At 44.8% G+C, this 50,373-nt stretch carries 68 protein-coding genes; 62 read left to right on the forward strand and 6 right to left on the reverse strand.

Annotated elements, in window-relative coordinates; genetic code table 11:
• Positions 1–250 precede the first annotated feature (250 nt).
• From LG211_RS19000 to LG211_RS19035, 8 genes are all read left to right on the forward strand, one after another.
• Positions 251–751, forward strand: a complete 501-nt coding sequence (locus tag LG211_RS19000) for a GNAT family N-acetyltransferase (protein WP_148397167.1) — start codon at positions 251–253, stop codon at positions 749–751.
• A 227-nt stretch (positions 752–978) separates the two neighbouring features.
• Complete coding sequence (locus tag LG211_RS19005; protein ID WP_148397168.1) at positions 979–1,662, forward strand: response regulator transcription factor; 684 nt, start codon at positions 979–981, stop codon at positions 1,660–1,662.
• A gap of 13 nt (positions 1,663–1,675) precedes the next feature.
• Entirely contained in the window at positions 1,676–3,589 is a 1,914-nt protein-coding gene (locus LG211_RS19010) for a sensor histidine kinase (protein ID WP_269478203.1), read from the forward strand.
• A gap of 403 nt (positions 3,590–3,992) precedes the next feature.
• A complete protein-coding gene (locus tag LG211_RS19015) occupies positions 3,993–4,814 on the forward strand; it encodes a lipase family alpha/beta hydrolase (RefSeq protein ID WP_148397170.1) in 822 nt (273 codons plus the stop codon).
• Positions 4,815–5,048: 234 nt separating this feature from the next.
• A complete protein-coding gene (gene tmk / locus LG211_RS19020) occupies positions 5,049–5,666 on the forward strand; it encodes a dTMP kinase (protein WP_253020190.1) in 618 nt (205 codons plus the stop codon).
• Positions 5,663–6,475 (forward strand): hypothetical protein, encoded by an 813-nt coding sequence (locus LG211_RS19025; protein ID WP_148397172.1) that lies wholly within the window; start codon positions 5,663–5,665, stop codon positions 6,473–6,475. The genes tmk and LG211_RS19025 overlap by 4 nt, the downstream gene beginning before the upstream one ends.
• Positions 6,476–6,478: 3 nt before the next feature.
• Complete coding sequence (locus tag LG211_RS19030; RefSeq protein ID WP_148397173.1) at positions 6,479–7,405, forward strand: PSP1 domain-containing protein; 927 nt, start codon at positions 6,479–6,481, stop codon at positions 7,403–7,405.
• Positions 7,406–7,409: 4 nt separating this feature from the next.
• Entirely contained in the window at positions 7,410–8,138 is a 729-nt protein-coding gene (locus tag LG211_RS19035) for a tRNA1(Val) (adenine(37)-N6)-methyltransferase (RefSeq protein ID WP_148397174.1), read from the forward strand.
• A gap of 12 nt (positions 8,139–8,150) precedes the next feature.
• Here the strand turns inward: LG211_RS19035 and LG211_RS19040 are convergent, their stop codons facing one another.
• The gene (locus tag LG211_RS19040; protein ID WP_148397175.1) at positions 8,151–8,678 is read right to left on the reverse strand and encodes a spore maturation protein; all 528 of its coding nucleotides are present in this window, start codon (positions 8,676–8,678) and stop codon (positions 8,151–8,153) included.
• A complete protein-coding gene (locus tag LG211_RS19045) occupies positions 8,662–9,252 on the reverse strand; it encodes a nucleoside recognition domain-containing protein (protein ID WP_148397176.1) in 591 nt (196 codons plus the stop codon). Before LG211_RS19045 ends, LG211_RS19040 begins: the two co-directional genes overlap by 17 nt.
• 160 nt (positions 9,253–9,412) lie before the next feature.
• Here LG211_RS19045 and LG211_RS19050 point away from each other — a divergent pair, with 160 nt between their 5' ends.
• From LG211_RS19050 to LG211_RS19065, 4 genes are all read left to right on the forward strand, one after another.
• Positions 9,413–9,745 (forward strand): hypothetical protein, encoded by a 333-nt coding sequence (locus tag LG211_RS19050; protein ID WP_148397177.1) that lies wholly within the window; start codon positions 9,413–9,415, stop codon positions 9,743–9,745.
• 72 nt (positions 9,746–9,817) lie between these two features.
• Positions 9,818–10,060, forward strand: a complete 243-nt coding sequence (locus LG211_RS19055; RefSeq protein ID WP_148397178.1) for an AbrB/MazE/SpoVT family DNA-binding domain-containing protein — start codon at positions 9,818–9,820, stop codon at positions 10,058–10,060.
• A 235-nt stretch (positions 10,061–10,295) separates the two neighbouring features.
• Positions 10,296–11,570, forward strand: a complete 1,275-nt coding sequence (murA, locus tag LG211_RS19060) for a UDP-N-acetylglucosamine 1-carboxyvinyltransferase (RefSeq protein ID WP_253020188.1) — start codon at positions 10,296–10,298, stop codon at positions 11,568–11,570.
• A 427-nt stretch (positions 11,571–11,997) separates the two neighbouring features.
• A complete protein-coding gene (locus tag LG211_RS19065) occupies positions 11,998–12,534 on the forward strand; it encodes a rubrerythrin family protein (RefSeq protein ID WP_148397180.1) in 537 nt (178 codons plus the stop codon).
• 76 nt (positions 12,535–12,610) lie between these two features.
• On the opposite strand, the gene spoIID is transcribed toward LG211_RS19065, so the two are convergent.
• A complete protein-coding gene (gene spoIID / locus LG211_RS19070; protein ID WP_269478204.1) occupies positions 12,611–13,729 on the reverse strand; it encodes a stage II sporulation protein D in 1,119 nt (372 codons plus the stop codon).
• Between the two features lie 158 nt (positions 13,730–13,887).
• Between spoIID and LG211_RS19075 the strand changes: the two genes are divergently transcribed.
• From LG211_RS19075 to LG211_RS19105, 7 genes are all read left to right on the forward strand, one after another.
• Positions 13,888–14,730, forward strand: a complete 843-nt coding sequence (locus tag LG211_RS19075; protein WP_269478205.1) for a fumarate hydratase — start codon at positions 13,888–13,890, stop codon at positions 14,728–14,730.
• Between the two features lie 19 nt (positions 14,731–14,749).
• A complete protein-coding gene (locus LG211_RS19080) occupies positions 14,750–15,307 on the forward strand; it encodes a Fe-S-containing hydro-lyase (protein WP_253020186.1) in 558 nt (185 codons plus the stop codon).
• Positions 15,308–16,588, forward strand: a complete 1,281-nt coding sequence (locus LG211_RS19085; protein ID WP_148397184.1) for a M16 family metallopeptidase — start codon at positions 15,308–15,310, stop codon at positions 16,586–16,588.
• Entirely contained in the window at positions 16,589–17,500 is a 912-nt protein-coding gene (locus LG211_RS19090; protein WP_148397185.1) for a D-2-hydroxyacid dehydrogenase, read from the forward strand. It abuts the gene before it with no gap.
• On the forward strand, positions 17,497–18,582 hold the full coding sequence (locus tag LG211_RS19095; RefSeq protein ID WP_253020185.1) for a glycoside hydrolase family 10-like protein: 1,086 nt from the start codon (positions 17,497–17,499) through the stop codon (positions 18,580–18,582). Before LG211_RS19090 ends, LG211_RS19095 begins: the two co-directional genes overlap by 4 nt.
• Positions 18,583–18,716: 134 nt before the next feature.
• Positions 18,717–20,360 carry a family 10 glycosylhydrolase gene (locus tag LG211_RS19100; RefSeq protein ID WP_253020184.1) on the forward strand — a complete coding sequence of 548 codons (1,644 nt, stop codon included), beginning with the start codon at positions 18,717–18,719 and terminating at the stop codon, positions 20,358–20,360.
• Positions 20,361–20,414: 54 nt separating this feature from the next.
• The gene (locus LG211_RS19105; RefSeq protein WP_269478206.1) at positions 20,415–21,017 is read left to right on the forward strand and encodes a glycosyl hydrolase family 18 protein; all 603 of its coding nucleotides are present in this window, start codon (positions 20,415–20,417) and stop codon (positions 21,015–21,017) included.
• On the opposite strand, the gene LG211_RS19110 is transcribed toward LG211_RS19105, so the two are convergent.
• From LG211_RS19110 to LG211_RS19120, 3 genes are all read right to left on the reverse strand, one after another.
• A complete protein-coding gene (locus LG211_RS19110; protein ID WP_269478207.1) occupies positions 21,006–22,538 on the reverse strand; it encodes a recombinase family protein in 1,533 nt (510 codons plus the stop codon). The two genes, LG211_RS19105 and LG211_RS19110, sit on opposite strands and share 12 nt — an antisense overlap.
• A 16-nt stretch (positions 22,539–22,554) precedes the next feature.
• On the reverse strand, positions 22,555–23,568 hold the full coding sequence (locus LG211_RS19115) for an Ig-like domain-containing protein (RefSeq protein ID WP_269478208.1): 1,014 nt from the start codon (positions 23,566–23,568) through the stop codon (positions 22,555–22,557).
• Positions 23,569–23,806: 238 nt separating this feature from the next.
• A complete protein-coding gene (locus LG211_RS19120) occupies positions 23,807–24,220 on the reverse strand; it encodes a helix-turn-helix domain-containing protein (protein WP_269478209.1) in 414 nt (137 codons plus the stop codon).
• A 154-nt stretch (positions 24,221–24,374) separates the two neighbouring features.
• Here LG211_RS19120 and LG211_RS19125 point away from each other — a divergent pair, with 154 nt between their 5' ends.
• The 43 genes from LG211_RS19125 to LG211_RS19330 form a co-directional block, all read left to right on the forward strand.
• On the forward strand, positions 24,375–24,611 hold the full coding sequence (locus tag LG211_RS19125) for a helix-turn-helix transcriptional regulator (protein WP_269478210.1): 237 nt from the start codon (positions 24,375–24,377) through the stop codon (positions 24,609–24,611).
• A gap of 5 nt (positions 24,612–24,616) precedes the next feature.
• The gene (locus LG211_RS19130; protein WP_269478211.1) at positions 24,617–25,009 is read left to right on the forward strand and encodes a hypothetical protein; all 393 of its coding nucleotides are present in this window, start codon (positions 24,617–24,619) and stop codon (positions 25,007–25,009) included.
• A 45-nt stretch (positions 25,010–25,054) separates the two neighbouring features.
• Positions 25,055–25,216, forward strand: coding sequence for a hypothetical protein (locus LG211_RS19135; RefSeq protein WP_269478212.1), 162 nt, complete (start codon positions 25,055–25,057; stop codon positions 25,214–25,216).
• 37 nt (positions 25,217–25,253) lie between these two features.
• Entirely contained in the window at positions 25,254–25,637 is a 384-nt protein-coding gene (locus tag LG211_RS19140) for a hypothetical protein (protein WP_269478213.1), read from the forward strand.
• A gap of 35 nt (positions 25,638–25,672) precedes the next feature.
• Entirely contained in the window at positions 25,673–25,795 is a 123-nt protein-coding gene (locus tag LG211_RS20180) for a DUF6906 family protein (protein ID WP_417448611.1), read from the forward strand.
• Positions 25,792–26,223, forward strand: a complete 432-nt coding sequence (locus LG211_RS19145) for a hypothetical protein (protein ID WP_269478214.1) — start codon at positions 25,792–25,794, stop codon at positions 26,221–26,223. Before LG211_RS20180 ends, LG211_RS19145 begins: the two co-directional genes overlap by 4 nt.
• The gene (locus LG211_RS19150; protein WP_269478215.1) at positions 26,216–26,413 is read left to right on the forward strand and encodes a hypothetical protein; all 198 of its coding nucleotides are present in this window, start codon (positions 26,216–26,218) and stop codon (positions 26,411–26,413) included. Before LG211_RS19145 ends, LG211_RS19150 begins: the two co-directional genes overlap by 8 nt.
• Positions 26,410–26,586: a hypothetical protein gene (locus tag LG211_RS19155; protein WP_269478216.1), complete on the forward strand. Its 177-nt coding sequence runs from the start codon at positions 26,410–26,412 to the stop codon at positions 26,584–26,586. Before LG211_RS19150 ends, LG211_RS19155 begins: the two co-directional genes overlap by 4 nt.
• Complete coding sequence (locus LG211_RS19160) at positions 26,579–26,944, forward strand: hypothetical protein (protein WP_269478217.1); 366 nt, start codon at positions 26,579–26,581, stop codon at positions 26,942–26,944. The genes LG211_RS19155 and LG211_RS19160 overlap by 8 nt, the downstream gene beginning before the upstream one ends.
• Positions 26,941–27,318: a hypothetical protein gene (locus LG211_RS19165; RefSeq protein WP_269478218.1), complete on the forward strand. Its 378-nt coding sequence runs from the start codon at positions 26,941–26,943 to the stop codon at positions 27,316–27,318. The genes LG211_RS19160 and LG211_RS19165 overlap by 4 nt, the downstream gene beginning before the upstream one ends.
• Positions 27,311–27,628, forward strand: coding sequence for a hypothetical protein (locus tag LG211_RS19170; protein ID WP_269478219.1), 318 nt, complete (start codon positions 27,311–27,313; stop codon positions 27,626–27,628). Before LG211_RS19165 ends, LG211_RS19170 begins: the two co-directional genes overlap by 8 nt.
• Positions 27,629–27,799: 171 nt before the next feature.
• Complete coding sequence (locus tag LG211_RS19175; protein ID WP_269478220.1) at positions 27,800–28,015, forward strand: hypothetical protein; 216 nt, start codon at positions 27,800–27,802, stop codon at positions 28,013–28,015.
• 1 nt (position 28,016) lies between these two features.
• Positions 28,017–28,193, forward strand: a complete 177-nt coding sequence (locus tag LG211_RS19180) for a hypothetical protein (RefSeq protein ID WP_269478221.1) — start codon at positions 28,017–28,019, stop codon at positions 28,191–28,193.
• A gap of 150 nt (positions 28,194–28,343) precedes the next feature.
• Complete coding sequence (locus LG211_RS19185) at positions 28,344–28,778, forward strand: hypothetical protein (RefSeq protein WP_269478222.1); 435 nt, start codon at positions 28,344–28,346, stop codon at positions 28,776–28,778.
• 24 nt (positions 28,779–28,802) lie between these two features.
• Complete coding sequence (locus LG211_RS19190) at positions 28,803–28,958, forward strand: hypothetical protein (protein WP_269478223.1); 156 nt, start codon at positions 28,803–28,805, stop codon at positions 28,956–28,958.
• A 9-nt stretch (positions 28,959–28,967) separates the two neighbouring features.
• Entirely contained in the window at positions 28,968–30,824 is a 1,857-nt protein-coding gene (locus LG211_RS19195; RefSeq protein WP_269478224.1) for a PcfJ domain-containing protein, read from the forward strand.
• A complete protein-coding gene (locus LG211_RS19200) occupies positions 30,824–31,855 on the forward strand; it encodes a DUF3102 domain-containing protein (RefSeq protein WP_269478225.1) in 1,032 nt (343 codons plus the stop codon). Before LG211_RS19195 ends, LG211_RS19200 begins: the two co-directional genes overlap by 1 nt.
• Before the next feature lie 11 nt (positions 31,856–31,866).
• Complete coding sequence (locus LG211_RS19205) at positions 31,867–32,046, forward strand: hypothetical protein (protein ID WP_269478226.1); 180 nt, start codon at positions 31,867–31,869, stop codon at positions 32,044–32,046.
• A 226-nt stretch (positions 32,047–32,272) separates the two neighbouring features.
• The gene (locus LG211_RS19210) at positions 32,273–32,461 is read left to right on the forward strand and encodes a hypothetical protein (protein WP_269478227.1); all 189 of its coding nucleotides are present in this window, start codon (positions 32,273–32,275) and stop codon (positions 32,459–32,461) included.
• Between the two features lie 136 nt (positions 32,462–32,597).
• On the forward strand, positions 32,598–32,867 hold the full coding sequence (locus LG211_RS19215) for a hypothetical protein (protein WP_269478228.1): 270 nt from the start codon (positions 32,598–32,600) through the stop codon (positions 32,865–32,867).
• Positions 32,864–33,115, forward strand: coding sequence for a hypothetical protein (locus LG211_RS19220; RefSeq protein ID WP_269478229.1), 252 nt, complete (start codon positions 32,864–32,866; stop codon positions 33,113–33,115). Before LG211_RS19215 ends, LG211_RS19220 begins: the two co-directional genes overlap by 4 nt.
• Complete coding sequence (locus tag LG211_RS19225) at positions 33,112–33,384, forward strand: hypothetical protein (RefSeq protein ID WP_269478230.1); 273 nt, start codon at positions 33,112–33,114, stop codon at positions 33,382–33,384. The genes LG211_RS19220 and LG211_RS19225 overlap by 4 nt, the downstream gene beginning before the upstream one ends.
• Complete coding sequence (locus tag LG211_RS19230) at positions 33,371–33,625, forward strand: YdbC family protein (protein WP_269478231.1); 255 nt, start codon at positions 33,371–33,373, stop codon at positions 33,623–33,625. Before LG211_RS19225 ends, LG211_RS19230 begins: the two co-directional genes overlap by 14 nt.
• A gap of 144 nt (positions 33,626–33,769) precedes the next feature.
• Complete coding sequence (locus LG211_RS19235) at positions 33,770–34,600, forward strand: rolling circle replication-associated protein (RefSeq protein ID WP_269478232.1); 831 nt, start codon at positions 33,770–33,772, stop codon at positions 34,598–34,600.
• A 1-nt stretch (position 34,601) separates the two neighbouring features.
• The gene (locus LG211_RS19240) at positions 34,602–35,003 is read left to right on the forward strand and encodes a sigma factor-like helix-turn-helix DNA-binding protein (protein ID WP_269478233.1); all 402 of its coding nucleotides are present in this window, start codon (positions 34,602–34,604) and stop codon (positions 35,001–35,003) included.
• Positions 35,004–35,030: 27 nt separating this feature from the next.
• Entirely contained in the window at positions 35,031–35,408 is a 378-nt protein-coding gene (locus LG211_RS19245; RefSeq protein ID WP_269478234.1) for a hypothetical protein, read from the forward strand.
• 61 nt (positions 35,409–35,469) lie between these two features.
• Complete coding sequence (locus LG211_RS19250) at positions 35,470–35,865, forward strand: P27 family phage terminase small subunit (RefSeq protein ID WP_269478235.1); 396 nt, start codon at positions 35,470–35,472, stop codon at positions 35,863–35,865.
• Positions 35,858–37,573: a terminase large subunit gene (locus LG211_RS19255; RefSeq protein WP_336246093.1), complete on the forward strand. Its 1,716-nt coding sequence runs from the start codon at positions 35,858–35,860 to the stop codon at positions 37,571–37,573. Before LG211_RS19250 ends, LG211_RS19255 begins: the two co-directional genes overlap by 8 nt.
• A gap of 9 nt (positions 37,574–37,582) precedes the next feature.
• The gene (locus LG211_RS19260) at positions 37,583–38,785 is read left to right on the forward strand and encodes a phage portal protein (protein ID WP_269478236.1); all 1,203 of its coding nucleotides are present in this window, start codon (positions 37,583–37,585) and stop codon (positions 38,783–38,785) included.
• A complete protein-coding gene (locus tag LG211_RS19265) occupies positions 38,772–39,347 on the forward strand; it encodes an HK97 family phage prohead protease (protein ID WP_269478237.1) in 576 nt (191 codons plus the stop codon). The genes LG211_RS19260 and LG211_RS19265 overlap by 14 nt, the downstream gene beginning before the upstream one ends.
• Position 39,348: 1 nt before the next feature.
• Positions 39,349–41,028, forward strand: a complete 1,680-nt coding sequence (locus LG211_RS19270) for a phage major capsid protein (protein WP_269478238.1) — start codon at positions 39,349–39,351, stop codon at positions 41,026–41,028.
• Between the two features lie 12 nt (positions 41,029–41,040).
• A complete protein-coding gene (locus LG211_RS19275) occupies positions 41,041–41,316 on the forward strand; it encodes a hypothetical protein (protein WP_269478239.1) in 276 nt (91 codons plus the stop codon).
• Positions 41,317–41,667, forward strand: coding sequence for a head-tail adaptor protein (locus LG211_RS19280; RefSeq protein WP_269478240.1), 351 nt, complete (start codon positions 41,317–41,319; stop codon positions 41,665–41,667).
• Positions 41,648–41,965: a hypothetical protein gene (locus LG211_RS19285; protein WP_269478241.1), complete on the forward strand. Its 318-nt coding sequence runs from the start codon at positions 41,648–41,650 to the stop codon at positions 41,963–41,965. The genes LG211_RS19280 and LG211_RS19285 overlap by 20 nt, the downstream gene beginning before the upstream one ends.
• Positions 41,965–42,450, forward strand: a complete 486-nt coding sequence (locus LG211_RS19290) for an HK97-gp10 family putative phage morphogenesis protein (protein WP_269478242.1) — start codon at positions 41,965–41,967, stop codon at positions 42,448–42,450. Before LG211_RS19285 ends, LG211_RS19290 begins: the two co-directional genes overlap by 1 nt.
• 12 nt (positions 42,451–42,462) lie before the next feature.
• Positions 42,463–43,107, forward strand: a complete 645-nt coding sequence (locus LG211_RS19295; RefSeq protein ID WP_269478243.1) for a hypothetical protein — start codon at positions 42,463–42,465, stop codon at positions 43,105–43,107.
• A 3-nt stretch (positions 43,108–43,110) separates the two neighbouring features.
• Positions 43,111–43,524 (forward strand): hypothetical protein, encoded by a 414-nt coding sequence (locus LG211_RS19300; protein WP_269478244.1) that lies wholly within the window; start codon positions 43,111–43,113, stop codon positions 43,522–43,524.
• Positions 43,525–43,705: 181 nt separating this feature from the next.
• Positions 43,706–46,261, forward strand: a complete 2,556-nt coding sequence (locus LG211_RS19305; protein WP_269478245.1) for a phage tail tape measure protein — start codon at positions 43,706–43,708, stop codon at positions 46,259–46,261.
• A complete protein-coding gene (locus tag LG211_RS19310) occupies positions 46,254–46,946 on the forward strand; it encodes a distal tail protein Dit (protein WP_269478246.1) in 693 nt (230 codons plus the stop codon). The genes LG211_RS19305 and LG211_RS19310 overlap by 8 nt, the downstream gene beginning before the upstream one ends.
• Positions 46,943–48,664: a phage tail spike protein gene (locus LG211_RS19315; RefSeq protein ID WP_269478247.1), complete on the forward strand. Its 1,722-nt coding sequence runs from the start codon at positions 46,943–46,945 to the stop codon at positions 48,662–48,664. The genes LG211_RS19310 and LG211_RS19315 overlap by 4 nt, the downstream gene beginning before the upstream one ends.
• Before the next feature lie 13 nt (positions 48,665–48,677).
• Positions 48,678–49,532, forward strand: coding sequence for a collagen-like triple helix repeat-containing protein (locus tag LG211_RS19320; RefSeq protein WP_269478248.1), 855 nt, complete (start codon positions 48,678–48,680; stop codon positions 49,530–49,532).
• Between the two features lies 1 nt (position 49,533).
• Positions 49,534–50,127: a collagen-like domain-containing protein gene (locus LG211_RS19325; RefSeq protein ID WP_269478249.1), complete on the forward strand. Its 594-nt coding sequence runs from the start codon at positions 49,534–49,536 to the stop codon at positions 50,125–50,127.
• Positions 50,128–50,146: 19 nt separating this feature from the next.
• On the forward strand, positions 50,147–50,373 hold a 227-nt coding region (locus tag LG211_RS19330), incomplete at its 3' end, for a hypothetical protein (protein ID WP_269478250.1).

Below are 50,373 nucleotides of genomic sequence, written 5' to 3' on the forward strand. Positions count from 1 at the left end.
TGGGAAAGTAGGACGTTGCCAATTTTACAAAAATAGAGACTGTTTAAACAGTCTCTATTTTTATGTAAAATTGGACAACGAAAAGAGAGAGCCGAAGGTAGGCTCCCGACTGGAGGAGCGAAAGAGGCAGTTTTTTCAACAACAGGACCATTTCGCCCAGATGTTGAGAAAAAAAGGTACCTTGTTTTTCATACAGGTCAAGCATTTATGGTATAATGAACAATATGAATGAAAGCACGGGGGACAAATTATGGAAGAAAGAAAAAACGGACGCAAGGAGCTGCAGATCAGACAGGCACAGCCTGAAGATGCGGCCATGGTAGTAGCGTTTATGCAGAAACTGGGGACATACCAAAAAATGAGAGATGGCGTCACTGCTACACAAGAAGGCATCCGCAGATTATTGATGGATGGGGCTGGTGAAGCGATCTTCGGCGATTTGGAAGGAAAGACGATTGCTTTCCTGTATTATTACAATAACTCTTCAGCCTTCATTGGAGAGAAAGGGCTGTATATCGATGGATTTTATGTGGACGAAGCCTATCGGGAGCATGGATTCGGCAAACAGATGATGAAATATATGGCAAACCTGGCGCTTCAAAGGGGGTGCAAGCGCCTGGAATGGGGGTGCCTGGACTGGAATGAATCAGCCTTGAACTTTTATGGCAATTTGGGAGCGAAAGGCGTGGATATCATGACGATTTACCGATTAACGCCCGATAAAATACAGGATTTAGCTGATTCGAAATAACCAGGATCAAAGAGTGAAACGGACTGACGCAAGAAGCGAAGCGATTTGCTTCATGTATCAGCCCGTTTTCTGTCTGCACGCCTTTTTGCCTATATCAATCGGGTTTCATTAAAAATTGCAGACAACATCCTCTTTAAAGAAATAGGTATTTTAAACAATTCTTAAAGAGTTTCCTGATTTTATCTTAAAGTTTGTTATGGCATAATACTATTGGAGGTTGACAAAGGATGTATAACATATTAATATGCGACGATGAAAAAGATATTGTCTCCGCTATAAAAATCTATCTTGCAAGTAATGATTACCATCTGTATGAGGCGTATGACGGTCGGGAAGCTCTGGAAGTCATTGAGCAAGAAGAGATTCATTTGATTCTTCTTGACATTATGATGCCCAAACTGGACGGTGTGCAAGTGCTGGCACAAATGCGTAAGAATTATAATATCCCTGTCATTTTTCTTACGGCAAAGAGTGAGGATACTGATAAAATATTGGGTCTTAACCTGGGTGCGGACGATTATATCACAAAACCGTTTAATCCGGTAGAATTACTGGCAAGGGTAAAGTCGCAGCTGCGGCGTTATATGGAATTGGGGTCAGGAAACAAACAGAAGCAGGTTTTGAAGGTGGGGGATATCGAGCTGGATGACATAGCTAAGGCTGCTTTTCTGATGGGAGAACCGGTGGGACTGACGCCAAAAGAATACGGAATTCTCAAGTTCCTGATGGAACATCCAAGGCAGGTATTTTCGCCCAAACAGATTTACGGGCAAGTGTGGGAAGAACAGGCCTATGGAGCAGAAGGGACCGTAGCTGTACATATTCGGCATCTTAGAGAAAAACTGGAAGTCAACCCGGAGGAGCCGAGGCATTTAAAAGTTGTTTGGGGGCAGGGATATAAAATAGAGTGAGGTGTGTATTGAAATGGAAGCATTAAAAAAGAATCAATGGGCCAAATTGTCGGCATTTTTGCTGCTGCTGGTATTTGCAGCCATTACATTTTTTTCAGCAATTGTTGTCATAAAAAACTTAAATTATGGATGGTACTCTCAGAGCGGCGAATCCGTCAAGGCTGATATTTATCACGAGACTGCGCTCCAAGCTTCCTCTGAAATTATGGAGGCGGCTGTAGAATATGGAGATTATCAAGATCTTGATGGAAGTGAGGTTCCAAAACTGGTTGACTATGGGCCGGATGAAGAAATTCTAGCAGGGGAAAAACATGCTGCAGGCTTTGGATATACGATTTTTTCAGCAGCAACGCAAGAGGGTGAAGAAAGACAAGCGGTTCGAGCGGTTAATGCAAGTTTGGAATCCGATCCCCAGGCATATACAGAGACCTTTGACCATAGCGATTACCGAATCGCTATCTACCTAAAACCTAGTGAAATAGGAGGTGGACTGCCGGCAGAGATAGGGGCGGTCTATCTATCCAACAGTAATATTTACCAATACCGCAGCTACGCGATCGCGGTCGGTATTGCAGGATTGGTCCTCTCTATTGCCCTGTTTTGCTTCTTAATGGCCAGCGCAGGATATGGGGCGGAAAACGAATCAGAGGGAATATTGAAAATCCTTCCTCTGGATTTGCTGGGGCTGGTATCCCTGATCGTGTTATATACGGCACTCCGGTTTCTGCGTGATATCGGCGGTCCGGGAGATAACGTTGAACGAGATATTGTTCCTTTCGGGCTGGGTATTATGATGGCCGTTGCGGTTATAACAGGATTTTTTATGGTTTTTTCCGCCAGAACCAAGCAGAGTAAGTGGTGGCACAGTACGGTTCTTTATCAGGGCTTGCACATCTTGCGTAAAGGCGGAAGATATATGCTCTCGTTTATGAAAACTGTTCCGTTGGTATGGCGAACGGCTTTAGGTGCGGCAGTATTTCTTCTCTTGAACCTGATGTTGGTGCCGATGATGTACAACAACGGGGTGCTCGTGCTCCTGTGGGGCGGCCTGCTGATCGCGGCGTGTGTATTTGTGGTTTATATTGCATTGGGACTCAAAAAGCTGCAAGAGGGGGGAAAACATCTTGCAGACGGCGACCTCAGCTACCAGATTGATAAGAGCGGCCTGCGCTGGGATTTGGCCAGTCATGCGGAAGATCTCAACAGCATCGGAAAGGGAATGTCAAAGGCTGTAGAAGAACGATTAAAAAGTGAACGTTTTAAATCGGAGTTGATTACGAATGTTTCTCATGATATTAAGACGCCGCTTACTTCGATTATTAATTATGTGGATTTTCTCAAGAAGGAAGAGCTGGACAATGAACAGGCAAAGGAGTATATCAAGGTTCTGGACCGCCAGTCCGGACGCTTGAAAAAGTTGATTGAGGATTTGGTGGATGCATCCAAGGCCGCTACCGGAAATGTGAAACTGAACCTGTCTCCGTGTCAGGTAGGGGTTCTGATGACGCAGACAACGGGCGAGTATAAAGAAAAAGCGGAAGCCAGCGACTTAAACATCATTATGAGGCTGCCTGAGCAAGAGCTGGAAATCATGGCCGACGGCAGAAGGCTGTGGCGAGTTTTTGACAATCTATTAAACAATATCTGCAAATATTCTCAGCCAGGGACAAGGGTCTATCTAAGCCTGGAAGAAAAGAACGGGGATGCGGTCATCACCTACCGGAATACTTCTCGCTATGAGCTGGATATTTCAGAGGAAGAATTGATGGAACGCTTTGTAAGGGGTGACAGTTCGCGCCATACCGAAGGCAGCGGCCTGGGTTTATCCATCGCCCGCAACCTAGTGGAATTACAGGGCGGAACCTTTGATATCGTGATTGACGGTGATTTGTTTAAGGTAGTGATCCGGTTTAAAACGATCGATTAAATGGAAGAAATAGGATTAGCGCGGTTAAACCAGCTCTTGGCTGGTTTGACCGCACTTTATTTTTTGGGAATGGAGTTTATACGGGCTAGATGGTGGGCAGTTTCCAGAAAACTGATTTGATTCATGCGGCAGTGCTGGTGCGGTGTTCAAGCTTATACTAAATTTTTAGTTTTTAAAAGTTTCGTGTAGAATTTTAACTGATTTGAAGCCCTTACGGGGCTAATGGGCTAAGAATGGGATAATTGGCGTTACTGTCCAGCCATTGCCGGCGGACTGTCACACGGCCGGGCATTCTTCACGCGAGGGAAGAGGTGTGGTATAATGTTCGCATGGATGAAAACGGCGTTGCCGAGAGGAGGCGAGCATTGAAGCCCGCGGGCTGCAAGGAAGGAGTTTTGGGAGAGTGGATGATACTTGTGCGACAAAATATCCGATTATGCTGATTCATGGCATTGGTTATAGGGATGGGGATTATGACCGCTACTGGGGCCGGATTCCCGGATTCCTGCAAAAGCACGGGGCGGAAATCTATTTTGGCAATCAAGATGCTTTTGGCAGCGTGGAACATAATGCAGCCCAGATCAAGCTTTCTGCGGAAAAGGTCCTTGCAGAAACAGGAGCGGAAAAGGTCAACCTGATTGCCCACTCCAAGGGCGGGATAGAAGCACGGTTTATGGTTTCACGGCTGGGTATGGCCTATAAGACAGCTTCCCTTACCACCCTGGCGACTCCCCACCGGGGCATCCTTTCCATGGATAAGATGAAAAAACGTGCCGGGGCGGCCTATAAAGGACTTTTGTCCCTTTTCAATCTCATGCTGCGCTACGACGGAGGAGAAAAAAACAATTCCCTAAAGCCCTACGAACAGCTTACAGCTGATTACATGGGGGTTTTTAACCAACTGGTCCCCGATATGGAGGAGGTCTACTATCAGAGTTATGCTTTTGACATGAAAAACAGTTGGAGCAATCCGGCTATGGGAATTTTTTACACGCTGGTGAAGAAGATCGAGGGCCCCAACGATGGGCTGGTCTGCGTGGAGTCTGCCAAGTGGGGCGACTTTAGAGGTATTTATTCGGGGCCGGGGAAAAAAGGGATTTCCCATCCCCAGGCGGTGGATTCCGATATGAAGGCGCTGACGGAACGGCGAACCGGCGGAGGTGTGGCAGATATTACTGACCTTTACTGGGACATCGCAGCCAGATTGAAAGCACTGGGATATTAGTGTTGTGAAAACGCCGCCGGACATGGTATAATATCATGTATATTTTGTGCAATTTATGAAAAGAAGGGGGCGTAATATGGCTTTCATGACAATCCTAAAAATTATATTCGTATTACTGCTCTGTGTCCCTCTCGCATATGTGATCATATATTTTCTCATGCAGCTGATTGATGAGGTTGTAAAGCAAAATAAAGACAATGGCGGAAGCAAGAAATCAAACAGGAGAGGCAGAAGATGAAAAACGGACTGTTTATTACGCTGGAAGGGCCTGACGGGTCAGGAAAATCAACACAGATAGAAAGAATTCGGACTTTTTTCAAGCAGCGGGGAGAAAAAGTGATTCTAACAAGGGAACCAGGAGGGACCCCCATCAGCGAAAAAATTCGAACCATTATTTTAGATAAAGAAAACCGTGACATGGATGCCATGACCGAGGCCATGCTATATGCGGCGTCCCGGGCCCAGCATGTGGCTCAGGTGATCAGACCGGCCCTTGAGCGGGGTGAACATGTCATCTGCGATCGTTTTATCGATTCCAGCATTGCCTATCAAGGGTACGGCCGGGATTTAGGCGATTGTGTTTCGATCATCAATGCCTATGCGGTCAGAGACTGCATCCCGGATATCACCTTCCTTTTAAAAATAGATCCCAGCATCGGCAAAGGACGAATTGAACAGGAAGCTGAAGATCGGATTGAAATGGAAGCGCTGGACTTTCATAATCGAGTGTATGAGGGGTACGAAGAGCTGGAACTCCAGTTCCCAAGCCGCATTGTTGGTATTGACGCCAGCAGGGACGTTGAAGCTATCAGCGGGGAGATTTTGGAACATATAGAAAGGCTTTTAAAATGAGCTTTGATCAGATTAAGGGAAATGAAAAATTAAAGGATCGGCTGTCGGCGGCGATCCGGAGTGGAAATATCTCCCACGCCTATATCTTTGAAGGTGAGGCCATGCTGGACAAGAAAGCGTTCGCAGAAGCTTTCATAAAAGCGGTTTTATGTAAAGAAGCGCCGGCAGAAGGCTGTGATCAATGTGTGATTTGCAGCAAGATTGACCATGGTAACCATGAGGACTTGATCTATCTGCAAGCTGACGGGAGCAGTATCAAGGACGAGGCTATCGAACATTTGCAGGAACGGCTGAAGACAAAACCATACGGAGATCGGAATGTGGCTATTATCAGCGATGCTGATACAATGACGCTGCGAGCGCAGAATCGTCTTTTAAAAACGCTGGAAGAACCTGCAGAGGGGACGATCTTGATTCTATTATCGGAAAATCTTGAAAACCTGACCCAGACCATCTTATCCAGATGTGTAAAATTCCGTCTCAGCTATTTTGGAAAAGAAAGCTATGAAGGAATGCTGGACAAGGCCAGAGAAGTGGCGGACATGCTCCTTGACGGCCAGCCCTTTTATAAGAGGAAAGAAGCTGTTGCGGAAATCATGAAAGACAGCGGCCAGACCTATGCATTTTTGGATGCGTTGGAAAAAGTATACCGGGATTTTTTAGTGGAAAACACGGAAGCGGGAAAACTGTATAAAAAGAGCCAAATCTACCGCAATGTAGATTTAGTTGAACAAGCGAGAAGACAGATCCAGCGGGGTGTGGCCAAGAGCTATGCTCTCAAGGACTTGATGATAAAAATTGGAGGATAAAGAATGGTAAAAGTAGTAGGCGTTAAATTCAAAACTGCCGGTAAAGTATACTATTTCGATCCGGCTGATCTGGAGGTCGAGATCGGAACAAATGTCATTGTTGAAACAGCCAGAGGCATGGAATTTGGAACAATCAATATGGCGGAAAAGGAAGTTCATCCCTCAGAGATCGTTATGCCGCTGAAAAAGATTATTCGCATCGCTGATGAAAAGGACTGCAAAAAACATAGGGACAATGTGAAGAAAAAAGAGCGCGCTCTGCGTTTGTGCCAGGAAAAGATTAATAAACACAAGTTAGAGATGAAACTGATCGACGTGGAATATACCTTTGACAACAGCAAGATCATTTTTTACTTCACTGCCGACGGCCGGGTGGATTTTCGAGAGTTAGTCAAGGATCTGGCCGGTGTATTCAAGATGCGCATTGAGCTGCGCCAAATTGGCGTGCGGGATGAAGCAAAAATGATGGGCGGCATTGGAACCTGCGGCCGCAGCCTATGCTGCCACAGCTGGCTGTCCGAGTTCGAACCGGTTTCCATAAAAATGGCGAAAGTTCAGAACCTTTCCTTGAATCCAACCAAGATTTCCGGTATCTGCGGGAGATTGATGTGTTGCCTGAAGTACGAAAACGATGTTTACATGGAGATGAGAAAGGGCCTGCCGGACAACGGAGAACGAATTAAAACGCCGGACGGCATGGCAGTGGTTGTGGATACCAATATTTTGGAAAATAACATCAAGACCAGGCTGATCCTGGAAGAAGGAAACAAAGAAAAAGACCGCCAGGAAAAGTTGAGTACAGAGTTTTATAATTACAAAAAAGAAGAAATCAAACGTCTTGGTAAGGGCAAAAAGAAGAAGAGAAATGATGACCTGGAAGAGCTGGACGGAGAACTGTTGGCAGAGATCAAGGATCTGCTGAAGGATTAGAGCCATGCTGTACCCAGGGGAGCGTATTGATCAGATCGGGTTTTCCAATTTAAAGCTGATCCAAAAACCGGAAGACTTTTGCTACGGCGTAGATGCTGTGATCCTGGCGGATTTTGCCTCCAAAAGACAGGCACGGCGAATGGTTGATCTGGGAACAGGAACCGGGATCATACCCCATATTCTCAGCCATAAAACCAATGCAGAGAAGATATACGGTATTGAATATCAAAAGGATGCCTGCCAGAGAGCAATAAGAAGCGCGCGGCTGAACGGCCTTGGAGACCGGCTGTCTTTCATTGAAGCGAATGTAGCAGAGTTCGATCAACTCAATGGGTGGGCCGATGCAGTAACGGCCAATCCGCCCTACATGCCTGGAAACGCAGGTATTGCCAACCGGAATGAAGCCAAAACCATCGCCCGCCATGAAACGGTAGGAACGCTGGAAGACTTCATCAGCTGCGCTGCACGGCTGCTGTGCGACCGAGGCGATTTTTATATGGTCCATAGACCCAGCAGGCTGGTCGATATTTTTTCCATTTGCAGAAACTACCGTCTGGAGCCGAAAGAGCTTCGTTTTGTGGCACCCCGCCGAGGGCAGATTCCCAATATTGTCCTACTTCATTCTGTAAAAGGAGGGGGACCGGAACTCAAGCTTTTACAGACGCTTTGCGTATACAAAGAAAAGGGCGTTTATTCCGATGAAATACAGCGAATCTACGAACGAATCCGCTGAAGCCGCCGGAAGCTACATGATCTGACAAATAAGAACAGAAGCAAAAATGCCGACAATATAACCGATGAGGCCTGCCGCAAAGGCGTGTCTCATTTTTTTTACAGCAGTGACGCCAAAATAAAGCGCCAGAACATAGAACACGGTCTCGCAGCTTCCGACCATAACAGAGGCGGCTCTGCCGATGAGGGTATCGGCTCCGTTTTCCTGCATGATGCGCTCTGCCAGAACCAGGGAGCCGCTGCCGGATACAGGACGGAGCATGATCAGAGAGATTAATTCCTTGGGGATACCGGCGAACTCAAAGACAGGACCTAAAAGACCCTCCAGCCATTCCATGGCACCGGAAGCAGTGATCGCTTCAATGCCGATAAAGATGGCAATGATAAAAGGCAGGATTTCTACTGCCGTCGTGATGCCGTCTTTGGCGCCTTCCGCAAAGAGATCATAAACCGCTACTTTTTTCTTCAGCCCATAGACGATAATGACGGTTATAATAACAGGTATAAAAAAGACCGAAATTGTGCTAAGGACGGTTGACATCCGGATACTTCCTTTCAAAAAATTTGCATACTGCTACAGAAACGACCATAGAAATCAAGCCTGCGATGATAGACGGAATGATTATGCTCCCAGAATTGACAGAACCCAGATCATTTCGGATTTTGATGATTGTAACTGGAACCAGCTGCACCATGGACATGGTTACCGCCGTAAACATGCACATGGCGTTGCTGGCCTGAGGAGACTGGTGATTCTCATCATCCAGCCGTTCCATTGCTTTTAAGGAAAAAACCGTGGCGCTGTTTCCGGCGCCGAAAATATTAGCTACAAAGCTCATCAGCATGACGGCGATAGTCTGATCGTCCTTTTCATGGGGGAAAAGATAATGCATTAGAGGGCGTACTTTCCGAGAAATTTTTTCAATCAGCCCAGACTTGTCGGCGATATTCATAAGACCGCTCCATACCGCCATGATTCCGATGAGACTGATCACGAATTCCACTGCTTCCGTACAGCTCTCCATCAGCCCGTCGGTAAAGCTGCTCAGGTTCCCGCTGACACAGGCAAAGCCGATTCCCAGGCAGAGCATTCCTGCCCATATATAGTTCATCATTGTTTGTCACCTCAAAGTAAACTTATTCTGGAACCTTTAAAATATGTACGAAATCGCTTCTTAACGATTAATTAAGAAAATAGATTATAAAAACTTGTTGAAACAATTTACAATTTATGTAATAATAGAAATATATTGTTTAAGGGGCGGAGGTATTAAAATGGTAGTAACACTAGATTTAAAGGCATTAGGATGGGCATTGATCATAATTGCTCTGTTGGTTTTGATTATTTTTTGTATCGTATTTATGAAGAATTTCATCGCAACCATCAGGCATACCAATAAGATCCTTGCAGATGCGGAGCGAATCTCTACGATCGCGGCTGAGAGGACGGAGCAAGTAAATGAGTCCATTGGCGATGTAGCGGAATCTCTTAGTGGAATGGCGGATGTAATTAAAGGAAATCAAAGCGTCGTTGCAGCCCTGACCTCCATTGTCAACGCGCTTAGCTCCCTGAAAAACCTGGTGACTAGAAACAAAGATAAGGAATAGTAAGGGTGAATTTTGTGGGTCCGTGGCAGATCAGATGAAGGGCTGTACCTTGCTGCGGAGAAAGGAGAAATCATGAAAGCAACAGGTATTGTTAGGAAAGTGGATGAACTGGGCAGGATCGTATTGCCGATTGAACTGAGGAGAACACTGGATATTGAGATCAAGGATCCAATTGAGATCTTTGTGGACGAGGATTACATCCTGCTTAAAAAATACGAACCGTGCTGTATCTTCTGCGGCAGCGCCAAAACCGTAAAGCAGGTAAAAGGCAAAAATGTATGTGAAAATTGTATTAAAGAGCTTCAGGAACTATAGAACGGTTTGATGGAGCATGTGAAAAAGCGTTGCTTGCAATGCTTTTTTTCTTTATATTGGAATGTTTCTGTATAAAGAAGGCAAGAATAATTAGGAAAGAAAGAGGCAATAAAAAATATGTTTTGTTCCCCTTTAGCATGAAACATTTAATGTCTCTTTCTTTTTTTATTATCCTTGAAATGGAGTAATGAAACAGTTATACTGTAAGTTAGAGAAAAATGTTTGGAGGAAAGAAGTGGCAAAATTTTTGGTGCAAAAGAGTGCTCCGTTAAAAGGGGAAGTCGAAATTAGCGGAGCAAAAAATGCTGTACTTCCGATCATGGCGGCGGCTTTGCTGACGGATGATAAGTGTACGATCATGGAAACCCCGGCCTTGAGGGATGTTGATGTTATGTGCCGTCTGCTTCGCAGCCTGGGTGCCGAGGTTAACGACAAGCTGGATGAAAACATTGTTGAGATAGAAGCAAAAGATGTGGTGGAATCAGAAGCTCCTTTTGAGCTGGTAAAAAAGATGCGCGCCTCGATCCTGGTGATTGGGCCGTTGCTGGCTAGGACAGGCAAAGCAATTATACCTTTACCCGGCGGCTGTGCCATCGGCAAGCGGCCGATTGAACTACACCTAAAGGGCCTGCGGGCATTGGGCGTGGAGATTAAAGAGGATGCTGACCATCAAGGCCCGCTGGAGGCCAGGGTGGACAAGCTGGTAGGCAACGATGTTTACCTGGATTTCCCCAGCGTGGGGGCGACTGAGGTGATTATCATGGCAGCGGCTCTGGCAGAAGGAACGACCATAATTGAAAATGCGGCACAGGAACCGGAGATCGTCGATCTCGCCAACTTTTTGAATAAGATGGGAGCTCGGATCAAAGGCGCCGGCACAGATACGGTTAAGATCGAAGGCGTGGAACGGCTACATGGCGTCAGCCATCATGTCATTCCGGACCGCATCGAGGCAGGAACCTTTATGGTTGCCTCGGTCATTACCAAAGGTAATATTCTGATTCGGAATATCCTGCCGGATCATGTTAAGCCTGTGACTGCCAAATTGAGAGAGTGCGGCGCTGAAATCTACATGACCGATGAAGGCATGGTAGTACGAGGAGACGTGAATCCGATCGTTTCTACTGACATTAAAACGATGCCCTACCCGGGGTTTCCCACCGATATGCAGTCGCCGTTCATGGCGCTTTTGGCAGTATCCAAAGGACCCAGCGTCGTAATTGAGACCGTCTTTGAAAACCGATTCATGCATGTGGCCGAGTTCAACCGGATGGGCGCGAATATCAAGACTGACGGTAATTGTGCGATCATACCTGGAGCTAAACAGCTGCAGGGTGCGCAGGTTGTAGCGACCGACCTGCGGGCGGGAGCGGCTGTCGTTCTCACAGGTCTGGTAGCAGAAGGAACTACCGAAGTATCGGACATTTATCATATAGATCGGGGTTATGAGAAATTCGTGGAAAAATTCAGAGGGTTGGGAGCAACGATTATTCGAATTGAAGACAACTAGTTTGTATGGAAACCGCAACAGCATAATGTTAAGGGCTGCTGCGGTTTTTTAGTGCCTATCTGCTAACGGTGTTACTTATCGCTGGAATGTACCATGTCTGCCGCCAGTTATAAAACTTGATATATGCAGCGGCTGATCTGGGATCGAGTCATCGCGCGGAACTCCAATTATGAAATGATAATTCAAAATTTTCGAAATCTACTGCTGAAATATGATATACTGGAAAAGAAAGTGAGCAAAACTGCGAAATTTCTAACTTTATTATAAATAAAAGGAAAGTTTTTTGCTTTTTTGCTAAAAATACTATTGACTATTGGCTTATAATAGTATATATTACTTATTGAGAAGAGTTACTAATAGTAAACAGTAACCAATGAGTAGTGCTAACAAAATCGATAGAATGAGAGATTTATTGAGGAGGAACAAAATGAAAGATTTAAAAGGAACAAAAACACTGGAAAATTTACTGACCGCGTTCGCAGGGGAATCACAGGCTAGAAACAAATACACCTTCTTTGCTTCCAAAGCAAAAAAAGACGGATACGTTCAGATCGCAAAGCTCTTTGAAGAAACGGCTGCCAATGAAAAAGAACATGCTGAGCTGTGGTTCAAGCATGCAGTAGGCATCGGAACAACAGAAGAAAACCTGATCGCTGCTGCTGAAGGTGAAAACTATGAATGGACTGAAATGTATGCGGAAATGGCGAAAACAGCCAGAGAAGAAGGATTCCCTGAAATCGCCGCACAGATGGAAGGCGTAGCTGCTATCGAAAAGGAACACGAAGAAAGATATAGAAAGCTGGCTGAGAACGTAAAAACAGGCAAAGTATTTGCTAAGGATGAAGAGGTTGTTTGGCAGTGCTCCAACTGTGGACACCAATTTGTCGGTAAAGAAGCTCCTCAGGTTTGCCCGGTATGCTTCCACGCTAAGGCTTACTTCCAGGTTAAAGCAGAAAACTACTAAAAATATATAGCCTTTGATAAGAGGTTGCTGCACAACATGCAGCAGCCTCTTTTGACTAGTTACGAAATCCACGCCCTTAAAGAATGACTGTGCCGCTGTAATAGTGGGACAGAATTTCTTTATAGCTGTAACCAGCTTTGGCCATACCATTGGCCCCGTACTGGCTCATGCCCACGCCGTGGCCGGAGCCTGTGGTGGTAAAGGTGATCTTATTGCCAGAAATGCTGATTTTAAAATTAGCCGAAAACAGCCCCAGAGCCTCGCGAACCTGTTTGCCTGTGGCAGTGCCGCCGCCGATCTGCATCTTCTCCACCCGGCCGCCGTTGCTGTGGGAAAGGATTTTTATGCTGCCTGCAGAAACTGAACCATAACCGGCTTTTGGATAAGCGGTTTTCATTTTCGAAGCAAAGTCTGAAATGGAAAGCGTTGTGTTTTCTTGCTTGTGAGTGGCCTCGTTTTCATAAGGACTTTCTACGCTGACAAGATAGGGAACGGAAGCTGAGAAAACGTCTTCGCAATTCTCGGTTTTCCCGCCGCTGGAAGAGTGGAACAGTGCCTGCTCTACCAATTTCCCATCGTAATATAATAGCTGGCCTTTGGTCTCATCCACCGCAGCCGAAATCTTTTTCCAATCCGACTTCATCCATTTAGAGCCTTTGGATTTTTTCAAGTCAGCTTCATCCTGATAAACCTGACAATGCACCGTATCGCATACCGGCGCTTTTGAATGGGTACCGGGATTTCCGCTTTTTTTTGCGCCAAGATATCTGGATAAAGAATAGGTGCGGGCCGCAACTGCCTGAGCTTTCAGCGCTTCTTTTTCAAAGGTGGACGGCATTTCACTGGCCACAACGCCTTTAACATAATCCTCAAAGGCGACGGATTCCGTTTTCCCGGAAGCTTTTCGATATACACGGATCTTTGCAGGAGCCGTTTCCTTTTTAACTGTTTGCCCGGCCGGAGCCGTCTGCGCCTTGTCCTGAGTTTTTTCAGGCGCAGGAGGAGTCTCGGGAATAAAGACTTTCGTGATAGTGAAGGGAACGACCACTAATACGAAAACGACCGTCATCAGACTGAGCAATATTGGCTTGAGAAATTTCCTGTATTGGCCGCTTCCGGCTGAACGCCCTCTACGTCTTGTCCTGATTTGGGGTATATGAATTTTGTTTCGCATCTTTCTTATTTTTCGTCTCATCGCGTCCTCCAAAGGTAATGTACATAATATGGTATGCGGCAAAAAGACCTGATATGAATAAAAAGAGATTTCCGGATCAAACGGCCTGTCTTGTTAAGCAATGGATTTTAGCGTATACTATAAAAGAATGAAATGTCAGGAAAGAAGAGGGAGGAATTATGAGAACACTCGACGTAAAAGAGATTACCAGCGCTGTGGCGGAAATGGCGAAAGAAACCAACCATTTCCTCAGCAGTGATGTCAAGTGCGCCATCTCTGGCCGTGCAAAAAAAGAACCATGGCCGGTAGCTAAAGGCGTATTGGAAAAAATAGAAGAGAACATTGCCATTGCAGAAGAAGGCGTTCTGCCTCTGTGCCAGGACACCGGCATGGCCTGCGTGTTTTTAGAGATCGGACAGGATGTCCATCTGGTGGGGGGATCTGTTTACGATGCGGTGAATGAAGGGGTCCGCAGGGGCTATGACGAGGGCTATCTGAGAAAATCGGTGGTCAAGGATCCGCTTCGCAGAGTCAACACCAAGGACAACACCCCGGCGCATATCCACTACGAAATCGTTGATGGAGATCAGGTGAAGGTTATTCTGGCACCCAAAGGGTTTGGCTCAGAAAACATGAGTCAGATCAAAATGCTGCCTCCTTCCGCCGGCGAGAAGGGCGTAAAAGACTTTGTGGTAAAAGTCTGTGAGGATGCGGGAGCAAATCCATGTCCGCCCATCGTAGTCGGAGTCGGCATTGGAGGAACCTTTGACAAAGCGGCATTGATGGCAAAGGAAGCGCTGCTGTACCCCTTTGATGAAGAAAACAGCGACCCTTATTACGCACAGATGGAAGCGGAACTGCTGGAGCGGATCAATGCCCTAGGCATCGGGCCGCAGGGATTCGGCGGAGAGACGACGGCTCTGGCAGTAAAAATAAAAACTGCCCCGACCCATATCGCAGGACTTCCGGTAGCCGTCAATATCAACTGCCATGTTTCACGCCATGCGCAGCGGATTCTGTAGAGAAGCGGAGGAGAAAAATATGGAACATAGAATCAGCGAACCATTCACCACAGAAAAATTCAAGGACTTGAAGGCGGGGGATACCGTCCTGCTGACAGGAACCATTTATACAGCCAGAGATGCCGCCCACAAGCGGATGCTGGAAATGCTTGAGCGGGGAGAAAGCCTGCCCTTTGACATAAAGAACGCCGTCATTTATTATGTGGGGCCCACGCCGGAAAAACCGGGCAATCCGATCGGTTCCGCAGGCCCGACTACCAGCTATCGCATGGATGCTTATGCGCCCGCGCTGCTGGATTTGGGCGAAACAGCCATGATCGGAAAAGGACAGCGCTCTCAGGAAGTAAAGGAAGCCGTGCAGAGAAACGGCGCCGTCTATTTTGCCGCCATCGGCGGTGCGGGGGCGCTGATGGCCCAGCGGGTTTGCCAGTCCCAGATCATCGCCTTTGAAGATTTGGGAGCCGAGGCTGTCCGCAGACTGGAGGTGAAGGAGTTTCCGGTCACAGTGGTTTTAGACAGCTGCGGCGGGGATTTGTATCAAGAAGGCAGGGCAGCATATCTGGAGAGTAGAAAATAGATGGAGCAGAAAGTTATTACCGATAATCAGATTGAAATCTATTCCTATCCCGGCGGCCATCTGCATAGTTTTTGTATAGGACTTTATGTAAAGGCGGGCAGTCTGTATGAATCGGAAGATGAGAACGGGATCACCCACTTTTTGGAACACGTGGTGATCCGCAATATCAACTGGCTCATGGATGGACAGCTCTATCCTTATCTGGATCGGCTGGGACTGATGTTTAATGCCTGTACTTATAAAGAATTCGTCCAGTTCGAGATCACCGGTGCCAAAAAGCATATCCGGGCAGCCATCGATGTCTTTGTCAAGCTTTTTGAAGCCATCCAGCTTCCGGCGGCGGAGATCGATATTGAGCGCAAACGCATCAAAGCAGAGATCCGGGAAGACGATGAGAAGGGATCTTTAGGGTACTTCACCAATGAAATTATTTGGAAGGGAACTCCGCTTGTGCGGCCCATAACCGGAAAAAGCACAGCCTTGGATCGAATGGGCAAAAAAGCCCTCAAAAGCGCCCACGAAGAATGTTTCGTGGCCAACAATATGTTTTTTTACGTGACCGGATGCGCGCAGCAGTCGGATATCGACTATCTGGCAGAAGCAGCAGCGCGGTACCAGCTGAAACCGTCTTCAGCCGCCCGCAGGAATATGGCTCCGGTGCCGGAAGATTTTTTTCACAGGACAAACAATCTGGCTATAAAAAACAGTTCCGATACGGTGGTGCGTTTTTCCTTTGACATCGACAGCGCTAAATATTCCCAAGCAGCCTATATGCTGCTTTACGATATCCTCTTTGACTGTGAAAACTCGAAAATCCACCAAGCCCTTTCCGAGAAATCCGGTTATATTTACAGCTTTGATCCGGGACTGGAGCAGTATAGCAATATTGGCAGCCTTTATTTTCAGTATGAAGTACAGCCTTCCAGGCTGCTGGACTCGGTGAGTATGGTCGTGGATTTGTTCTGCGAGCTTAAGCAAGGAATCACCGACGAATTGGATTATGTGAAAGCAGTCTATATTGATAATAGCGAACTGATTTTGGACCATGCTTCCAACCTGAACTGGACCCAGGCGTATGAAGCCCATATCCTGGGCAGGACCAGCCCCGATTTGGAGCACCGCAGGAAGGAATTCTACGATGCGACAGCAGGCGATATTACCCAGCTGGTGCGAGAGGCCTTTACCCTTTCCAATCTGACTGTAACCTTAAAGTGCAAGAAGAGTAAAAAACTGGAACGCCAAATGAATGGAATTTTGAAACAACTGGATGAGGAGAACTAAATGAAAATTGTTTTTTTAGACAGCGGTATCGTAAATCCCGGAGACCTTTCCTGGGAGCCCGTTAAAAAACTGGGTGAATTTGAACATTACAAACAGACGTCAACGGACGAGCTGAAAGAGCGGATGCAAGGAGTGGATGCGGTTTTAATCGATGCTTTTTGCTTTGACCGGGAGCGGCTTGAAAGCTGCCCATCTCTGAAGTTTATCGGAATTGCCGCCACTGGATTTAACCATGTAGACCTGACAGCGGCAAAGGAGCTGGGGATCGCGGTGGCCAATGTACCGGCCTATTCTACGGATGCTGTGGCGCAGCAGGCCATCTCACTGCTGCTTGCTGTAACAAATCGTGTGGACCTCTACCATCAATCAGTGGTCACGGGAAACTGGCGGGATTCTGCTGAACCGACCTTCCTCACTACTCCCATCACTTTGCTGGCCGGCAAATCCATGGGCATCATCGGTTATGGAAATATCGGAAAAAAAGTGGCGGAAATCGTTCGGGCCATGGGCATGAATGTCCATGTCTACAGCCAGGACCGGGAGGCAGCGATCAAATCCGATGTGATTTCGCTCCACTGTCCGCTGACGCCAGAAACAGAAAAGCTAATCGACGCATCCTTTATCAGCCGCATGAAAGACGGGGCCATTCTGATCAATACAGCAAGGGGCGGCCTGGTGGATGAAGAGGCCTTAGCTGCAGCCCTCAAATCAGGAAAGCTGGCCGGGGCCGGACTAGACGTACTGGCGCAGGAACCGCCTCTTGAAGGAAGTCCGCTCATCGGGCTGGAAAACTGTTACATCACGCCCCACATCGGATTCAGTCCGGCGGAAACGCGGCGGGTTGTCATCGATACCTGCGCTGCCAACCTGGAAAGCTTTATCAACGGCGGAACCCTGAATCGATTAGTATGAAAAAGAGAAGAAGGAGAAAACGCCGGCTGGCGAAAAAAGAAAAGATCCTGATCTCTGTGCTGATCCTGGTCTTGCTTCTGCTGGCAGCAGCCATCGCAGCATCCGTATTCCACAACAAACAGAGCCGGCCCCAGGAAGAAGTCCGCGCAGTTTGGCTGGCCTATGTGGATTTTAAGGACCTGGGTCTGCACAATCAAAATGAAGCCGATTTTCGCCAAAACGCCCAAGCCTTTTTTGATCAGGCGGAGAAAAACTCGATTAATACGGTTTATTTCCACGTCAGAGCTTTTCGGGACGCGTCCTATCCATCGGAAACCTTTCCCATGAGCAAATACATATGGGACAAAGAAGAGGCGATTCCCTACGACCCGCTGGCGATCATGATTCAGCTGGCCCATAAATACGATATGAAGCTTCATGCATGGCTCAATCCCTATCGAAATCACACCCTGGACGAGAAAATCCTCGATCCGGCTGCGGAAGCTTCCACGGAAGAAATTCTCTCCTGCGTACGGGAAGTCCTGGAAAGCTATGAGGTGGATGGGATCCACTTTGATGATTATTTTTACCGGGAGGACTCCAAGCTGCCTGCTGAGGAAAAAATGTCCAATGTCAACCGTATGGTCCGGTCTGTCTATCAACAGGTAAAGGCATGCGGCAATCATTTTCAGTTTGGGATCAGTCCTGCAGGGAATATAGGTTATTGTGAATCCATCGGGGCAGATGTGCGTACTTGGATGTCGGAGGAAGGATACGTGGACTATATTGTTCCCCAAATCTATTGGACGGATGAACACAGTGCCAAGTGGCGCCCAAAAATGTTTACCGATACTCTGGATGAATGGATTGCAGCCAATGACAGCAATGTTCCGCTTTATGCGGGTCTGGCCCTTTATCGAACGGGCAGGGCTGAGGACGATGATCCCGGATGGGGCGAACGCAGCAATATCCTGGCCGGACAGATCGCCCAGCTGCGGCAGAAATCGTGCGGAGGCTTTGCCTTGTTCAGCGCAAAGGACTTTTTCCGCAAAGGTGCGCAGCCGGAATTGGAAAACTATCGCCGCCAATTGGAGAAAAAGTGAGGCGCCAGGCCAGCATATGTTGACTATATAGCATTGGAGCCTTATAATAAAGCTGAAAGCGCTTTTCGCTGCAAAGTGAAGAACAGCAAGCGGATTTACAGCAGTTACAGTTCTTATACCATGAAGAGGGCAAAATGAAAAAACGAGTCATAGCAATCATTACAGTATGTATCTTTGGAATTACCACGATATTAGGAGGGCTGCCTTTTAATAAAGCTGAGGAAGTCAGCGCCGCCAGCAATCAGGAAGTGAGAGCGGTCTGGCTGGCCTACGTGGACTTCAGTTCACTGGGCATGAAGACAAACAGTGAATCCACCTTCCGTTCCAAGGCTTCGGCTTTTCTGGATAAGGCCAAGTCCAACAATCTCAATACCGTGTATTTTCACGTCAGAGCCTTTGATGACGCGGCTTGGAAGAGCAATACCTTCAAGGCGTCCAAATATCTGACATCAAAGAGTACGTCGGGGAAAACAGCAGCGCAGACCTATTCCTTTGATCCCCTCAGGATCATGGTGGACCTTGCCCACCAAAAGGGAATGGAGCTTCACGCCTGGATGAATCCCTACCGCATCAGCATGGATTATTACCTGGATCCGGCGCTGGATGAATCCACAGGCAGGATTGAAACTGCGGTAAAAGAGGTAATGGCCTATGGAGTGGACGGGATCCATTTTGATGATTATTTTTACCATGCAAAAAAAGGCTATAAAAATCCTGAAGGCAAAGTTACAACAACTAAGGAGCCTTCCGCCAAGACACAGCGCAGCAATGTGAATAAAATGGTGCGCTCCGTTTACAGCACGGTCAAATCCATCAAGGCAAACGCCCAGTTCGGTATCAGTCCCCAAGGCAATATCGATAATTGCCGTGGAGCGGGAGCCGATGTAGACACATGGCTTTCTTCATCGGGATATATCGACTATATCATGCCCCAAATTTACTGGACCGACCAATGGGGTTCCAGCGGAAAGACGAACATGTTCACAAGCCGGATCAAGCAATGGAAAAATCTTAATAAGAACGGGACCACGATGTACATCGGCCTGGCGTCGTATCGGACAGGCATAAAATACAACGATGACCCCGGCTGGAAGAAGAAATCCACCAACCTGGCAGATCAGCTGAATATCCTCCGCTCCTATGGATGTGACGGCTATTCCCTGTTCAGCGCCAAGGATTTGTACCGGAGCGGAGCCAAGACTGAGCTGAGTAATCTGAACAAAATGGTTAAGCGGATTCCAAGGGCTAGTGTGTCTTACAATAATTACAATGCCTTGACAGTCAAATGGAACAAGATTTCCGGAGTTTCCGGCTACCAGATTTACCGGGCCACCAGCAAAAATGGGAAGTATAAAAAGATTAAGACTGCAGGAAGCGGAACGACCAGCTATAAAAACAGTAAGCTGACCGCCGGCAAGACCTATTACTATAAGGTTCGCGCATATAAGGGCGGAACTACTTATTCTTTCTCGTCGGTGGTTTCGAAAAAACCAAAACCAAAGACGCCCAGCATCAGCACCAAGGCCGGAAAACGCAAAATTACGGTCAGCTGGAAAAAAGTTTCGGGAGCATCCGGTTATAAAGTCTATCGGGCAACAAAAAAATCCGGAAAATATAAGACGGTTAAAACCATTAAGAGCAGCAAAACCAGAAAATACACCAACAAAAAGCTGAAGAAGGGCAAACGCTACTACTATAAAGTAAGAGCTTATAAAACGGTTAAGGGTAAGCGCGTATACAGCAGCTACAGTTCTTACAGCAGCAAAAAAGCCAAATAGAAGAGATAAACCACCTCTCATTTGCATAACTTGTAACGGGAGGTGGTTTTTTTTATGGTAGAAAAACAACAACGGGAAACGATCCTGGTAAACGGATACGCATATCCCAGCATTGGGCCGGAGACGCTGCAGGCCTGGCTGCCGGACTTGACCTTTGTTTCTACGTTCAGTTACGGCTTCACAGCAGACGGGCAGCTGATCGATCTGATGGATGAAAATATAATTCGCGCCGCACAACCGGCGGGCGTGCAGTCTTTGATGGTACTGACTCCTTTGGACAGCCAGGGAGCTTTTAACAATCAACTGGCAAAAGCCCTGCTGGAAAATCCCCAGGCACAGGACCAATTGATCGATAATATACTGGATAATATCCGGACTAAAGGCATGTTTGGCGTAGATTTTGACTTTGAATATGTTCTTGCGGAAAATAGAGATCAGTATACGGAGCTGGTAAGAAAAGCCCGGCAGCGGCTCAATGCGGCTGGATATTTGGTTACGGTTGCGTTGGCTCCAAAAACATCAGCGGATCAGCCGGGACTATTATATCAGGGCCATGATTATCGGGGGATGGGGCAGGCGGCAAATTTTATTTTGACTATGACCTATGAATGGGGCTATACATTACCACAACGATGTAGTAAGTCATTAGATTTTTAAAAGAGGGTACAATTTTAACGTATAATCCCTCATATGATTCACGCCCTTTTCAGTTTTAAGATAAGTGCATTTTTCTAAGACCGTTTTCAATAATGCGTTTTTTTCCGCAGCCGTTTCGACCTGCCAATAGACATCAAGCACATGTTCGAGTTGAGGTATATATTTTTCCCGGCTTATGGCAGCTCGCTTCTTATCAAATTTTTTGTTCAGTTCGGCAATGGCCATCTGGATATCTTTTTTCTTGCCAGCAAGGAGCTGCTGCCGCTCCAGGAATGTTTCTATGGTATATACACCTTGCTCTAAAAAATCATGCAGACTCTGAATCTGCTTCTCAATTTTCTCAAGTTCCTCATTATGTCGGCCAATGGCTGCGTGAATATCTGCATCAGGATCAGTTGGCGAGTCAGATATCGGTTCGAACTTGAGCCGGTCAAGATGATCTTTCAGAGCCTCGATAATATCCTCTTCCACGTATTCAAAATGGCTGGAAATATTGTCGCAATATTGTCCTTCACAATGCAGCCAGATACTGTTTCGTTTCTTTTCTTCCTGGCGTTGCATCTTTCGCCCGCAGCAACCACACTCAATTAATCCGGCTAGAGGGTTTTTGGGAACTCGATTACCAGGAGCGCGGCCAATGATATTATTCTTCCTGACTTCTTTTGCAGCATTGAAGAGATCCATGGAGATCAGGGCAGGATGCAGGCCTTGAACCAGAATCAAGTTCGGATTATGAGGCCGTCTTTTCACAATGTTTCCATGTGCATCAATTTCTTTGACTTCGGCGCGTTCGCCCCACTTGACCATACCGGCATAAACAGGGTTGGCAAGCATCCCGCGGATCGTGAGCCTGGACCACTTATCAGATCGAGCTGGCTTAAAACCATACTCATTGAGGCGCTGCGCAATTCGATCGGCGCCAAGGTGTTCTTCTGTGTACCACCTAAACATCAGGCGGACAGCTTCCGCCTGATCCTCTCGCGGTTCTAACGTATAGCCGGAATCTCCATGCACCGGTACCCGATTATAGCCATAAGGAGGCTCTGGAGAAATCCATTTCCCTTCACGGATAGACCGGATTCGGCCTCGCTGTATCCGGCGATTGATTGTCTTGTATTCCCGCCTACTCATAAAGAGATTGAATTCAAGGTATTCTTCATCATATTCATCGGAGGGATTAAAGGTCTTGATTGGTGTAATAATCTGTGTATCGGAAATCTGGAACGCCTCAGAGACAGCTCCCTGATCTTTCGTATCTCCGCGAGCCAGGCGTTCGATCTCCATGACAAGTACACCTTCCCATAAACCTTTACGAACCTCGTTGAGAAGTTGTTGCATAACAGGCCGGGCAGCTATAGTCTCTCCGGATACAATTTCTTTGTAAACTTTTGTGAGATTAACATTTAGTTTTCCGGCAAGCTCTAAGAGCGTTCGCTCGTGGCGAGTGAGGGTTTCCCCATCGCCGCGCACTTCTGCCTCCATGTCCGCCCTGGACTTTCTTAGATACATACAATATGCCATTTTATTTCACCTCAGCTTATAAGTCAAATCTAACCCACAAACCGTCAATAGTTGTTATGTAGGAGGTTACATTATTAGGCACGTAGAAGCATATACGACCAGAGCCATATTCTCCATCATATAAACGAAGGAAACCTAACTCATCATTACCTCCAATAAAAAAGTTTTTAAATGGACGGAGTTGATCTGACGTATTCCAATCGAACACCCCATAAACACCAGCGGTTACATCTCCAGAAAGAAAATTTCCGCTGTATGGGTAGATATTGTAGCCTGATTTCACTTTTACATTAAATTCCATAAGAACAAGACGACAGTTATCTTGTGATGCTCGCCACTCCTCAATACTCCTATACTTTTCATTAAGATATGCTACAGCATTTTTCCCCTGCTGTAATTCTGTTAAGGTTACATTTAATCTTGAAGTGCTTAGAGCTTGGGTGGTCATAGGAATTGGATTTGATTTACTTCCGGCAGGATCATACACTTTTACAGTACAGGACTTGGAGATCCCGTTCATTTTGGCGGTTATTTTTGAGGTGCCTGCTTTTTTTGCCGTTACGAGTCCGTTCGCATCTACAGCAGCTATAGAGGGAGCGTTTGATTTCCATGATACAGTTTTGCTTTTGCCATTGCTAGTAGCTTTTAATCTATAAGTATCTCCCTGATTCAGAGTGAGGCTCACTTTACTTAGTTTTGTAACTGGGTTCTTAACAGTGAGCTTGCATCGATATTTTTTCTTTCCGATTTTTGCGGTAATTGTAGTCTTGCCGGCCTTCTTTGCAGTCACCTTACCTTTTTTATTTACAGTAGCTATTTTTTTCTTGCTACTCGTCCATTTTACTTTCTTTTTGGAGCCTTTCACTTTTAACTTCAAAGTTTTACCCTTTGTAATGGTAGCTTTAGATTTACTGATTTTTACCTTAGAGGCAGCATAGGACTCGAGAGTTCCAAGTGGACCAGGGAGTGCAAAAGCACATCCGACAAATAGGATCATACTAAATGCTATAATTCTTAAAGCTTTTTTCATGACAACCTCCTAAAATTACATAATATTACCAAACCAATTTATGCCATTATAGCGTTACAATTATTGAGCGCCCGTTTTTTTTAAGAAAGAAGGCGAGATAATGACTATAATCTATGTTTATTTCAAAAACCCACTAGTGCATGGAATTTATATTAGAAAGACACGTACTTTGTACATATCAACTAACGCTAAATCTGCAGAGGGGGTGATTTTTCTAAGACATAAGATATAGCACACCTTAGAGGGCGCGCTTATCCGTTTTAACTTGCTCCCTTAATTCGTCCATAGCGTCATCTACCGGATCTCTGGTATACTTGCCGCTGGAAACAAGATATTCGGCATACTCGAACATACGATTTCTCCCGTTATCATTGAGCTGTTCTAAGAGTGATATAAATTTTTCATATTGATCAGGAGCGGAATCAACACCGGGAAGTACCAATGTTGTTTTGTTGGTTTTTCCTAAAAGATAATTCATATCTACATTAAAAAAATCAGAAATTAATTCCAATGTTTCGAAATTCGGTTCTCGCTCCCCGCGCTCATACATATTAATGCGACTTTTAGAAAAACCTAATCTATTCGCAAGCTCTTCCTGAGTATACTCTTTCGACAGCCGTAAACCTTTAAATACATCTGCAAATGTTGCCATTGTATTAGACCTCCTTAACTATTTGATTATACACAAAACGTGACATTTTGTAAACAAAAAAGCACAAAATGTGCAAAATCATATTGACAAACAATAGAAAACCATGGTATATATTAACTGAGCACAAAACGTGCTTAAAAAGGAGGTGAAGATAATGAAAGCTGAAGAAATTGGAAAAAGACTAGAAATATTAATTGGGGACAAAGACAAGAAACAGGTGGCAACGGACTTAAATGTAAGCTATTCAGCGCTAAGAATGTACCTTACAGGAAAAAGAGTCCCTAAAGATGAAGTTAAAGTTAGAATTGCGCGCTACTTTAACAAAACGGTAGATGAAATTTTTTTTGCAGATGATGAGCACGAAACGTACTCAAACAAAGAGGTGGGGTAAAGAGAATGAAAGCAAAAGTAGAAATTAAATTGAATGGAATAGATGAGCTCGAAGCACTTATTAAAGAAAATGAGCGGCTTACATTCAAGCTGAATAGAAATATTGAGGAAATAAATAATATGCGACTTCATATTAACGCACAAATAAAAAACGAGCAAGAGGTTAGACAAGGAGAAAATTCGGATATATCGATTAAATATATCTGTGACAGGCGCGCTTGTTTGAAATGTACAAGAGAATCGATAGAAAGTTGTAAGCATACGAGCGATATAAGACATGCAAAGAATTTTAAAGTAATTGATGGGGTGGTTTTTGAAACGGCAGAAGACTTGTATAGTCGCTTGCACATAGGAGCATCGGGCGCAATTGGTGATCCAAAAGGCAAAAATATTGAATAGTACAAGCAGACATATAAATAAGATATGAGAAAGGAGGTAAGTAGCATGGTTATAAAGGAATATAAAAACAAGCATGGTGCGACAATCCAAATTGACGATGCCGCTTACCGTGACAAATCTTCCGAAGAATTGAAAAAAGTACGGGAAAATATCAATAAAACCGCAACACGGCTGATGTACGCCCAGACGAAAAAAAGACTTACATAGGAAAATACCAGTTAGACAAGCCGAGAAGGAGGAGATCATGTCAGAAATAGAAATGAACACATATGAAGGCCAATGCAAATATTGCGGCAACATCCAGCCGATTATGGCCATGGATCAGATTGATGCCAACGAGCAAATATCGGAAAAATGCGATTGCGGTGGGGCAGAAACAGAACGTCGGAAAGCCTCACTTTTAAAAAATTTGAATGATGTGGTTGGTAAAAATGCCCCGAACTACGGTATGAGGCAAGTGGAACCAGAGCAGGAGGAGATCATCACACAAATGGCACTGGCAGTTTTTAACGGACTCCTAGAAAGGGCATCCTGTAAAATCGACGGGATCACAATCGCTATTGTGCGAGCAGGAGGAAAAACGAAAATAAAGAGAATGGATCAGCAAAAAGCAGAATTGGAGGCGTAGATGAGACAAGCCAAGAAGCCAACACGCCGGCGAAGATGCTCATTAAGAAGTGGCGTCTGAATCCGAAGAACTGGCTGGTGTTGGAAAGCACAAAGGATTATACGAAAATTGTGCATCGTCATACAGACACGATAAAGGTAATAAAGGAGGGAGCATGAATAGCTATTATAAGACCTGCCCATACCCAAAGCCGGCAACAAAGAAAAAGAAGAGGAAACAGAATGGATGGAAGGACAAGCCTAAACGACATTGTTACTATACCGGCCGTCCATACGCCGAACGGCATGAGTTGTTTTACGGCAATCCATTGCGACAGATCAGTATAAGCCATGGATTCCAAGTCGATCTCTGTATGCCAATACATAAATTATTCCACGGTATCGTAGACAAGGAAAAACTTGAAAGCCTGAATGTTCCTGGGATGCTCCCGGATCCGCTGAAATGGGCGGCAAATGAACTGAAAAAACTCCGGCAGGTATGTCAACGGGATTACGAGGACCAGGCGCAGATCGAACTGGGACTCACCCCAGAACAGGCAAGAGATGGATGGATGCAGCTTATAGGGAGGAACTACTTGGATGATTAATTTAGAAGTAATATTAACCGCCGATCCGGCACAGCTGGCACTCATGATGTGCTACCTTGCTTACGACTGCACAAACTGCCCTATATGTCTGCGAGAGGGGCCGGACCAAAGTTTAGAGCAATGCCGCCGCAAGCTATATAGCTGGATCATGGATACAAAAGATGAAGCATTTTGGAGGAACACAGAATGAAGACAGAGAAACAAAAACAAGTACAAAAAGACAGGCGGACATCAGAAATCATGCTGTATGAATTATCTATGTCAACAGCTCCGGTCAACATAGACTGGAACATGAAAGAAAAATACATACAGGCTTTTATGACAGGGCTAAAAGCAGCAAGGGAGGAGGGTTGTTATGAGTAACGGGTTATTGTACTGCAAGGAGAGGAATACAGACTGCACAGAAATCTACGCAGGAAAAGGACAATGCCGGTTAAGTGCATGCGTCTTGGATGACCCGGAATATCTGGCCAAGGAGGCCGCTAAAGAGCAGCGCAGAAACGAGTTGCTCAAAAAAGAACAGCTGCGCCGGAGAGAGGAACAGGCTGCGGCTGCAAAAATTCGGATGCAAAATAAAACAACGGATAATCTGCTGCGGGAGCAGATAGAAAGCACACGAAGAAAAATGGAACGATATTATACAAGAGGTTGGACCAAGGCTGCTGATAAACTCAGCCGAGAGTTGGCCGTACTCGAAAAAAGATTGGGGGAACTATTATGAAGTGTTATGGTGATCGCTGCCCGGAAGGGCTAAGGACTTGCTGCAGAGATTGTTATCGGTATCAAGTCGGACTTTGCAAAGACAGGGTATGTCCGGACATAGAACAGGTTGGATGCCCAAACTATGAAGCGACAATCCGGCTTGAGGAAAAAAGAGAAAACAGGAAGCTGACCATGTGGGCGATTGCCCTGCTGATCACCGTCCTAATCATCCTGGGGGTTGCGGTCTATCAAAGCTATGAAAACGCAAAATATATCACAAAAATAGAAAGCGGACTGCCGGTTGCCGCCGATCAGTCCGCAATGTCCTCAAAGGAGGACAAGTCTAACACCACTTATAGCATACCAGATCCGGGGGTGAGCTGCAATGATTGATAAAGCGATTGAAAAAATACGCAGAGAAATCGAAGAAGAAACAGAGGAAGCAACGAAGATGCTAGGACAACAGACCATCGATATCATAGAGGCCACAGGCGATTATGGGCAGGTTCTGCAAGCGGACAAGTCCCTGGAAGGATGCCAGAAGGCCATGGATGACTACGCATCCAAGCATAGGGGCAAGGGGCGGACTGTAATAGGCCCGCAGCAGGCGGAAGAGATCATCAAAAATTATTATGGGATCCAGAAAGGACTCACGCCGGCCGCCGCACCTGGACGGGTGATTGACCTCCTGGACTTGATGTAGGGGGCCGCTGAGGAGCTAGAAAAATATCCGAAATTCAAACGTGCTTACTTGAAGTCGTTTGAAAAGATGCTTATTGAGAGCCACAAAACGAACCCTGAGAGATTTAACACAAAATGGAGTAGCGCACAAGAAGTCATGGACTGGTGGCTGGAAAAATAGGAGGAACAGAAAATGTGTGAGAAGAGCTGCAATAACTGCGCATATGGAGATCGGAGCAGCATGGAGCATCCTTGCAAGGTATGCTCCCAGAACTACATAAACAAATGGGAGCGGATCCGGCGGCCCTGTGATGGATGTGTCTACGACGATGACCACAGCAACAAATACTGTGATAACTGTACCCGGGAGACGCAAGGCCGGATGGATCATTATACGGAGGCGGACTGATATGCATACAACAAAAGACTCGTTCCGAATCAATCGCCTGGTAAATATGGATTGCATGGACGCATTGAGCCGATATCCGGATGATTTTTTTCAACTGGCGATCATTGATCCGCATTACTGCCAACTTGCACAGGAGCGGCTTGATGCCACGATGGCGCAGGTGAGAATGGAGGTGTAGGGAAAATGATCAGATTAGTCGTAGCTCCATACTGTCACAACTGTACCGCCTTTGAGCCTGTGGTCGAGACACACGATACAGGCAAGACGGTTGACCATTTTGTACGATGCCTGCATTGGCAAAAATGTGAGACAGAGGAAAGGAGGATGCATGATACTGAATTATACGACGACGATAGACGCTTACAAAACAGTAAGTGAGATTGAATACATACTGGTAAAGCATAAGGCGAAATCTGTTCTGAAGAACTATACCAATGATGGAAGTATCGAAAGCCTCAGTTTTATCGTTGAAATACCGACCGGACAAATGCCGATCAAGTTGCCAGTTAATACTGACGCCGCGCTGGCGGTACTCATCCGAGAGAAAAAATCAAATCCACGAAAACAGATTAAAACGACAAGGGAACAGGCCGAACGGGTAGCCTGGAGAATTTTAAAAGATTGGGTTGAGGCACAGATGGCACTAATCGAAATTGAATTAGTCAAGATGGAGCAGGTTTTTCTTCCATATGCGGTGTTAGACGAAAGCGGCGAAACAATCTTTGAAAAATTAGAGAGCAGGCAGTTTTTATTACCAGAGTAAGGGGAAGGAGGATGCCAGAAGGCCATGGATGACTACGCATCCAAGCATAGGGGCAAGGGGCGGACTGTAATAGGCCCGCAGCAGGCGGAAGAGATCATCAAAAATTATTATGGGATCCAGAAAGGACTCACGCCGGCCGCCGCACCTGGACGGGTGATTGACCTCCTGGACTTGATGTAGGGGGCCGCTATGCTTAGAAAAAGAGAACTGCTTCAAATCCCCGTGCCAGAGTGTCCGGAAAAAGAAGAAGGCCATGGCATGGCAAACCTGCATATTGTGGACGGGATTTTAAATATAAACATTTTTTCACCAGAGAGGTATCTGGAATACCGTTTTTTCAGCGATGGGAAAAACGGTATTGTATACATCACAGAAAAAGACACATGGACCACAAACCAGATTCGGGAAGACTGGAGAATTGGCGGGGCTACCCTTTCGAAAGAGGAGCTGAAGAAGGCGAAGGAATTCGACAACGACTTCTGGATGTATCATCATTCGGCGGAGAATCTGATCAGTGGCTATTTTGGAGCAAAAAACGCACGAAAACGGCAGAAATACGAAAACAACAAATACAAGCGGATACAGCGTCATATTGACGCAGTCCCGGACCCGCCCGCAGACCTGCCAAAGTTCTGCGATCGGTACCTGTTTGGGCGATATTCCGTATTACTGCCAAAAGGCAGGAAAAAAACATACACCATCCATTGCCTGCACTGCGGCCATGAGAAGGAAGTAGAAACGCCACCCAAACATAAAAGCGGGTGGGAATGCCCGCATTGCAAGTCACAGACAACTGTATATAAACAGGCAAACCTGTCGGCGATCCGTGAAAAGGATCACATCTGTGTGTTCCGCCGTACCAGGGCGGCGGAGATCGCCGTATTCGCAAAAATCCGGCGCAGCTATCACAAAGATATGGAACCACAATATAATTACGAACCGGAGTACATCGTATATAAAACAGAGGAGAGAACCTACCGGTATAAATGGTGGTCAACCGGATATGATGCAGATTGGATCGAGGCAAAGTGGGATTATGGGAAGAAAACACACCTGTACACTTGGAATTTGAAAGCTTTGTTCCCGAAAGGTCTACATGGGTTAAACCTAACCAGGCTGAAAGGAAAAGGCCGATATGATATACATCGGCTACTTGAAAATGCAAAAACGTACCCAGCAGCCCAACAACTATTCAAGATCGGCTGTACCTCTTTAGCGGAACGGATTGACCTATCTGACAATCCAAAAGGAAATTCATTCATGGAAATCACAGGGGTGGATCCAAACTACAAACCGTTGTTTCGGAAATATGACTACGGATGTGAAATGGCCTGGAAACTCCAGGCGATCGGCATTCAATTAAACGAAATACAGGTACAAAAATTGGATGCGATCCATGCAACAGGGAAGCAGATAAAAGCGGCATTACAATATATGACACCGCAAAAATTAATTAATTATTTCCATAGGCAAAGTCGAGATTTAATGGATCAAGATGGCACGAGCATCAATCTTTACGTGGACTACATAGAAATGACAGAACGGCTCAATGAACATCTGGAACAAAAAATCGACCTGACCGCAACGATCCACCGTTTCCCACGGAACATAAAAACGGCGCACGATGCAGTTGCTGCAGAACTGAAGGCGTTGATCAACCGGGAAAAAGATAACATTTTAAAACAGATGGCGGAAAAATATCGAAGAGAAATTCAATTCGCATACCGAGGGCTTGCCGTTGTATTCCCAAGTTGCGCGGAAGATTTTGTACAGGAAGGAACCTGTCTGCATCATTGCGTGGGGAGCCATCCAGTCTATATTGAAAAACAGGCGGAAGGAAAATACCTGACCGTCTTCATCCGGAAAGAAAGAGCGCTCGAGACGCCCTACTACACAGCAACCTTTTATCTAAACAACGACGGAATAAAGCTGAAAGAATGCCACGGGCTACACAACAAAAGTGCCCCGGATACAGTAAAGGCATTTTTAGAACGGTACGAAGAACATTTGAACAAAAAAATGAAAAAACAACAGGAGGCAGCATAATGGAAAATATCATAAATGCAGATTACCAGGTAGTTCAAGAACGGACATTGCCGGTCATCATATCAGAAATCAAAACAATTGAGGCCCAGGTATATAAAACGGCCATCGACGGAGCGGCTGAGATCGGCGCAAGGCTCCTGGAAGCAAAAGAACAAGTCGGTCATGGAAACTGGATCGCATGGTGTGAAGAAAACCTGAATTACACCCCAAGGCAGGCACAGAATTTTATAAAAATCCACGAAAATTACAGGGATGAAAACAGTCCCTACGCAAATACGAAGATGTCTTCGCATTTAAGTATTTCCAAGGCTTTGGCGCTGCTGCAGGTACCAGAAGATGAAGTGGAAGAGTTCGAAAAAGAACATGATATTGAAAATATGACCGTCAAAAAATTAGAGTCAGAAATCAAAGAATGGAAGAACCGAGCCGCCTCATTAGACGCATATCTGGAAGACGTAAAAGAGGCACATGCCAAACTGCAGGCACAAAAGGAGGAAAAGGAAGCTGAATTAGCAGAAAAAAATGAAATCATCAGTCATTTAGATGATGAACTGGAACTGATGAAAGAGAAACAGGATGATCCAGAAAAAATTGCACTCTTAGAAAAGCAGATTGCAGAAGAACAAGCAGCTGCTGAAAAAGCCAAAGAAGACCTGAGAAGAGAACAGGAGGCCAAAGAACAGGCGATCCAAGAAGCAATTGCAGAAAAGAAAGAAGCACTCAGAAAAGACGTCGAGGAGGCTCAGGCCGAAAAGATAAAAGCAACCGAGGCTGCGGTAGCAGAGAGAATCAAAGCAGTAGAAGAAAGCAAGCAGGTCCTAGAAGAGAAACTGGCCGAAACGCAGAAAAAACTGGCACTATCCAACAATGCCGATATAACGGCCGTAAAGATAAAAATGGATATGATTCAGAAGACTTTTATGGAAGTGGACATCGCAATTGAAAACATAGGCCTGGAGGACAAAGAGCAAGAGCGTAAACTCCGGGATGCGACTAAACAGGTGCTGCAAAGTCTAATAGATCGACTGTAAAGGTGAGAGATATGTCAAAACCTAAAATAACCGATGAACAATTACAAAAGGAACTGGATGATGGCATGTCGGTGCCAGCCATTGCAGAAAAATATAATATGCAGCCAAGAGGGGTTCGAAATAAAATAACCAAATTACATAAAAAAACGAGAAGAACCTGCCTATCAATCCTACGGAAGGCAGCAGGCTGAGAAGCTAAAGGACCAGACAAGGATCAATCCGAACAATTGTCTGCAATCGCTTCTGGAAACCGAAAAAATTAAGACAAAGCAACTATTGCAAAAAGTAAAAGAGCTGGAAGCAGAAAATGCCAGGCTCCGGTCTGAGGGAGACAAAGGATTAAAAATCTCTCTCCCCTGCGAACCGGGAAGCGCAATATATTGCATAGAAACTAAAACAGAAAAAAGAAAGAAGCCTGTGAAATGTATTAAGGAATACATGGTCGATCATTTTAAAATCGGAGAATCCAAGATTCCGATGATCATAGCTTGCGATAAAGACAATGAATGGACCGACTTAATCGATAGCTGCAAGGAAGGCAAAGAGTATTTTAAAACAGAAGAAATGGCCCGCATGCGGCTGGAAGAATTGGAGGGGGCAGAATGAAGAGCTTTTATGTTTTACGCACTATTTGTTATATACAAGCAGATAACAGGTGACGATGTAGATATTTTAGATTTCGTTGCAATATGCAACAAGCTTTCCGTGCAAAGATTAATGGATCGAGAAAGAGAGGTAGCCGATGACTGAGTATATCAAGATATGGATGGCAAAGTATTTGCGGGATATAGGAATCGGCCTTAGTGTAGCAGCAGCAGCCGGAATCGTATATATAATACTTCTCTTAATAAAGAAGATAGGAAGTAAAGATGATATATGGAGGATCAAAATGAATATAGGATGTAAATGCGCCAAACTTTATGGTGAAGGCCCGGATGCCACAGATATTGAAGAGGATATTGATCCATACGAAATACCACCATACCCATACGATCAAGAGGAAAGCAAATGAAAGAAAATCAGGAATTAGAACAGCTGGTTGCAAATGCTGCAAAGCGGTTTATGACAACATTTAGAGACATGATTAAAGGCGTAACAAAAATGGCACAGACTATAAAAAAGGATTTTAAAATAAGCATGGCCATACAACTAGCGGATCCCAAAATCCGTAAGCTGGCCTTGCATCATCCAAAATGGAGAGTGCGCAAAAAGAACCTAAATAGAATAATCCGAGAGTATGAAGAAAGAGGACAGAAATGATGCGAAAAGGAAACGAATTTATAAAATTTATCAATGACACTGCACAACTTTGCATTAAACTGATCGCGTTATCCGCAGTATTCGTAACGGTAATGGCCTGGATGTGGATTGGTATGATGCTCCTGTCGGCATGGTTTGAAGTCAATGCCGGGACGGTGTGGGTAGCCATAACGGCCATGAGTATCGTGGCTACACTGATCGTTGTTGTAGGTCGCAGATATCTAAACCGAAAAAGTAGCAAAGGGAGGCAAAACAATGCAGGAAAATAAAAAGCAGGATCTCAACTGCGAGATAATAGCGGAACTTGCTATCCTTAGCGAGAACAGGAAAGGTGAACGAAAAGAATTGAACCTCATTAAATGGGGATGGCAGAAGCCAATGCTGGACATAAGAAAATGGGGACCTAATCATGAATATCAGCGAAAACAATGTACTTTAACAAAAGAAGAGGCTATCGAATTGCGGGATGCACTCAATAGCATTGATTTTGAAAGTGATATAGAAATTTAGCTACATTATATATAGGAAAGAGAAAACCTGGGACAAACTGTTCCAGGTCTACCTATCAGAAAAAGTTTTCTACATATATAAAGCCACGCGACTGAAAGTAGGTCGCATTAAAACTTGATAAGAGTATTAAAGTTAGGACAAGCCATGAAATATTATAGAGATACGATCGCTGCTGGAAAAACACTTATGAGAAGATTTGTAGCAAATGCGAGAATTAAAACTGAAAAAGGTCATAAAAGAAACAATCGAATAAACCCAACTAGGGAGACTGTGCAAAAAGTGAATATGAGAAATGCTGCATGGAAACTTTGCGCGCTACTCAATACATATTTTGGAAAAGGCGATTTGTGGGTTACCCTGACTTATGCTAATGAACCAAGCAAGGCAGAGGCCAAAAAGGATCTGGACAGGCTGATCCGGAAGCTAAGGGAGCACCATAAAAAAAATAAAAAGATATTCCGATGGGTTGCGGCTACGGAGTATAATCATAAAAGAATTCATCATCATGTCGTTTGTAGCAGAACAGATTTAGAAATACTGGAAAAATACTGGCCTCATGGATGGGTTACACCAAAACCGTTAGATGCATCCGGGAACTATATCAAGCTGGCCGAATATATCATCAAAGAAACGGATAAGACTTTCCGAGAAGATGATTCACCTGCGAAAGCAAGGTATAGGAGAAGTCGAAACATGCCTATGCCAGAAGTGAAGCGTGAAGAGGTTACGGACAGGGAATTAAGGGATGGCCCGAAAGAGGTAAATGGATATTACGTGGACAAAGACACGATACATAAATACGAGCATGCTATCCTTGGGGTGGATTGCATGCAATATATCATGGTCAGTTTAGAACAGAAACCAAGATTCAAAAAATGGTATCGAGGAAAGCGTATAATATTTGACGGTGAATATAAAGCGCCGGACGAGAGGCAGCTCACAATGGATGAGCTTATTTATGATAGGGAGAATTAGAATGCAAGAAATGACCAGGGAAGAATTGGAATTAAACCTCGTGCGAAAACGGGAACTAAATAATAAAATCAAACGTTTAGAGAATCTGAGAGTGGAGTATGTAGGAGATACGGCCAGAGTGGGAGACGCTAGAAAAGGACCGATTGTAAAAATACAAGGCTACAACAGTGAGGCGGTAGACAGGAGAGCTGCTGAATTGAAAGAAAGAATATTAGAACTTGAGGAATCAATAGAAAAGACGGAACAATGGATTACAGGTTTGCCAGAGGGGGATGAAAGAAATATACTCGAAATGAGATTCGTTGACGGAATGACCCATAAGAGTATAGCTGCGCACATGGGGTATAGCAGATCCCGAGTCACACAGATTATTAATGATTTCTTCAAAAAAATAAAAGATTAACCCAATTAACATTTTTCCGATGCTATAATGATATTAGCGAAAAGTATATTTGAAACACTGAAAAGACCTTGTGCAACAGCAAGGTCTTTTGTTATAGGTAAAATTATGTTTGATTATTACGGATCAAAGTGGAAAAAGAAACGTAAAAAGATATTACGCAGAGATAAATATATTTGTCAGTTGGCAAAGCGATACGGAAAAATTGAAGAAGCGACAGTCGTGCATCACATTTACCCGGCAGAAATGTATCCTGAATATGCCTGGTGCGATTGGAATTTAATCAGTCTCAGCCTTGCTTCTCACAATCAGGTGGAAAATCGTAAGACTGGAAAACTGACTCCGATTGGAATGAAGTTGATGAAAGAAATATCCCCCCCTGATCACAACCTCAAGAAAAAAATTTGATCTACTGGGGAGGGTAGGTTTTTCCATCTCCACGATATTTTTGAAAAAGGGGGATAAAATCATGAGCGGATCAAGCGACAAAGCAAAAATAACCAGGAAACGAAATAAGATTTTCAACGATACAAAGAGAAAAATGGAGGCACTCCACACATACAAGAAAGAATTCGAAACTCCGATCATGCGATATGCAGAACTGCGGATGCAATTTGACGCATTAACAGAACGCTGGCATGAAGAGGGTTGTAAAATTACAGAAGAATACACCAATAAGGCCGGGGCAAAAAACATGCGAAAAACCGCACTTTATCTTTCTTTAGAAACACTTCGAAAGGAATTGATGGAAATGGAAAATATATTTGGATTAACACCGCGAGGGTTGAAAATGATAAAAGTAAGTATGGTTGATAAAACTGGGGGCGGGAAGCTGGCGGCGGCAATTGAGAAATTAGGTGGATAATTATCAGCATTATGAAGAGGTAATGCAGTATGCGAAAGATATTGTTTCCGGAAAAATTATTGCAAACAACTATAGAGTTAAGGGCTGCCAGCGCTTTCTGGATGATTTAAAAAATCCAGCGTATGATTTTATACCGGACGATGCGGAATTTATTATTCGCTTAATCGAAATGACAATTTGCCATCAGCAGGGAGAAAAAGTTGACGGAACACCACTTCGAGGGCAACCGTTTCACTTGTTGCCTTTTCATAAATTCAATATATACAATCTGGTCGGATTTAAACATGCAGGAACGAATAATTTGAGGTTTACCGAGTGCCTGATATTCATTCCGAGAAAAAATATCAAAACAAGTTTTGCGGGCGCATTAGCTTATGCGTTGGGAATCAAATATAGAAAAAGTGGCAGCAAGATTTACATTATCGCAGCGGCATTAAAACAGGCGTTGGAATCCTTTGATTTTATCAATTACAACATTCGAAATATGGGGGAAGAGGATAATTTTAGAATCATTGACAATAACAACGAACACTCCATCAGTGCCGAAATTGGGGATGGATTGTTCTCCGTGATCGCGCTGGCATCAAACCCGGATGCGCAAGACTCGTTCAACTGCAACTTTGCAATCGCGGATGAAATGCACGCTTTCAAAAAACCGAAGCAGTACACATTATTCAAGGATGCGATGAAAGCATACACAAATAAATTGATGATCGGTATATCGACGGCTGGAGATGATCCGATGAGTTTTTTAGCGGGAAGAGTGAATTACGCTAAAAAAGTCTTGGATAAAACGATACGGGATGAACAACTGTTTATTTTTCTTTGTGAAGCGGATCCGGATGAAAATGGGGTGATTGATTACACGAACCCGAAAGTGCAAGAAATGGCGAACCCAGCCTATGGGGAATCCATTCGACCGGAAGAAATTTTGAACGATGCGCTTCAGGCCCAGAACGATCCTCAGTTGCGTAAGGATTTTTTTGCAAAATCACTAAATGTATTCACATCATCCATGAAAGCATATTTTGATATTGCAAAGCTACAAGAATCGGATTCTGAATACAACTGGAAACTGAAAGAGCTGGCAAAACTGCCGATCAAATGGTATGGAGGTGCGGACCTCTCAAAGATGTACGACCTAACCGGTGCGGCGCTCCATGGAAGATACCAGGGAGTAGATATTGCAATCACACATGGATTTATCCCGATCACCGCAGCATATCAAAAAGCGGATGAAGATAATATTCCGTTCTTTTGGTGGAAAGAAAAAGACTGGCTGACGCTTTGTAACGATGAAGTCATTGAATATGAAGAGGTCGTGAAATGGTTCATAAAAATGCGGGATATGGGGTTCCGGATCAAGTGGACCGGATACGACCGGAAATATTCGCGGGAATTTATCTTGAAAATGAAAAAAGCAGGTTTCAAGGTGAAGGACCAGTCACAGCGGTATGTTGAAAAAACAGAGGCGTTTCGTGAGATCGAGAAACAGATCATGCGAAAACGTTTTTATTATATCGGGAATAAAGCATATGAGTATTGTATTAGCAATGTAACGGCCATTGAGGACAGTGATGATTTCATACGGTATAAAAAAATTCAACCGGAGCTGCGAATTGATTTATTTGATGCAGACGTTATTGCATGCAAGCAAATGATGGTCGATCTGGAAAAGTATCAAAAAGCCAGTGAGTGGCTGGAGTAGGAGGAAGAATTGGCGAAAAAAAAGAAAGCAAGAGCGGAACCACAGCAGAGGAACCAATCAGGAATGGCCTGGCTTTGCAGCACAGGTGGATACGATTCATTATGCTGTGAAGGATATACGAGACTCTCTGATAATCCGGAGATCGTTAGCGCGATTAATAAAATTGCTGACCTAATTAGTTCTATGAGCATACATCTGATGGGAAATTCGAAAAACGGGGATGTGCGGATCAAAAATGAACTGTCACGGAAAGTAGACATTAATCCAAACAAATACATGACACGAAAAACCTTTATTTCGGTGATTACTCGGATTCTTCTCCTAGAAGGTGATGGAAACTGCGTTGTATATCCGCAGAGTCAGGGAGGGATGATCGGCGATCTGATTCCGCTACAGCCGCAACATGCAGCATTTCTCTCGGATGGGTTCGGCTATAAAATTTTGTATGATGGCAAGGAATATGCCACAGATGAATTGTTGCACTTTGTAATCAACCCCGGGACGGATTACCCCTGGAAAGGGACTGGCTACCGGGTAGCGTTGAAAGACATCGCAAAGAACCTGAAACAAGCAAGCAAAACCCAAAAAGGTTTCATGGAATCAAAGTGGAAACCGTCAATTATTGTAAAAGTGGATGGGCTGAATGATGAGTTTTCAAACAAAGCGGGTCGGAAAAAACTATTGGAACAATATATTGAATCAAGCGAGGCGGGAGAACCGTGGATGATTCCGGCCGAACAATTTGATATCCAGGAAGTGCGGCCGCTCTCACTGAATGATCTTGCGCTGTCTGATGCAGTAACGCTGGACAAACGGACGGTGGCGGCTATTCTGGACGTTCCGCCTTTTGTAGTTGGCGTGGGAGAATACAAGCGGGAGGAATGGAACAATTTTATCAATACCAGGATCCGGCTGATCTGCAATGCAATCGAAATGGAACTGACAAGGAAACTTTTGATTCAGCCAGACTGGTATTTTCGATTCAACGTCCGGTCCCTTTATGCGTATGATATCGATACACTTTCGACGGTCGGGGCAAATATGTACACACGCGGGATCATGACAGGAAATGAAGTAAGGGATTGGATCAACCTTCCACCGAAGGAAGGTCTGGACGAATTAATCATCTTAGAAAACTATATTCCGCAGGGAATGATCGGGGACCAGAAAAAACTATTGCAAGGAGGTGATGGAGAAAATGGAGAGAACTAAACGACAAGTTCGGAGCATCCTATCAAAGCCGCAGACACGGGAAATAGAAACCGGGGAGTTTATCATCAGTGGGTACTTTTCCGTATTTGGTACAAATTACGAATTGTGGCCAGGTGCAACGGAGAGTGTGGATCCGAACGCATTTGCTGAAACAATGGGAGAAGATATCCGGGCATTGATCAACCATGATACGACGCTGGTTCTTGGTAGGACGAAGGCCGGAACATTGGAATTAAAAGTAGATGAACGCGGCCTATATGGAGAAATCAAGGCCAATCCAAAAGACAGTGATGCAATGAATCTTTATGAACGTGTGAAACGTGGTGACGTTGATCAGTGTTCGTTCGGGTTTGACATTTTAGATGAAGATATGGAAGTGAATGATACGACGGGAGATGTGCATTGGACAATCAAAAAAGTGAAACTGTATGAAGTTTCCGTCGTGACGTTTCCGGCCTATGAGGATACGGCTGTGATTGCAAGAAAAGCGCAGCTGCAGGATGTAAAAAAACGAAGATTGGAAGTCTGGAAACAGAATATGCGAAAGAAAATAGGAGGATAACATGGCACTGAAAGTATTGTTGTTGAGAAAAAAGTTAGAGGCAAAAAATGCAGAGCTAAAAGTACAGCGTGAAAAAGAAAAGGAACTGAAAACCAGAGAAACAGAGCTGGAAAAAGCAATTGATGAAATCCGGGAGGATACACCTGCAGAAGATCAGGAAGCGGTGGAGAAATCCGCAGAAGAATTAGAACAAGAAAAGGAAGCGCTGAAAACAGCAATCCGTGCGCTGGAAGATGATATCAAGGAGATTGAAGAGGCAATCAAGGCGGAAGAGGAGAAAGAACCGACCGCAGATCCAGCTGGAGATACTGGGGATGGTTCGGACGGAGAAGCAAGATCACATGAAGGAGGAGAAGGAAGATCAATGAAAAAGTTTTTTGGAATGAGCAGGCAGGAAAGAGCGGCGTTCTTTGCAAATGAAGAGGTAAAAACATTCTTAGAGCGGTTAAGGGAGATCGGAAAGGAGAAACGGGCCGTTTCCGGAAGTGAACTGATAATCCCAGAGCTGATGCTGGATCTGATCAAAGAAAACGTCGAGAAATATTCGAAGTTGATCAGCAAAGTCAGAATGCGCCCGGTACCTGGGAAAGCAAGACAGAACATCATGGGAAAAATCCCGGAAGCGGTATGGACGGAAGCATGTGGTACGCTCAATGAATTAGACTTCCTGTTTGGGCAGGTGGAAGTTGACGGATATAAGGTCGGTGGGTTTGTTCCAATCTGCAATGCGACACTGGAGGATAACGATGTAAACCTGGCACAAGAAGTGATTGCTGGGATTGGACAGGCAATCGGTATTGCAATTGATAAAGCAATCCTTTATGGTTCTGGTGTAAAAATGCCAATGGGAATTGCGACCAGATTGGCACAGACAGTAAAACCGGCTGATTACCCGGATAAGGCGCCGGAGTGGGAAGATTTACATAGCACAAATATCAAAAAGATGGATGCGGCTCTGAATGGTGCGGAATTTTATTCGCGGCTGATTCTTCACACGGCGGCTACAAATTCCGACTATGCGACTGGAGAAAAGTTCTGGGCAATGAACGAGCTGACTTACGCAACAATTCTATCAAAATCCGTAACGGTAAATATGGCAGGAACGTTTGTTGCGTCGGTAAACGGAACATTGCCGCTTATTAACGGTGAAATCGTGATTCTGAATTTCATGGATGATGGTGATATTGTGGGAGGATATGGGCAGTGCTATTTCTTGGCAGAACGAGCCGGAACATCCGTTGCGGTATCCGATCAGTATAAGTTCGTGGAAGATCAGACCGTATTCAAGGGTACGGCAAGGTATGATGGGATGCCGGTGATTGCGGATGCCTTCATTGTGATCAACATCGAAAATGTGGACGCTGCCACAATCGCAGACTTCAAGCCGGACCGCGCAAATGAGGAAATTGAATTGCTGGCGATTGCTTCCGCTGCCGGGACAAATGCAGGGACAACGAAAATTACCGTAACACCGGAAGTTGAAGCGGGGAACACCTATAAATACAAGGTACTCAATGCTCCGGAACGGGTAAGGAACGGAGAACGGATTAGAAAGGGATGGACCGGATGGGACGGAATATCAGACATTGAAGCAGAACCTGGTACTGTAATTACGGTTGTTGAACTGGATGGTGGCGAAGCTGTAAAAGTCGGTTCTACATCCGTGGCGGTAAAAGAGTAATGGAGGCAGGCCATGAATGGAGCTACAAGGTTGGCAATGCTGCGGAATGATCTGCAGATGCTTACAACATCACAGGATGATTACCTACTACAGCTTATTGAGATGGCCGATGGTTTGATCAAGAAAGAGGGAATTGTTTTGACTGAGGGAGACATAGAAAGTGATGGGCTGGTCGCAATGTATGCAGCGTATCTATTTCGTAAAAGGGCGGGAAGTGAAACAGCTATGCCGCGCCACTTGCGATATGCTATGAATATCACACTGTTCAGCCAGAAAGCAGGTGGATAAATGGCAGCGACATTCGATGATGGGATTTTAAAAATCTATTCCGTGGAGAATGCATCAAAGCCAGGGAAAAAGCCGGAAGAGAGTTTACATCATAAGCTCTCTTCTTATTTTGGTTTTGAAAAAGTTGGTTTGACACGATATTACAAAGCAAAAGGCGCGGACGATCAGGCAGATGAATCTGTCCATATGTATCAGGATCGCAGCATCTCCACGAAGGACATTTGCGTATTAGAAGATGGTCTGCAATACAAGATATTACAGGCGCAACATCAGGAAGACGATGACGGGATACGGATCACGGTATTATCATTGGAAAGGATCGGTAAAAAGTATGCAATTACAGATAGTTGAACAAGCACTCTTGACCGTGACGGACCAGGTGTTTCATTACGAAAAAATGGGCGATATGGAGCGGTACATTGTATGGGCAGAGGATAGTGAAGGAAGCTCCGTAGAGGCGGACAATTATAAAATAGAGCAGTCGATCCAGGGGACCATTGATCTCTTTTCAAAAATAGAAAATGATCCATGGATCGAAGAAATCCAAAAAGCGTTGAACAAAGCCAGGGTTTCTTTCTATTTGAATTCCGTGCAATATGAAGAGGAAACAGGATATATCCACTATGAATGGGTGTGGGAGGTAACATAATGGCGTCTATAACAGTGAAAGGACTGGACGAATATGCGCTGAAAATAGACCGAATGGGGAAAGCGTCAGAAGAAATTATAAAACGTGCAGTATATAAAGGAGCAGAACCCGTAGCAGATGCTATAAAGGCGGGACTGCGCTCGCTGCCAGTAGATGACAGCTATGGATCGGCGGAGCATCCGGTCAATGGGGTAAGTAGGAAACAAAAAAGCGACTTGATTGAAAGCTTGGGAACAGCACCGATTCAGGAATTCAAAAAAGGCTATATCTCAACAAAGATTGGTTGGGATGGATATGGGAGCATCAAAACAAAGAAGTATCCAAAAGGCGTTCCAAACCAAATGCTGATGAGATCGGTTGAAAGCGGAACTTCGTTCCGAAAGAAAAATCCAGTTGTAAGAAAGGCGATCAATAAAGTAAAAAAAGAATCAGTCAATGCAATGGGCCAGGAGATTGACTTGGCCTGCAGTGAAATTATAAAGTAGGGAGGAAATAAAATGGCAATTAAAGGCGTATCGAAACCAATTTGTGCGGAATATAACCACGATGGAGCTGGTAACGTAACATACTCCAATCCGTATAAAGCCGATTGTGCCGTAGAATACGGTGTAGAAATAGAAAGTGGGGAAGATAACGATCTATATGCGGACAATAAGGTCAAAGAACAGGCTGCAGGAACTTTCAGCACTGCGGCGCTCACAATAACTACAGCGGACATGGAACCAAAATTATCCATGAAAATCGTTGGCCTTAAATCTGTAGAACGAGATGTCGGTGGCGCAAAGATAAAAGAAATTGTGCACGATGATGATGCAAGAGCTCCATATCTTGGCTTTGGTATTATAGAGGAGCATCAGATCGACAATATCACAAAATACTTGCCGATTGTGCTTGCGAAGATTCGATTTCGTGATCCGAATTTAGCCGCAAAGACAAGAGAAGGTGAAATCGAATGGCAGACTAAGGAAATCACCGCAACGGTCATGCGGTCGGATCAAGTAGATGAAAACTATAATCATCCGTGGCAATTCAGCCCGGAAGAAATGTATGACACAGAAGCGGGAGCTGAAGCGTACATTATGGCAGTGCTTGGCGCAGCAGAGCAAGTAACGCCGCAAGGCGATCAGAACCTGGAGGTGTAGCAAATGGGAAAAGTCGTAAACATTGAGATTGCAGGAAAACAATATCCAATGTCTTTTTCATTGATGGCATCGAAGAAAATCATGCAGCAGTATGGCGGAGCAGACAAACTAAACGCCTCTCTTCAAAACGGCCAGGATGAAAAAGCAATTGAAATGCTTCTTTCTATATTAGATTTGCTTATTACCCAAGGGTGCGCATATAAAAATTACTTTGAAAAAGATGTACCACCACCAGAGAATGCCCCGATCATTGATGGGAAATGGACGCCGCTTCCGACTGATATCCTGGAAATCGCAATCGGGATTTCGGATATGGAAATGATAAAAGAAAAAATCCAGGAGTGCATTGAGGCGGGAAATCAGAAAAATATAGAAGCGGTATCAAGTAAAAAAAACGTAAAAACCAGGCGGGAGTAAATACTCTCGCCTGGTTTGACATATGGGGTAGAAAAATAGGAATGCAGACGCTGGAATATTCCTGCATGCCAATTGGAGAACTATCAGACTTAGTTGATTTGTATCTTGCGGCAGAAGGGAACATAGCAATCAGAGAAAAGAGAACATACTCCAGCATTCCGGTTGAGTTGAGGTAAAAAATATGGCATATGATATCGGCCCAAGGATCGGCATACAAGGTGAAAAAGAATTTAATAATCAAATTAAGCAAATTAATAATAGCTTGAAAGAGTATGGATCCGAAATGAAAGCCTTGACAAGCAAATTTGCTGAAAATGAAAATGGCCAGGAGGCATTAATTGAAAAAACAAAGGTCCTTGAAAAACAATTTGATGTTCAGAAGCAAAAGGCGGATATATTACAGCAACAATATAATAAGCAGTCTGAAAAACTCAAAGACCTTGCGGACGCATATCAGAAAACCGTAGAAGAATCAGGAAAGAACTCTGATGAGGCGCTGAAAGCCGAGAACGCATTTAACAAACAAACCGAGAGTGTATCAAAACTCAAAGTAGCAATGAATGAGACAGAGAACTACATGAACACTCTGCAGAATTCAATCAATGCAAATAAGACCGCTTTGAATGAAATGGATGCAGGAACAAGGGATGCGGTCACAGGACTTTCTAACCTTGCTGATGCAGCAAAGGGTACGGCAGATCAGCTGGAAAACATTGATAAAAAAATTTCTGCTGGAAATCTTTTGGACGCTGCACAAGAATTGGAGGGAGTTGGGGACAAGATTACACAGATCGGCTCATCCGCAGTGGAGTCTTTTGCAGAAGTGGAGTCAGCAACGATTAAAGTTAATGCTAGGTTCGATGAAACAGGAGAAGCGGCAAAGACAAATGCAGATGTAATCAAAAGCGTATATGAAGATGGCGTCGGTGAATCGATGGATACTGTAGCCGAAGCAGTTATCTTAGTTAAAGATAATCTGAAAAATCTCAACGATACAGATCTCAAGAATATAACCGAACAAGGACTGATTCTTGAAGAGACGTATGGAATTGATATGTCGGAGTCCTTGAGAGGGGTCAACTCTCTGATGAAAAATTTTGGACTATCAGCGACGGAAGCGATGGATTATTTGGTTGCAGGTACACAGACCGGACTGGACAAGACCAACGAACTTGGTGATAACATATCCGAATATGGAGGAAAATTCGAACAAGCTGGGTATACCACGAGCGAATACTTCCAGCTTTTAAAAAATGGACTTGAAGGCGGCGCATACAATCTGGACAAAGTCAATGATGCCATAAATGAAGTGACCACTAGGCTGGCAGATGGAACGATTGAAGATAATATGGATGCGTTTTCTTCGAAAACAAAGGGCGTCTTTGCTGCATGGAAAAACGGAGGAGCAACACAGAAAGATGTCATTGATTCGATCGTTGCTGATATTTCAAACACAACAAATCAACAGGACGCTTTAAATATGGCTGCAAACGCTTTTGGAACAATGGCCGAAGATGGAAATTTAACATTCATTGAATCTTTGACCAGTGTCGGAGATACATATGACGATGTATCAGGAAAAGCCGAAAAGTTCCAAGACGATACTACCACTACTGCTCAGAAGATGGAGGCAACGTCAAGAAAGGTAGAGGATGCGATTGCTCCGCTGGGAGAGTCGATTGCTGACATTGCGGTGGCCATGTCCCCAGTAATCGATGTAATTGCAAAAATCATCGAAAAGTTTTCGGAATTGCCTATGATCGTTCAGGCACCGGTTCTGGCAATTATGGGTTTGATTGTTGCGATTTCAAAAATTGCACCTGTCATGGCAGCGCTGAATCTATCTGGAATTATAGGTGTACTCGCAAAGATTGGTCCATTGATAACATCAACGATATTGCCGGCAATATCGGGAGCATTGCCGATTATTATCGGCGTGATAGCAGCTGTAACGGCAGTTATCCTAATTATAAAGAACTGGGGTACTATCTCTGAATGGTTCAAAGGTGTGTGGGAAACTGTTTCATCGGGCATATTGACAGCATGGGAGGCGGTGAAACAGTTTTTCGATGGGATACCTGAATGGTGGAGAGGAATATGGAAAGGCATATCAGACTTCTTTTCTTCGATATGGAATGGAATTAAATCCGTTGTGACAACCATTGCAGATGCGATCAAAACAAAAGCAGTTACAGCTTTTGAAAGCCTGCGTGACGGAATAAAAAGTGCAATAAGTAAAGTGGCAGATATAATAAAAAGTCCATTTGATACAGCAAAAGATTTTATTGTTGGATTAGCAAAAGACGCTTTCAAATGGGGTTCGGATTTTATTGATGGTCTAAAGGATGGAATTATGAGTGGGGTTAGACATATCATCAACGCAATCAAAGGCATAGCGGACCAGATACGGAGTCTATTACATTTTTCACGTCCAGATGAAGGACCGTTAAGGGATTATGAAACGTGGATGCCAGATATGATGGAAGGACTTGCTCAAGGAATCTACGATAATATCAATAAGATAAAGGCCGCGGCCGGAGCGGTATCGGGTACGATTAACAGCACAATTAATGAAACAATGCCGGAAATGGTTTCGGCTGCTGCAGTAACATACAGCGGAGAAATCGTAATCAAAGGTGGGGATGTTATCATGGACGGAAGAAAAGTAGGGCAGATGCTCGAAAAGAGGGTTTCGCTGAGCCAAAGACAAGGAAGCAGAGGGAAAGGATATGTATGATATAACGTTTAAAGGAAAGACAGGTTACCATAATGGGGTACTGGTAGTAAAACGACCCAATATTCCAGCCCCAGAGAGAAATGTGGAGTACATTGAGATTCCAGGTAGGGATGGCGCGATCACACAGGACCAAAAAACATATAAAAATATCGAAATCAGTATTGAGCTGAATTTTATGGCAAAAGAGACGGAATGGCAACAATGCTTTAGAAAATGCAAAAATTGGCTGCAAGGTGCTGGAAAATTAGAACTCTCAGATGATGCGCAATTCTATTACCGAGTGAAAAATGTTTCTCTTTCTGAAAATGAAAGAACATCTCTCGAAATTGGGAAGTTTACGGCAACGTTCGTATGCGATCCATACATGTACCTAAAAAGCGGCATGAGAGAAAGAGCCATTGAAGAGGTCACTTATAACCCCTACGACCTATCGTGTCCAATTTACATGATTGAAGGTGAGGGAATCTGCGCTATCGATGTTAATGGAAAAACACTTGCGATCAATGTAGGGCAAAATGCTGTGATCGATACAGATTTAATGATTGCATATAGGAAAGACGGGACCTTGATCAATGCACAAGTCTATGGATATTACGAAGACGGGAGACTAAAACCAGGAGATATTTCGTTATATGCTTCAGACGGGTTTAATGTAAAAATTATACCAAACTGGAGGTGCTTATGATACAAATTTATAGTGCAGGAAATACTGATTATGAGAAAAATGGCGATATGATACTCATGCCAACGGAATGCCACATTAAAGCGAAAATGAATGATGCTTGGTATATGGAACTGGAGCATCCGGTGATCACGGAGAAAATTGGGGAGGCACAGTTAAATCGGTGGAAATACATTGAAGAGGGAGCTGTTATTAAAGCTCCTTTTTATAATGGCGAACAACTCTATCGCATAAAGAAAAAAGTGAAGCGGGATAACATGGTAGAAGCTACTGCGGAACCAATTTTTATGGATGCCCTGGGAGATTGCTTCCTAATCGATGTGCGGCCGACGAATAAAGATGGACAAGAGGCGCTTGACCTTATGACGGCGAATAGCAAGTATAAAGGCGTGTCGGATATATCGGGTTTATCAACGGCCTATTATCAAACCATAAACTTAATCGAGGCAATAAACGGCGATAATGAAAACTCCTTCGTGAACCGCTGGGGCGGTGAAATTTTCTTTGATAATTACACGGTCCATGTGAATAAACAAATCGGAAGTGATAAAGGGGTGCAAATCCTATATGGAAAAAATATTAAGGCGGACGGATTTTCGGAGGAGATAGATAATTACAATGTCGTTACTAGAATCATCCCTAAATCCTACAACGGTCATATGCTGGAAGGAGAAAGTCCGTGGGTAGACTCTTCGCTGATCAACCATTACCCGGTCATCCACACAAAAGTTATCCAGTACGAAAACGTGAAGCTTAAAGAAGACGCAAACGAAGGTGACGAAGAAAATGGGCTTACCGTCTGCGACAGTCTGGCGGTCCTACGGCAAGAGCTTGTGAAAAAGTGCAATGCGGAATTTGCGGCCGGGATCGACAAACCCGCCGTGACCATAGAAGCAGATATGGAGCTATTGGAAAACACTGTGGAGTATGAGGAATATAAAATCCTTGAAACGGTTGGCCTGGGCGATACGGTGCATTGCAAACATAGGAAGCTGGGAATACAGACAGATGCACGGGTGATTGAAATGGTTTACGACTGCCTGAAACAGCGCACGGAAAGCGTTGTACTTGGGGATTTTGAATATAACTACTTTCAGGATGTTTCTTCTATCTTCAATCGGGTTGATAGTGCGATTCGGCAAGATGGTTCATTAATCGCACAGCAAATTCAGGGCATCGTGGATGGCATGAAGGCCAGCCTGCGGGTGCAAAAGACAATCGCAAAAAAGCAGGATGTTCGGGCAATTTTGTTCGAGGATTTGAACCCGGCAAGCTCGACCTACGGAGCTATGTGCCTTGGGACATTAGGTTTTCAGATTGCCAATTCCCGGACCGCAGACGGAACTGACTGGGACTGGCGAACCTTTGGTACAGCAAAGGGGTTTAGCGCAGATTTAATTACCGCTGGCACGTTGGCAGCGATTAGGATCCTGGGGGCAACCATAACAGGCGGAACCATAACCGGAACAACGATAAACGGCGTAACAATCAACGGCAGCACAATTATAAGTGAGGCAAACGGGACGAAGATCATAATAACGGGAGGAAAAATCAAAATTGAGGTTACACAAGCAGGACAGGCAAACGCAATTGAACTAACCTACCCTGGGGGCAATACGATTACATTATCCTCCGCTGGTCTCAGTATGCGAGATAATGGCGGGAGTAATAAAACGTTAATTTACCCAGGGAGAATTACAATAAATGGAAGAGCGTTATAGGAGGTGAGAATTTATGGATAAAATAACCGTGCAAATATTTGTCGCAAGTAAAAGCATATCGTACCCAATCAACTATGTGCAGGGTACAAACACGATACCAATTGAGCTGATTTTAGCAGATTACAATATACCATCCGGTGCTGAGGTGAGGGTTTATATCAAAAAGCCATCCGGCAAGGAGGTCTATAACAACTGCACATACAGCGGTAACGTGGTGACGATACAGCCAACCTTACAGATGTTTGCGGAGTCTGGTCGGCAGGTTGGACAGATACAAATCGTCGGAACGGGTGGAGGGATTTTAGTCAGCTTCCTGCTCATCTTCGATGTTGAACAAAATATCATATCGGACAGCGCCGTTGCAAGTAGCGATGAATACGGAGTCCTGGACGCCCTGATCATGGAAGCAAGAGAATCAATACCGAGAGCGACCGCAGCAGCAGGGCGGGCCGAAACAGCTGCCACTGCAGCGGAGGCTCAGGCAGATAGGGCAAAGACAGCAGCGGATAAAGCTGAAACAAATGCAGCAGCGGCGGAGAGCGCAACAGAAGCAACAACGCTTGTAAAAAATGAAATTGAAAGGAAGCTTGCGGCTGGAGAGTTTACCGGTGCGCAAGGCCCTCAAGGGGAAAAAGGCGAGAAAGGGGAACCGGGAAAAGATGGCGCTCAGGGTCTACAGGGTCAAAAAGGTGACACCGGCCCGCAGGGTCCACCCGGTGAAAGCGGTGTCGTGACTCCCGTAAATGCGTTTTTTACAATGTCGGTCGATCAGGAGGGGAATCTTTGGTCGAATTATGCAGACGGCGGTACAGCACCGGAGTTTGAACTCGATAACGGAACACTTTATTTTGTAACGGAAGGAGCTTAATATGGCAAGAACATTAATCGGTAACATTAAAGGCCCAAAAGGAGATACAGGAGGCACTGGCCCGGCTGGCCCAAAAGGAGACAAGGGGGAAACCGGAGGCACTGGCCCGCAGGGGCAAAGGGGGACACACTGGACGCAGGGAACAAAGATTACAGGGACCTCAACAACAGCGACAATCTTTTCCGGCAGCGGCATAACAGCCGCAATTGTGGATGACTGTTATCTTAATACCAGTACGGGGAATACATATCGTTGCACGGTAGCCGGTCCGGCCAGCACGGCGAAGTGGGTCTACACCGGCAATATCAAAGGCCCAAAGGGAGACACAGGAGCGACCGGCCCAACTGGCCCGAAGGGAGAAAAAGGCGAAACCGGAGCGGTCGAAAATTTAGATGCGCAGATCGTTACATTTGCCGAAGCCGCTGAGGCTTTAAATATCCAAAGCGGCGATACAGTAGCTACCGTGTTAGGCAAATTGCTTAAATTCCAGAATACCCAAAATTCGAACTGGGCAAACCTCATTTCAGATGAAACCATCGCAGCTGCCCAGGCTGCAGGCATTGATTTGTCGGGGGGGGGGGGTCCTAAATCTTAATAGGTTGGTGCAGCTGTTTTTGACCAATCCGGTTGTGGAGGAGTATGACAGCGGAGACTGGCATGTAAAAATACACGCAAATGGATGGGTAGAACAGGAAGGGATCATAAACGTAAGTCTCACAGCATCTACCCTCAGCGGTTCAACAGGATTTTATTGCAGGAATGGAATGGTAGGATTCCCCGTTGCGGTCGATATAACAAGACCTCATAGTGTCTACGGGATAGACGCATCAGGCGGAGCAAG

The sequence above is a fragment of the Hominibacterium faecale genome, assembly GCF_020734085.1.
Classification (GTDB): Bacteria; Bacillota; Clostridia; order Peptostreptococcales; family Anaerovoracaceae; genus Hominibacterium; species Hominibacterium faecale.

What these genes read in the sequence shown, in the direction of transcription:
- LG211_RS19000 (WP_148397167.1), top strand. Translation starts at nt 251, where the DNA reads ATGGAAGAAAGAAAAAACGGACGCAAGGAGCTGCAGATCAGACAGGCA.
- LG211_RS19005 (WP_148397168.1), top strand. Translation starts at nt 979, where the DNA reads ATGTATAACATATTAATATGCGACGATGAAAAAGATATTGTCTCCGCT.
- LG211_RS19010 (WP_269478203.1), top strand. Translation starts at nt 1,676, where the DNA reads ATGGAAGCATTAAAAAAGAATCAATGGGCCAAATTGTCGGCATTTTTG.
- tmk (WP_253020190.1), top strand. Translation starts at nt 5,049, where the DNA reads ATGAAAAACGGACTGTTTATTACGCTGGAAGGGCCTGACGGGTCAGGA.
- LG211_RS19025 (WP_148397172.1), top strand. Translation starts at nt 5,663, where the DNA reads ATGAGCTTTGATCAGATTAAGGGAAATGAAAAATTAAAGGATCGGCTG.
- LG211_RS19030 (WP_148397173.1), top strand. Translation starts at nt 6,479, where the DNA reads ATGGTAAAAGTAGTAGGCGTTAAATTCAAAACTGCCGGTAAAGTATAC.
- LG211_RS19035 (WP_148397174.1), top strand. Translation starts at nt 7,410, where the DNA reads ATGCTGTACCCAGGGGAGCGTATTGATCAGATCGGGTTTTCCAATTTA.
- LG211_RS19040 (WP_148397175.1), bottom strand. Translation starts at nt 8,678, where the DNA reads ATGTCAACCGTCCTTAGCACAATTTCGGTCTTTTTTATACCTGTTATT.
- LG211_RS19045 (WP_148397176.1), bottom strand. Translation starts at nt 9,252, where the DNA reads ATGATGAACTATATATGGGCAGGAATGCTCTGCCTGGGAATCGGCTTT.
- LG211_RS19050 (WP_148397177.1), top strand. Translation starts at nt 9,413, where the DNA reads ATGGTAGTAACACTAGATTTAAAGGCATTAGGATGGGCATTGATCATA.
- LG211_RS19055 (WP_148397178.1), top strand. Translation starts at nt 9,818, where the DNA reads ATGAAAGCAACAGGTATTGTTAGGAAAGTGGATGAACTGGGCAGGATC.
- LG211_RS19065 (WP_148397180.1), top strand. Translation starts at nt 11,998, where the DNA reads ATGAAAGATTTAAAAGGAACAAAAACACTGGAAAATTTACTGACCGCG.
- spoIID (WP_269478204.1), bottom strand. Translation starts at nt 13,729, where the DNA reads ATGAGACGAAAAATAAGAAAGATGCGAAACAAAATTCATATACCCCAA.
- LG211_RS19075 (WP_269478205.1), top strand. Translation starts at nt 13,888, where the DNA reads ATGAGAACACTCGACGTAAAAGAGATTACCAGCGCTGTGGCGGAAATG.
- LG211_RS19080 (WP_253020186.1), top strand. Translation starts at nt 14,750, where the DNA reads ATGGAACATAGAATCAGCGAACCATTCACCACAGAAAAATTCAAGGAC.
- LG211_RS19085 (WP_148397184.1), top strand. Translation starts at nt 15,308, where the DNA reads ATGGAGCAGAAAGTTATTACCGATAATCAGATTGAAATCTATTCCTAT.
- LG211_RS19090 (WP_148397185.1), top strand. Translation starts at nt 16,589, where the DNA reads ATGAAAATTGTTTTTTTAGACAGCGGTATCGTAAATCCCGGAGACCTT.
- LG211_RS19095 (WP_253020185.1), top strand. Translation starts at nt 17,497, where the DNA reads ATGAAAAAGAGAAGAAGGAGAAAACGCCGGCTGGCGAAAAAAGAAAAG.
- LG211_RS19100 (WP_253020184.1), top strand. Translation starts at nt 18,717, where the DNA reads ATGAAAAAACGAGTCATAGCAATCATTACAGTATGTATCTTTGGAATT.
- LG211_RS19105 (WP_269478206.1), top strand. Translation starts at nt 20,415, where the DNA reads ATGGTAGAAAAACAACAACGGGAAACGATCCTGGTAAACGGATACGCA.
- LG211_RS19110 (WP_269478207.1), bottom strand. Translation starts at nt 22,538, where the DNA reads ATGGCATATTGTATGTATCTAAGAAAGTCCAGGGCGGACATGGAGGCA.
- LG211_RS19115 (WP_269478208.1), bottom strand. Translation starts at nt 23,568, where the DNA reads ATGAAAAAAGCTTTAAGAATTATAGCATTTAGTATGATCCTATTTGTC.
- LG211_RS19120 (WP_269478209.1), bottom strand. Translation starts at nt 24,220, where the DNA reads ATGGCAACATTTGCAGATGTATTTAAAGGTTTACGGCTGTCGAAAGAG.
- LG211_RS19125 (WP_269478210.1), top strand. Translation starts at nt 24,375, where the DNA reads ATGAAAGCTGAAGAAATTGGAAAAAGACTAGAAATATTAATTGGGGAC.
- LG211_RS19130 (WP_269478211.1), top strand. Translation starts at nt 24,617, where the DNA reads ATGAAAGCAAAAGTAGAAATTAAATTGAATGGAATAGATGAGCTCGAA.
- LG211_RS19135 (WP_269478212.1), top strand. Translation starts at nt 25,055, where the DNA reads ATGGTTATAAAGGAATATAAAAACAAGCATGGTGCGACAATCCAAATT.
- LG211_RS19140 (WP_269478213.1), top strand. Translation starts at nt 25,254, where the DNA reads ATGTCAGAAATAGAAATGAACACATATGAAGGCCAATGCAAATATTGC.
- LG211_RS20180 (WP_417448611.1), top strand. Translation starts at nt 25,673, where the DNA reads ATGCTCATTAAGAAGTGGCGTCTGAATCCGAAGAACTGGCTGGTGTTG.
- LG211_RS19145 (WP_269478214.1), top strand. Translation starts at nt 25,792, where the DNA reads ATGAATAGCTATTATAAGACCTGCCCATACCCAAAGCCGGCAACAAAG.
- LG211_RS19150 (WP_269478215.1), top strand. Translation starts at nt 26,216, where the DNA reads ATGATTAATTTAGAAGTAATATTAACCGCCGATCCGGCACAGCTGGCA.
- LG211_RS19155 (WP_269478216.1), top strand. Translation starts at nt 26,410, where the DNA reads ATGAAGACAGAGAAACAAAAACAAGTACAAAAAGACAGGCGGACATCA.
- LG211_RS19160 (WP_269478217.1), top strand. Translation starts at nt 26,579, where the DNA reads ATGAGTAACGGGTTATTGTACTGCAAGGAGAGGAATACAGACTGCACA.
- LG211_RS19165 (WP_269478218.1), top strand. Translation starts at nt 26,941, where the DNA reads ATGAAGTGTTATGGTGATCGCTGCCCGGAAGGGCTAAGGACTTGCTGC.
- LG211_RS19170 (WP_269478219.1), top strand. Translation starts at nt 27,311, where the DNA reads ATGATTGATAAAGCGATTGAAAAAATACGCAGAGAAATCGAAGAAGAA.
- LG211_RS19175 (WP_269478220.1), top strand. Translation starts at nt 27,800, where the DNA reads ATGTGTGAGAAGAGCTGCAATAACTGCGCATATGGAGATCGGAGCAGC.
- LG211_RS19180 (WP_269478221.1), top strand. Translation starts at nt 28,017, where the DNA reads ATGCATACAACAAAAGACTCGTTCCGAATCAATCGCCTGGTAAATATG.
- LG211_RS19185 (WP_269478222.1), top strand. Translation starts at nt 28,344, where the DNA reads ATGATACTGAATTATACGACGACGATAGACGCTTACAAAACAGTAAGT.
- LG211_RS19190 (WP_269478223.1), top strand. Translation starts at nt 28,803, where the DNA reads ATGGATGACTACGCATCCAAGCATAGGGGCAAGGGGCGGACTGTAATA.
- LG211_RS19195 (WP_269478224.1), top strand. Translation starts at nt 28,968, where the DNA reads ATGCTTAGAAAAAGAGAACTGCTTCAAATCCCCGTGCCAGAGTGTCCG.
- LG211_RS19200 (WP_269478225.1), top strand. Translation starts at nt 30,824, where the DNA reads ATGGAAAATATCATAAATGCAGATTACCAGGTAGTTCAAGAACGGACA.
- LG211_RS19205 (WP_269478226.1), top strand. Translation starts at nt 31,867, where the DNA reads ATGTCAAAACCTAAAATAACCGATGAACAATTACAAAAGGAACTGGAT.
- LG211_RS19215 (WP_269478228.1), top strand. Translation starts at nt 32,598, where the DNA reads ATGACTGAGTATATCAAGATATGGATGGCAAAGTATTTGCGGGATATA.
- LG211_RS19220 (WP_269478229.1), top strand. Translation starts at nt 32,864, where the DNA reads ATGAAAGAAAATCAGGAATTAGAACAGCTGGTTGCAAATGCTGCAAAG.
- LG211_RS19225 (WP_269478230.1), top strand. Translation starts at nt 33,112, where the DNA reads ATGATGCGAAAAGGAAACGAATTTATAAAATTTATCAATGACACTGCA.
- LG211_RS19230 (WP_269478231.1), top strand. Translation starts at nt 33,371, where the DNA reads ATGCAGGAAAATAAAAAGCAGGATCTCAACTGCGAGATAATAGCGGAA.
- LG211_RS19235 (WP_269478232.1), top strand. Translation starts at nt 33,770, where the DNA reads ATGAAATATTATAGAGATACGATCGCTGCTGGAAAAACACTTATGAGA.
- LG211_RS19240 (WP_269478233.1), top strand. Translation starts at nt 34,602, where the DNA reads ATGCAAGAAATGACCAGGGAAGAATTGGAATTAAACCTCGTGCGAAAA.
- LG211_RS19245 (WP_269478234.1), top strand. Translation starts at nt 35,031, where the DNA reads ATGATATTAGCGAAAAGTATATTTGAAACACTGAAAAGACCTTGTGCA.
- LG211_RS19250 (WP_269478235.1), top strand. Translation starts at nt 35,470, where the DNA reads ATGAGCGGATCAAGCGACAAAGCAAAAATAACCAGGAAACGAAATAAG.
- LG211_RS19265 (WP_269478237.1), top strand. Translation starts at nt 38,772, where the DNA reads ATGGAGAGAACTAAACGACAAGTTCGGAGCATCCTATCAAAGCCGCAG.
- LG211_RS19270 (WP_269478238.1), top strand. Translation starts at nt 39,349, where the DNA reads ATGGCACTGAAAGTATTGTTGTTGAGAAAAAAGTTAGAGGCAAAAAAT.
- LG211_RS19275 (WP_269478239.1), top strand. Translation starts at nt 41,041, where the DNA reads ATGAATGGAGCTACAAGGTTGGCAATGCTGCGGAATGATCTGCAGATG.
- LG211_RS19280 (WP_269478240.1), top strand. Translation starts at nt 41,317, where the DNA reads ATGGCAGCGACATTCGATGATGGGATTTTAAAAATCTATTCCGTGGAG.
- LG211_RS19285 (WP_269478241.1), top strand. Translation starts at nt 41,648, where the DNA reads ATGCAATTACAGATAGTTGAACAAGCACTCTTGACCGTGACGGACCAG.
- LG211_RS19290 (WP_269478242.1), top strand. Translation starts at nt 41,965, where the DNA reads ATGGCGTCTATAACAGTGAAAGGACTGGACGAATATGCGCTGAAAATA.
- LG211_RS19295 (WP_269478243.1), top strand. Translation starts at nt 42,463, where the DNA reads ATGGCAATTAAAGGCGTATCGAAACCAATTTGTGCGGAATATAACCAC.
- LG211_RS19300 (WP_269478244.1), top strand. Translation starts at nt 43,111, where the DNA reads ATGGGAAAAGTCGTAAACATTGAGATTGCAGGAAAACAATATCCAATG.
- LG211_RS19305 (WP_269478245.1), top strand. Translation starts at nt 43,706, where the DNA reads ATGGCATATGATATCGGCCCAAGGATCGGCATACAAGGTGAAAAAGAA.
- LG211_RS19310 (WP_269478246.1), top strand. Translation starts at nt 46,254, where the DNA reads ATGTATGATATAACGTTTAAAGGAAAGACAGGTTACCATAATGGGGTA.
- LG211_RS19315 (WP_269478247.1), top strand. Translation starts at nt 46,943, where the DNA reads ATGATACAAATTTATAGTGCAGGAAATACTGATTATGAGAAAAATGGC.
- LG211_RS19320 (WP_269478248.1), top strand. Translation starts at nt 48,678, where the DNA reads ATGGATAAAATAACCGTGCAAATATTTGTCGCAAGTAAAAGCATATCG.
- LG211_RS19325 (WP_269478249.1), top strand. Translation starts at nt 49,534, where the DNA reads ATGGCAAGAACATTAATCGGTAACATTAAAGGCCCAAAAGGAGATACA.